Raw genomic sequence first — 57,206 nt, forward strand, 5'->3', positions numbered from 1 at the left:
GCCGCGAGCCGTGCCCGCCGACGACGCGCCGCAATCGCGCCCGCCCTGGCCGCGCAGCGTCTGGGCGCTGCCGGCGGCCTGCCTGCTCGCACTGGGGCTGACCTACTGGCCCCCTGCCGAGAACTGGCTGGTCGGCCAGCTGCAGCCCCTGGACGCTGGCGAAGTCCGCGTCGGGATGCTGCCGCACGAGCCCCCGCGTGCGCGCTACGACGACACCTCGGGCCTGCTGGCGCACCGGGACTACGAACTGCTGGGCGACCCCGACGGGCTTGCCGCCGCGCGCGACGTCGCCTTCCTCAGCTGGTTGTCCGCGCAGGACGCCCCGGACGTGCCCACCGAAGTCGCGCCCATGCCCGATGCCGCCACCGACGGGATGGACGGGTCGCCCGCAGCCATTCCCCTGGCCACCGAGTCCGCCCGTGCGCCGCGCTGACGCTGCCCACCGTTGGCCACTCGCGTGCCTTGCAGCGGTGCTGGCATGGGCCGCTGCGGGCGTGGGCGCGACCCCGGCGGTGCTGGACGACTTCGAGGGGGTGCTGCCCCTGCTGCAGCCGGAGCGGCGTGCGCAATTACTTGAGCGCGCCCGGCACTGGCAGGGGCGCACCGCCGCCGAGCGCGAGGCGCTGGCGCGCCGGGCAGCCGAATGGGACGCGCTGCCGCGGGCCGAGCGCAATGCCCGGCGGGTCGATTACCGCGCCTGGCAAATGCTGACCCCGGACGAGCGTGCGCGGTTGCGGGCCCTGGCCAGGCGCATGGAGCGGATGCCGGCGGCCGAGCGCGACGCGCTGCGCGCGCGTTTCGCGGCACTGGACGGCAGTGAACGCAAAGGCTGGCGGCTGGGCCCGGTGCTGGGCGTCGACTACGCGTCCCTGCAGCCGCTGCTGGCGCAGGTGCCGGCAGAGCAGCACGAGCCGCTGCTGCAGGTGCTGCGTGAGCTCACCGCCCAGCAGCGCAGCGACCTGGCCCTGCTGGTGCATCGAACGCCGCCGCAGGAGCGCAACGAGCTCCGGCGCGAACTGGTGTCCACTGCCGCGGGACAGCGCGCCCGCTGGCTGCAACAGCGGATGGACTAGGCGCCGGCCGTCGCGTCGGCGCGTTGCCCGTGCAACCCCCGCAACACCCGCCGGCTGGAGTTGAAGCGGCCCCCGAAGCGGGCCTGTCCATCGCCGCGCAGCCGCGGCGCGTGCTCGCGCAGGTAGGCCTCCAGCGCGGCGGCATCGACCAGCGCGTAGTGCACGCACAGCGCCATGCGCCCCGCGCACGCCGGCGGGTCGAGCACTTCGAACACCTGCGCACCGGTGAAGCCGGGTAACGCGAGGATCTCCCGCACGTGGCCGTCCAGCCACGCGCGGAATTCCACCGCGATGGACGCGTCCACGTCCAGGTTGACCTCGTAGACCACCGCGCTCATGCCGACACCAGGCCGGCCAGGGTGGCGTACAGCACCGCCATCGACACCAGCATGAAATAGGCGAGGCCGAGCGCGAAGTACTTGGCCAGCGTGATGGGCCAGCCCTGCGCGTACACCCGCTTCTGCATCAGCAGCAGGTACAGCGGCAGCCAGCACCACAGCGCGATCGAGGCCAGGCGGATGGCCACGCTGGCCCAGGGCGCGGGCCCCTCGACGAGTCCGTCCAGCGCCTCCAGCAGGAACAACCCCAGCAGCACCACCACCAGGTAGACGTGGCTGTAGAGGGCCACCACCAGGTGTTCCAGGTAGAGCCGCCCGCTGAAGAGGTAGAACAGCTTGAGCAGCAGCGCGAATACCGGCACCAGCATGAACAGGGCCGTCGGCAACGCCTGCATCATTGATGCCTTGAGCAGTTCCGGGTCGTCCTCCAGTCGCGGGAGGTTCTCCTTGGCGCGGCCCACCTTGCGGTTGAGCCAGTCGTTGGCGAAGTCGGGAAGCCAGGCCACCGCCACCGGGTTGTCGACCGGGTGCCAGGGCGCGTCGTTGAAGCGCATCACCCAGATGTCTTCGTCGTCGGCGTCCACCACCACCGTGCCTTCGCCCGTGCGTGCGGCGGTCGTACGCGGCGGCGCGGACGGGGTCGCGGCTGCCGGCACTTCGCCTGCCGCTCGTTCCAGTTCGGCGATGCGGCTGCCCGCCGCACCGCGGATGGCGACCGTCGCCGCCAGCAGTCGGCGGTCGATGCCGGGCACGGGCACGCCGTCAACGGTCTCGCGCGCGGCTTCCACCCCGGCCAGCGCCTGGTCGCGGATCCGGATGACCTCCTCGCGGGTGGTTGCCTGTTCGATTCGGCGGGCGATGTCGACGTCGACGCCGGCGACCACCGGCGTCCGGCCGTCGCTGACGATCGCGCCCTCGCCGAAGGACACCGTGTACTGGCCGACGAAGAACGTCAGCAGCGTGGCGACCACGAACATCCGCAGCGGTGCGATGTAGCGCGCGCGGTGGCCGGCGATGTAGTCGCGCGCCACGCGGCCGGGCGAGATCAGGTCGCGCAGGGTGCGGAAGACCCGCCCGTCCAGGTGCCAGAACGACTCGAACACTTCCACCAGGGCGTGTTGCGCATCGCGGACCGGGTTGACTGCCGACTGCCCGCAGCGGTGGCAGTAGCCGCCCTGCAGGGGGGTCGCGCAGTTCTCGCACTGCGTCGGCGTGTCGTGCTTGCTCATCCGTGTTCGATCCCCTGGTCGGCGCGGGCCGGCGAGCGCGGCCGGTGGTCGTCGACGGCGGCTAAGATAGCGGCCCGCCGCGACCCGGCGCCAGCACGCGACAGCCGTTCGCGTCGCGGCCGCAGTCGCCGGATGCGCAACCATGACCCCTCCCGCCCCTGTGCCGGTGGCCCGCGCGCGGCCCCTGCTTGCCGAGCTGCGCAGCACCGCAATGCTGTCCGGCCCGCTCGTTGCCGGCCACCTGTCCACCGGGCTGATCGGCTTCGTGGACAGCGTGATCGCCGGCCACCACGGCACCACCACGCTGGCCGCGGTGGCCGTGGGCACGGCGCTGTTCTGGCTGGCGATGATGGTGCCGATGGGCACGCTGATGGCGCTGCCGCCATCGGTCTCGCAACTGGACGGGGCCGGTCGCCGCGGCGAGATCGGGCCGCTGTTCCGGCAGGCGCTGTGGCTGGCCGCTGCACTGGGTGTCGCGTTGTTCGCGCTGTTGTCGCTGCTGGTGCATGCCATGGAGCCGATGGGGATCGCGGCGGAGATCCGTCCCGGCGCTGCCGCGTTCCTGCATGGCATCCGCTGGGGCGTACCGGCGCTGACGCTGTACTACTGCATGCGCTACCTCAGCGACGGCCTGCACTGGACGTTGCCGACCATGGTGCTGGGCTTCGGCGGGCTGTTGTTGCTGGTGCCGCTGGGCGTGCTGCTGGCGTTCGGCGGACCGGGCGTGCCGGGGATGGGCGCTGGGGGGTTGGGGCTGGCCTCGGCGATCATGCTCTGGACCCAGGCGATCGTGTTCGCGTGGTACCTGCGGCGCTCGCGGCGGTTTGCGGACCTGCGGCTGTTCGACGGCTTCCTCACCCGTCGCAACCGCCCCGACGGCGCCCGGATCGTCGGGTTGCTGCGCACCGGCCTGCCGATCGGGGTGACGGTGACCATGGAGGGGAGCCTGTTCATCGTCACCGCGCTGTTGATCGGGCGGCTGGGCGAGGTGCCGGTGGCCGCGCACCAGATCGCCATCAACGTCGCTGCACTGTGCTTCATGGTCCCGTTCGGCGTGGCCGAGGCCACCACCGTGCGCGTGGGCCATGCGCTGGGGCGCGGGACGGGATCGACCGGCGTGCGCCGCGCCGCGCTGGCGGGCCTGCTGCTGACCCTGGGCACGCAGACGCTGTCGGGCCTTGCACTGCTGCTGGGCCACGACCACGTGGCCGCCCTCTACACCCGCGATGCAGCGGTCGCCACGCTGTCAGCGACCCTGCTCCTGTACGCGATGGCGTTCCAGTTCCCCGACGGGGTCCAGGTGCTGTCGGCCGGCGCCCTGCGCGGGCTGCGCGACACCCGCGTGCCGATGGTGCTGGCGGCGCTGGCGTATTGGGGCGTCGGCATGCCGCTGGGTGCAGGGCTGGGGCTGGGCGTGCCGGGCCTGGTTGAGCCGATGGGCCCGCCGGGCATGTGGATCGGCCTGATCGCCGGGCTGACGGTGGCCGCGCTGCTGCTGGGGCTGCGCTTCGTGCGTGCCAGCGCACCCGACCGACTGCCCGCGCCCGTGGCGCAGGTGACCTCTGGCGCATGAAACCGGCGAGGGCAGCGGGTACGCTGGGCGTTCGCATTTCAATGCCGTACCGGAGTATTTCCCGAAATGAACGACACCCCGCGCCGCGGCCCCATCGCCCGATTCTTCGTGGGCCTGTGGGATGCGATGAACTTCACCCGCCGGCTGGTGTTCAACCTGCTGTTCTTCGCGCTGCTGTTGCTCATCCTGGCCGCCATCGGCGCCGGTGACCGCACCCAGCCCCTGCTCGACGGCACCACGCTGGTGATCGCACCGGAGGGCGCGCTGGTCGAGCAGTACACCACCGACCCGGCCAGCCGCGCCTTCGCCAAGGCGATGGGCGCCGACACCGGGGAGGTGCAATTGCGCGACCTGTTGCACGCGCTGGACGCGGCCGCCGAGGACACCCGTATCGACCGGGTGCTGTTGCGCCTGGACGGCATGGTCGGCGGCGGCATGGCCTCGCGCCGGGAGTTCGCCGCCGCGGTCGCGCGCCTGCGTGCTTCGGGCAAGCAGGTGGTGGCGGCCAGCGAGATGATGGGGCAGGGCCAGTACCTGGTCGCCGCGCAGGCCGACGAGGTCTACCTCGACCCGATGGGCGGGCTGATGCTGGAAGGCCTGGGCCGTTATCGCCAGTACTACCGCGAAGGCCTTGAGGAAAAGCTGGGCGTCGACGTGCACCTGTTCAAGGTCGGCGAGTACAAGTCCGCCGCCGAGCCGTACGTGCTCGACGCCGCCTCGCCCGAGTCCAAGGAAGCGGACCTGTACTGGATGAACGACCTGTGGTCGCGCTACCTGGGCGACGTCGCCGTCGCGCGCAAGCTGCCGCCCGCGCAGCTGGTGGCCGACATCCGCCAACTGCCCGCCCAGGTCGAGGCCGTCGGCGGCGACCTGGCCCAGCTGGCCCTGCGCCAGAAGCTGGTGGACGGGTTGAAGACCCGCCAGGAAGTCGATGCGCTGATGACCGAGCGCGGACGGGCCGACCAGGATGCAGAAGGCGGGTTCCGCCAGGTGTCGCTGGAGGGCTACCTGGCCCACGTCAACGGCGAGCCCTCGCCCGCCGACCGCCGGCCCCAGGTGGCCGTGGTGGTGGCCGAAGGCGCCATTACCGGTGGCGAGCAGCCCCCGGGCGTGATCGGTGGCGAGTCCACTGCGGCGTTGTTGCGCGACGCGCGCGACGACGACCAGGTCAAGTCCGTGGTACTGCGGGTGAACTCGCCCGGTGGCGAGGTGTTCGCCTCCGAGCAGATCCGCCGCGAGGTGGTCGCGCTCAAGGCCGCTGGCAAGCCGGTGGTGGTGTCGATGGGTGACCTGGCCGCATCCGGCGGCTACTGGATCAGCATGAACGCCGATCGCATCTACGCCGACCCCTCCACCATCACCGGGTCGATCGGCATCTTCGGCCTGATCCCGACCATCCCGCGCACGCTGGACCGGATCGGCGTGCACACCGATGGCGTCGGCACCACGCCGCTGGCGGGGGCGTTCGACATCACCCGTCCGCTGGATCCGGCGGTGGGCGGCATCATCCAGGCGGTGATCGAGAAGGGCTATCGCGATTTCACCGGTCGCGTCGCCAAGGCGCGCGATCGCAGCGTGGCGCAGGTCGACGCCGTCGCCCGTGGGCGCGTCTGGAGCGGGGCGCAGGCCCTCGAGCGCGGCCTGGTCGATGAGCTGGGCGGCTTGCAGGCGTCCATCGCCGACGCTGCCCGTCGCGCGGAACTGGGCGCGGAAGACGACTACGCGGTGCGCTATGTCGAGAAGCCCGCCACGCCGTTCGAGCGATTCTTCGCCGGCTTCGCCGGAAGCCGCATGGGCGCTTCGTGGCTGCGCGGTTCGGACCTGGCGCGTGGCCTCGTCGCGCGCTTCATGCCGCAGGTGGCCAACGACATGCGCCTGCTGGAAAGTGCGCTGCAGCCGGTGCCCGGCAAGCCGGTCAAGGCGCTCGCCTACTGCTTCTGCGAGCTGTAACGAGCCACTGGGGGTAGCGCCCGGGCAATCCGACGCAAAGAAAAAGCCCGGCCAGTGCCGGGCTTTTTCTTGGGATGCGCATTCGGGCGGCGCGAGCGGTGTCAGGGCGGATCGATCCGGGCGCGGGTGGCATCGGCGGCGCTGCCCACCTTGGTCTCGACATCACGCACGCGCTCCAACGGGGTCTGCACGTCCGCATCCCGATCCTGAGCGCCCCGCGGGATGCGCGGTGCGCTGTCGGCCACGGCAGGTGTGCCCGTCGTGGCGAGGGTGGGTGTAGGCGCGATCGCATCCGCCGAGCCGGCCTGGGGTTCCGGCGGGCGTTCCGGGTCGGGCGGCTGCGGTTTGCGGCACGCCGCGAGCGCAAGCGCGAGGGTGATCATCGCCATCGCGGCCATGCCGCTTCGCAGCAGTGCCTGCATGGACCGCACCCGGTCGGGGCACTGGGTCATCGGCGTCCTCCGGTTTCGACTGCCCGCTATGCTACGCCGGGACGCGTGCAGGCAACGCCACGTCGGCGCGCACGACTCCCGGCGCACATGACTTCGAGGAGCTTCGATGGACCCACGACGCTGGCGGCTGGACGGACACCTGGCGCTGGTCACCGGCGGCAGCGCGGGGATCGGCCGCGCCATCGCGCGCGAACTGCTCGGCTTCGGCGCCGACGTACTGCTCACCGCGCGCGGCGCCGCGGCGCTGGAGTCGGTGCGTGCGGAGCTGCTGGAGGATTTCCCCGAGCGCGAAGTGCAGGTGTTCGCCGCCGATGTCGCCGACGAGGAGCAGCGACGTGAGCTGCTGGACTGGGTCGAGGACTTCGGCGAAGGCCTGCACATCCTGGTCAACAATGCCGGCGATAACCTCAGCAGGCCGGCCACCGACTACAGCGACGCGGAGTGGCGGGGAATCTTCGAGACCAACGTGTTCTCCGCCTTCGAGCTGTCTCGCTACCTGCACCCGCTGCTGACGCGCCACGCGGCCTCCAGCATCGTCAACGTCGGCAGCGTCTCGGGCCTGACCCACGTGCGCACCGGCGCGCCCTACGGCATGAGCAAGGGCGCGATGCACCAGATGACCCGCAACCTGGCGGTGGAATGGGCCGAGGACGGAATCCGGGTCAACGCGGTCGCGCCGTGGTACATCCGCACCCGCCGCACCTCCGACAAGCTGGCCGACCCGGATTACCTCGACGAGGTCCTGCTGCGCACGCCGCTGGGGCGCATTGGCGAGGCCGAGGAGGTGGCGGCCGCGGTGGCATTCTTGTGCCTGCCGGCGGCGGGCTACATCACCGGCGAATGCATCGCCGTGGACGGCGGGTTCCTGCGTTACGGGTTCTGAGCCTCGGGTGTGAACCGGGGTCGCGGGCACGGCCGTTCAGGTCGCGCCGTAGCGCAGCCACAGGTCGGCGGTGGCCTCGTCGGCGAATACGCGGGCCTCGAACCCGGCTTCGCGGGCGTGGATCTCGCAGTGTTCGACCGCTCCCAGTCCCCGGGGCTTGGCATGGGCGATGCGAACACGCTCAAGGCCCTGCCCCTCCATGTCGGCGACCAGCTCCTGCCACTGCGATGCACTGAGCGCGGGGCCGTGCATCTCGTCGACCAGCAGCAGGCCGCGCGCCGGTTGTGCCTGCAGCCTTGCCACGATCGCCTGCCAATAGCCGCGCGTGGCCGCCAGCGTCCCCTCGCCGGTCACGCGCGCGCGCAGGCCGGCCGGATGCGGTGAAAACTCGATGTCGAAGGCCGGTGTGTCTGTCATCGCGGGAGCCGGGTGGGACCGTCGTTGCCAGTACGGTGCAGTCGGGCGGGACAACGCGGCGTGAGGCCGACCGAGTGCACGTCGGCGGACAGTGTCACTGCGTGGCGGCGCAGGTGCTCTGGGCCAGCAGGCGTTCGATCCGTTCCACGTCACGCGCGGTTTCGCCTTCGCGGGTGGGCATTCCGAAGCGTTCCGCGCCCTGGGCGATGGTCAACCGCTCGCGCCAGCGCTCGCACAGCGCCGCCTCGGCCACCGGCTCGCAGCGATCCTGGCGTTCCTCGCAGGCCGCACCCACGCCGCCGCCACCGGCCAGGCCCCTGGTGCGCAGTGGCGCGCAGCGGCGGGCCGGCGTGTCGCGCTCGGTCAGGTAGAGCTCGTCGTTCCAGGTACGGCATTGGAACAACGCAGGCGGCGGCACCAGTTCGACAGGCGGGGCGGCGACTGCGGCGGGCATCGGGTCCGCGGCCGGCGTGTCGACGACAGGCTGCAGCGGCGCCAAGGTGGGCGGCATCGGCGGTGGCGCGGGCGGCGGCACCGGGGCGGGAGGCGGGGGCGCGACGGGGGCGTCGTCGATCACGCGGCGCTCCTGGCGGCTGCCGGTGGGGCAGCGCTGGTCGTTCTGCACCGTGACCGCCCCGGCCGCGTCGGTGCAGCGGTAGATGACCAGTTCGGCGCGGGCGCCGGAAAGGACGACCAGGCCGAGCACGCCAATGCAGGTAGACCACAGGAGTCGGCGCACGGGTCAGGCCCCGCAGTCGTTGGCCAGGCGTGCGTCCAGCCTGCGCCGTTCGGTGTTGATCACGCGGCGCTCGCTCTGCAGCGCGCTGTTGTAGCGCGAGGCGATATCCGAACGTTGCTCGCGCAGGCGATCGCAGATGTCGGCCTGCGGCAGCGGATGGCACACATCACGCACCCAGGTGCCGGCGCCCGGATAGACCACCGCACCCAGGTGCGGCCCGGGGTGGGCGATACCGGGTGCGCCGTGCGGCGGGCGCGGCCGCGGCGCCCCGGCGCGGCGGTGCGGGTGCTCGCCCAGCACCACCGGATAGCCAAGTGTCCACATCGGCACCCATCGCGGGTCACCCTGGTCGGTATCGCTGGTGTAGTGCTCGCCGTCGGGGGTGATGCACTCGTACAGGGGGCGTGGCGGGGTCATCACGATGAATCTCGTCGGCGCGGGGGGTGCCTCGACGACGGTGGTTGCCATCCGCTGCGGCGCAGGGCGCGGCGGGGGATCCCGAGGGCGCTGCATCTCGCGGGTCTGCTGGTCCTGGCCACGCAGGCACGGCGTGTCACGCAGGGTCAGGCGACCGTCCTGTCCGGTGCAGCGGTAGATCTTCACCGGGTCGGCCTCGGCGCGGGCGGGACCGGGCGCGCCGATGACGAGGCCGGCGCCCGCTACCGCAAGCGATAGCAGGACGACGGTGCGCATCGGGGCGGGGACGGGGTGCATGCCGCCCATCTTGCACCTGTCGACGGCGCCGCTGCACACCTTCGAACCGGGACGTTCAGTCAACGGGGAAGCCGGCCTGTGGGTTCGGCCCAGGGCGCGTTGCCAGGCGTGCGGGTCAGGCGCGCAGTACGGCGCCCGTGCGGGCGTCCCGGATCGCCGTGGGCGCGGCCAGCCCACCGGTCTCGCCGGGTGCGACCGCATCGAGTTGCGCCACCAGCGCGGGGTCCAGCTCGGCCCGGCTGAATGCCGGCGGCTGGCCGCCGCGGTTGGCGCTGGTGGAGACCAGCGGACCGCCGAACGCAGTACACAGGTCGGACACGACCGGGTGCGCACTGACCCGCACTGCGACGCCGGCATGGCCACCGCTGATCCATGCCGGCACGCGCCCGGTACACGGCACGATCCACGTGTTGGGGCCGGGCCAACCCGCCTCCACGTCGGCGCGACAGCGGCCGGGCAGTGCGTCCCAGTCAACCAGACCGTCCAGCTGCGAGGGCGTGGCCGCCACCAGGATCAGGCCCTTGGCTACCGGGCGCTGCTTGATGTCCAGCAGTCGCAGCACCGCGACCTCGTCGAAGGGGTCGCAGCCAAGGCCCCAGACCGCCTCGGTCGGGTAGGCGACGACGCCACCGGCGCGCAGCGCGGATAGCGTGGTTTGGAGTTGCAGTGCCGGTGCAGTCATTGCGGCAGGATAGCGCGGACCCGGGACACCCCCGGGCCCCGCGGGGCCCGCAGGCTCAGGCCGGGGTGGACGGCGTCCCAGCACCCACGTCTTGCCCGCCATCCTTGGCGACCGCTTTCGCGCCCCCCTTCTTGGCTACCTTCGTGGCGGCCTTCTTCACGGTCTTGCCGGCCGTTTTCGCGGTCGTCTTCTTGGCGGCTTTCTTGGCCGACTTCTTGGCCGCCTTCTTGGCAGGTGCTTTCTTTGCCGCCGGCTTCTTCTCGGCCACCTTCTTGGTGGCCTTCTTGCCGAAGCGGCCGCGTGCCGGCTTGCCGGTCTCCTCAAGCAGCCGGGTGACGTCCTCCAGCGTCAGCGAGGCGGGCTCGCGCTCCTTGGGGATCTTGCCGTTGAGCTGGCCGTTGCTGATGTAGGGACCGAAGCGGCCGTTGAGCACCTGGATGTCGCTGCCTTCCCACTGCTTGATGATCCGGTTGCGGGCGATCTCTTCCTTCTCCTCGATCAGGAAAACCGCCCGCTCCAGTTCGATCGTGTAGGGGTCGTCCTCCTTCTTGAGCGAGGCGTACACGCTGCCGCGCTTGGCGAAGGGTCCGAAGCGTCCCACGCCGACACTGACGGTCTCGCCCTTGTCCTCGCCCAGGGTGCGCGGCAGCTTGAACAGCTCGATCGCATCCTCCAGGCCGATGGTGTGCATGCTCTGGCCGGGACGCAGCGAGGCGAAGGTCGGCTTGTCCTCGTCCTCGGCGGTGCCGATCTGCGCATAGGGCCCGTAGCGACCCAGCCGGACGCTGACCGGCTTGCCCGACTTGGGGTCGGTCCCCAGTTCGCGCGCACCGGTGGCCTCGCTGCGGTCCACCGACTCGCTCTTCTCGTCGACCAGTTGCTTGAACGGGGCCCAGAACTTCTCCATCAGCGGGATCCATTCCTCCTCGCCGCGGCTGACCGCGTCCAGCTCGTCCTCCAGGTGCGCGGTGAAGTCGTAGTCCACGTAGCGGGTGAAGTGGTTGGACAGGAAGTTGCTGACCGCACGACCCACGTCGGTGGGCCGGAAGCGGCGGCTGTCGAGTTCGACGTACTTGCGGAACAGCAGGGTGGCGATGATCGAGGCGTAGGTGGACGGGCGTCCGATGCCGTACTCCTCCAGCGCCTTGACCAGCGAAGCTTCCGAGAAGCGCGGCGGCGGCTCGGTGAAATGCTGGTCGGCGTGGATGCGGTCCACCGGGATGCGGTCGCCGGTCTTCATCGCCGGCAACTTGCGGCCCTCGTCCTCGGCATCGGCGGACTTGGCGTCCTTGCCTTCCTCGTAGACAGCCAGGAAGCCCGGGTCGATCACCGTCGTGCCCGACACGCGGAAGCTGTGCTCGCTGCCGGCGGCGAGGTCGATCGACACGGTGTTGAGGGTGGCCGGCACCATCTGGCTGGCGACCGCGCGCTTCCAGATCAGCTCGTACAGCCGGCGCGCGTCGTCCTCCAGGAATCGCGACACCTGCGCGGGCGTGCGCAGCGCGGAGGTGGGGCGAATCGCCTCGTGGGCCTCCTGCGCGTTCTTGGACTTGGTCTGGTAGGTGTTGGGCTTGTCGGGCACCGCGCCGGTACCGAAGTCGCGCGCGATGACGTCACGGATATCACTGATCGCATCGGCCGAGAGGTTCACCGAGTCGGTACGCATGTAGCTGATCAGGCCGACCGCACCTTCCTCGCCGATCGCGACGCCCTCGTACAGCTTCTGCGCGACCTGCATGGTGCGCTTGGTGGTGAAGCCGAGCTTGCGCGAGGCCTCCTGCTGCAGCGTGGAGGTGGTGAACGGCGCGGCCGGGCGGCGCTTGCGCTCCTTGCTGGTGACGTCGGTGACGTGCAGCGCGCCATTGGCAGCCGTCGCAATGCGCTGCCGCGCCGCTTCCGCGGTATCGCCATCGGTGATGGTGAACTGCTCGAATTTCTTGCCGTCCAGCCGGGTCAGGCGGGCACTGAAGGCCTGCGTGGGGTGCTGGCAATCGGCCTCGATCGACCAGTACTCGCGCGCGATGAAGGCTTCGATCTCCTCCTCGCGTTCCACGATCATCCGCAACGCCGGCGACTGCACCCGCCCGGCCGACAGTCCGCGCTGCACCTTGCGCCACAGCACCGGGGACAGGTTGAAGCCGACCAGGTAGTCCAGCGCACGGCGGGCCTGCTGCGCGTCGACCAGTGGCGCGGCGATCGCACGCGGGTTCGCCATCGCTTCCTTGATCGCACGCGGGGTGATTTCGGTGAACACCACGCGCTGCAGCAGCCGGTCGCCGACCAGGTTGCGCTCACGCAGGATCTCCGCCACGTGCCAGCTGATGGCCTCGCCCTCGCGGTCCGGGTCGGTTGCCAGGTAGATGGCTTCGGCGGATTTGGCGGCCTTGGCGATCGCGTCGACGTGCTTTTCGTTCTTCTCGATCAGGTCGTAGCGCATCGCGAAGCCGCGCTCCGGGTCGACTGCGCCCTCCTTGGGCACCAGGTCGCGCACGTGGCCGTAGGAGGCCAGGACGGTGAAGTCCTTGCCGAGGTACTTGTTGATCGTCTTGGCCTTGGCGGGCGATTCGACGATCAGGAGGTTCTTGGCCATGTCCGGGGAGCTCCGCAGTCGCTCGCGCGCTGCCAGTGGTCGTGCAAAGAATGGGGCGTGCAAAGAAGGCGACGCCCGCGGGGGTGGCCGCGGGCGTGGGGAGTTGCCTTATTTAGTGGAATCACGCCGCAGCCGGCACTGTCAAGCAGCAATCGGCGCGAATGTGACCGCCGGGGGGTTCCGCGGCGCCCCGGCCGCTGGATCAGACCGGCCGGGCCGTGAGCCCGGCGTGAGCCGTGACAGGCCCGCCGCGCTTGGCCCTCAGTGGACCGGTTCGGGCTCGTCGGCGAACATCTGGGTTTCCATCCAGGCGTACGCCGCTTCCGAACCGGGCTGGTTGAACAACACCATCAGGACCACCCACTTGAGGTCGTCCAGGTCCATTTCGTCCTGTTCCAGCGCCATCGCCCGGTCGACGACCAGCTCTCGCTGGCCTGCGTCCAGCACTCCGTGCTGCTCGAGGAACATCAGGAATCCGCGGCATTCAAGGTCCAGCCGCTCCAGCTCGACATCGGCGAAAACGCGGGTCGGCCCACCGACGCGGGCCGGCGAGGCGGCCGGACGCTGGCGCGCGAGCGCGTCGAGCCACTCGAAGGCCTTGTTGATCTCGGCGGGGCTGAAGCCGGCCTGGCCCAGTTCTTCGAACAGGGGGCCGCTCTTGAGGGCGTCACGGTCACGGACCAGGTCCGCGTCATCGGCGAGGTAGTGCTCGAACAGGTACAGCAGGACATCAAGGATGCTTTCTTTCATTTCCCCTCGGCCTGCGCCGCAAGCGGCGCGTGGGACTGGAGTGGTGGATCGGTCGGTCCGGGTCGCCCCGGCACCTGCCCTGAGATACGCCGGCGAAGGCCGGTCTGGATGCGCATCAACCCCTGCGGAAGTAGCGGCCATGCTGCGCCGCCACGCGACCCTCAAGCTCCATGTGAAGCAGGATGGAGGACACGCTGGCGGCCGTCAATCCGCTGCGCGCGACCAGCTGATCCATAGAACTGGGGTCCGGCCAATGCACGACCACAACCGCTGGTGGTCGGGCGTGTCGCAAGCTGAACTGAGACCAGATGCACCCGCGGCGTCCGGGCCGCCACCGGGAGAGGCCGTTGCCCGGTGCTCCAGGCCCCGATTGCCAGTTGTGGGGACGCCCAACCGCCCGCGCAAGGCCGACGCCAGGCTGTGGGCGACCGGGGCCAGCCCGGATAGCATCTGCTCGACGTCCTCGACCAGGGTGGCGCCCTCGCGGATCAACCGGTGGCAGCCCCGCGCCAGCGGGTTGTGGATGGAACCGGGGACCGCGAACACCTCGCGACCGGCTTCGGCCGCCAGCCGCGCGGTGATCAGCGCCCCCGAGCGTCCGGCCGCTTCGATCACCAGCGTGCCCAGGCTGAGCCCGGCCAGGATGCGGTTGCGGGAGGGGAAGTGCTCGCGCCGTGGCCGGGTGCCGGGCGGGTGCTCGCTGACCAGCGCCCCCTGCACGCCCAGCGCGTCCTGCAACGCCCGGTTGGCCACGGGGTAGGCCACGTCCGGCCCGGTCCCCAGCACGGCGTAGGTGCCGCCGCCGGCGGAGAGGGCGGTCGCGTGCGCCACCGTGTCGATGCCGGCGGCCAGGCCGCTTGCCACCGTCATGCCTGCCTGGACCAGCGCGTGGGTGAAGCCCACCGTGTTGTCGCGTCCGGCGGGGGTCGGCGAGCGGCTGCCGACCACGGACACGGCCGGCTGCCACAGCAGGTCGATGGACCCGCGCACGAACAACGCCAACGGGGGCGAGGCGGTCCGGCGCAGCAGTGCGGGATAGTCGGGGTCGTGCCAGCCGATGACCGCCTGGTCCGGCTGCATGCACCAGCGGAGTGCGGCCTCCAGCACGTCGCACGCGGGTCGCCGCAACGCCTCCCGCTGGCGCTCGTCCAGGCCCGCCGCACGCCAGCCCGCGTCACCCGCGGCCAGCGCCCCGGCGGGGGCGCCGGCGCGTTCCAGCAGGGTACGGCGGGCCCCGGTGCGACCGCCGGCCAGGACCAGCCGCAGCAGCGCCTCGGGATCGGCGCCGCGGGGGGCGGGGGCGGGTGTTGCACGTGGCGATGGGGAGGCGACGTCCGGCATCGCGCCAGCGTCGTGCACAAACAGCGACGGCGCCCTCGGGCGCCGTCGTGGCATTGCGTAGGAAAATGCCGCCTCAGTACGGGGCGTCGGGGTGCTTGAGCTCGTAGCCGACCTTGGTCGGGCGCACGCCGTCCATGACCAGCGCATAGCTGACCTTGTCGAAGGTGCGGAACACCAGGGCATGGCCGGAGAACTCGTCCGGCAGGCGCACGCGCGACGCGCGGCCGACCAGGTCCGGGTCACGCTCGGGACCGACCTTGACCCGGTCGACCTCCAGCGTGCCGCGGCGCCAGATCGAGAACACCGTGCCGTTGTCGATGCCGTCGCGGGCGCCGACCGACAGTGCGATCACGTCGCGCGGCCCGCCGTAGCTCAGGGTGTCGGTCACCGCCAGCACCTGCGCGCGGCCGTAGTCGAACTGCTGCCTCGGCGGGTGCGGGAAGAACTGCAGGTCGTACGGGTTGAGCTCGATCGGCACCAGGCGGTCACCGACGCGGACCTCGCGACCCTCGTCGTCCAGCACCAGGGTGCTGGCCTCGATGCCGCCGACTTCCCCGCGGCTGATCGTGCCGGTGGCCATCTGCATCAGCTCGTAACCCAGCAGTTCGCGGCCGTTGTCGGGCACCACCACGTCGGTCCACATGGAGTCGAAGTCGAGCGTGCGGCGGCCGCGGAAGTCCAGGTCGGACTGGCGCATGATGTCGCAGCACTGGGTGCGGTCCAGCCGCGTGTAGCGCACGGTCGGGCGCACCACGGCGTAGCGCTGGCCGGGCTGGGCGGCGGGCATGCCCTCGATGTAGGCGATCTGGCCGCGGGCGCTGCGCAGGCGGTCCTCTTCCAGGCCGACCACGTAGGGCAGGTGCTCGAAGCTGTCGACCACGCGCGCGTTCTTCAGGAACGGTTCGATCTGTTCCAGCGGAATGGCGTTGATCGGCGCGCCCTCTCGCGGGCCCGGTTCGACCGAGACGCGGTTGAGGTAGGCCAGCGAAATCACGTCACCCGGATAGATCAGGTGCGGGTTGGCGATCTGCGGGTTGGCTTGCCAGATCTCCGGCCACAGCCATGGGCGCTCCAGGAAGCGTCCGGCGATATCCCAAAGCGTGTCACCGCGCTTCACCACGTAGGTGTCCGGATGCTCCCCTCGCATCTGGGCTGCCACGGTGAAGGTGGCGATCGTGAACAGCGCAGCGGTCAGAACCGTGCGGATCGGTTTAAGCATGGCGGCCATCTACCTGATTCCCCTTGCAGGTTTGCCCGCCGCCGGCTCCCGGCGAGGGCATCGGCACTATAGCCCAGAAGGCGCGTGGGGTTGCAAGGATCGGGGCCGGGAAACGGCGTAGAATCCACGCCCGGCGCTTGTGGTTGTGACCCATGCCCCCATTTGGGCCCTGTCGCCACCGCCACCGGGGCGCGAATCCCGCCGCCGCCGCGACCCTGCCGACCCGGGCCCCCGCGTGCCACACCTGCATGTCCGGGCTACGCGTCCCGCCCGCGGCACGACCCGCCCACTCCACGTGACTCCATCGCCATGGCACTGCTTCCGATCCTCGAGTTCCCCGATCCGCGTCTGCGCACGAAGGCCGTGCCGGTCGACCCTGCGCAGGTCACGTCGCCTGCATTCCAGCAATTGCTGGCGGACATGTTCGAGACCATGTACGAAGCGCCCGGCATCGGCCTGGCGGCCAGCCAGGTGGACGTGCACCAGAGCTTCATGGTGATCGACGTCTCCGAGGAGAAGGACCAGCCGCTGGTGTTCATCAACCCGGTGGTCACCGCCTCGGCCGGCGAGCAGGTCTACCAGGAAGGCTGCCTGTCGGTGCCCGGGATCTTCGCCGACGTGACCCGTGCCGACGAGATCACCGTGGATGCGGTCGGCCGCGACGGCCAGCCCTTCACGATGCGCGCCGACGGCCTGCTCGCGGTGTGCATCCAGCACGAGATGGACCACCTGGTCGGCAAGCTGTTCGTCGACTACCTCTCGCCGCTCAAGCGCGAGATGGTCCGCAAGAAGCTGGCCAAGGCACGTCGCAACGCGGCCTAGCAGGCGTGTAGGCGCGGCTCCAGCCGCGATGCAACAGGCAGGCGTTCCCGGGGCAGACCGGTCGCGGTTGCCGGCACTCCTACAATGCGCTTTTCCCCGGACGCGGCAGCACCCCCATGAGAATCGTCTTTGCCGGTACGCCGGATTTTGCCGTGCCCTGCCTGCGCGCCGCCGCTGCGCGCAACGAGGTGGTGGCCGTGTACACGCAACCCGACCGACCCGCCGGGCGCGGGCGGGGGCTGACGCCCTCGCCGGTCAAACGCGAGGCGATCGCGCGCGGCATCCCGGTGTTGCAGCCGGAGAACTTCAAGGCGCAGGTTTCGCGTGACGCGTTGAAGGCGCTGGAGCCGGACGTGCTGGTGGTGGTGGCCTACGGGTTGATCCTGCCGCAGTCGGTGCTCGACATCCCCGCCCATGGCTGCTGGAACGTGCATGCCTCGCTGCTGCCGCGCTGGCGCGGCGCGGCGCCGATCCAGCGCGCGATCGAGGCCGGCGACGACGCGAGCGGCGTGTGCCTGATGCAGATGGAGCGCGGCCTGGATACCGGGCCGGTGCTGCTGTCGCAAACCCTGCCGATCGGCGACGCCGATACGGGCGGGCAGCTGCACGATCGCTTGGCGGAGCTGGGCGCGCAGGTGCTGTCGGACGGACTGGGCCTGCTGCGCGCCGGCATCGTCCCGGTCGCGCGGACGCAGCCCACCGAAGGCGTCACCTACGCGCACAAGCTCGACAAGGCCGAGGCCCGGCTCGACTGGGGCGGCCCGGCCGAGGCGCTGGCGCGCAAGGTGCGCGCATTCAACCCGTGGCCGATGGCCGAGGCCCAGCTGGCGGGCGAGCGCGTCCGGATCCATGGCGCGGTGCCGCTGGCGCTGGCACACGACGCGGCCCCGGGCACGGTGCTGGCAGCCGGGCGGGACGGCATCGACGTGGCCTGCGGCGAGGGTGCGCTGCGCATCCGCGTGCTGCAGCGCGAGGGCGGGCGTGCCATCACCGCGGCCGATTACCTCAACGCACGGCGTGGACTGGCGCCGGCCCCGTGAGCACCCTGCTGGCGTTCGACCGCCCTCGCCACCCACCTCCGGCCCCGGCGTGGCTCGGGTGATGGCGCCCGTCCCCGCCCACCTGGCCGCTGGCGTCGCAAGCCGCCTCGTCGCCGCGCGCGTGCTCGATGCGGTGCTGCACCAGGGCCGTTCGCTGAAGGGCGAGCTGGCGGCCGCGCTGCCCGGCCTGGCCGACCCGCGCGACCGCGCGCTGGTCGAGGCGATCTGTTTCGCGGTGGTGCGCCAGCCGGCGCGCTACCGGGCCGCGGTCGACGGCTGGACCGCGCGGCCGCTGGGCCGCCGCGACGCGCCGCTGCGCGCGCTGCTGTACGTGGGGCTGGCGCAGCTGGATCCGCTGGGGCTGGCCGCGCATGCGGCGGTGGATGCGACGGTCGAGGCCACGCGCGCGCTCAAGCGCTCGCACCAGGCCGGACTGGTCAACGCCCTGCTGCGGCGTGCGCTGCGCGAGGGGCTGCCGGCGGCCGACCCCTCCGCGCACTGGCCGGGATGGCTGCGGGACCGTCTCAGGCGCGACTGGCCCGCCGAGCTCGACTCGATCCTGGCCGCGAGTGCGGCGACCCCGCCCATGTGGCTGCGGGTCAACCGCCTGCAGGGCACGCGCGAGGCGTATGCCGACCGCCTGGGGGCGGCGGGCATCAGCGCCTACACCGATTCCGACGCGCTCGACGCCTTGCGCCTGGATGCCGCGGTGCCGGTGGCGACGCTGCCCGGCTTCTGCGACGGCGCGGTGTCGGTGCAGGACATTGCCGCGCAGCGCGTGGCCGACGCGTTGTCGCCGCCCGTCGGGGGGCGCGTGCTCGATGCATGCGCGGCGCCGGGTGGCAAGACCGCGCACCTGCTGGAGCGCGACCCGACGCTGGCGGTCACCGCACTGGACATCGACGCGCGGCGGCTGGACCGCGTTGCCGCCAACCTCGACCGGCTCGGCCTGCGCCCGGGAGCGGTGCTGGTCGCCGCCGATGCGGCCGACACCGCGTGGTGGGACGGCGTCGCGTTCGATGCGGTGCTGCTGGACGCGCCGTGTTCGGCGACCGGCATCGTCCGCCGCCAGCCCGACGTGCTCTTGCACCGGCGTGCCTCCGACCTTGAGCCGCTGGTGGCGTTGCAGGCGCGCCTGCTGGACGCGACCTGGGCGACGCTCGCCCCCGGCGGGGTCCTGCTCTACGCGACCTGTTCGATCCTGCGCGACGAGAACGAGCGGCAGGTCGATGCGTTCCTGGCCCGCACGCCCGGCGCGGTGGCAGAAGCGCTGCCGGAAGACCTTGGACGGCCGGCCGGCGCCGGTCGCCAGCGGCTGCCCGGCGAGGGCGGTGGCGACGGGTTCTTCTACGCGCGACTACGCAAGCGGATCGATTGAGGCCGGGGCGGCAGCCCCGGTTTGCGTCCCGCCTGCCGGGTCCCGGACCGGCTGGCCGTGCTGCAGCAGCCACAGCCGGATCGCCTTCTGGCGCGCGGTGTAGGCGGTGACGTAGGCGTAGATCAGCCCCGGTGCGCCATCCAGGAACCCGCCGCGCAACACGTAGCCGCGCAGGAAGCGCCACGCCGGCCCGAGCACCATCTTCACCAGCGACGCGCGCTTGCCGCGGGCGTGGGCGTGCTCGGCCATCATCTGCGCGTACTGGCGCGACTTGGCCAACTGGTGCTCGAACGAGCGGAACGGCAGGTGCAGCAGCTCGCCCGCCAGGGTGGCGACCGCGCCATCGACGGTGGCGGTTTCGTGGATCTCGCGCTCGCCGCGCCAGCCGCCGCGGCGGCGGTCGAACAGGCGCAGCTTGCGGTCGGGGTAGGCGTTGCCGTGGCGGAGGAAACGGCCGAAGTATTCCGACGCGCGGGCCACTCGGTAGCCGGCCGCGCGGGCGAACCCCGCCTCGCGCTCGACGAGGATCGCACCACGCAGTCGCGCGTCGACGCGCTCGTCCGCGTCCAGGCTGAGGATCCAGTCATGCGTGGCCTGTTCGACCGCGTACTGCTTCTGGCTGCGGAATCCATCGAACGGACGCACCAGCACCCGCGCGCCGTGCGCGCGGGCGATGTCGCAGGTGGCGTCGGTCGAGCCCGAATCCACCACCACCACCTCGTCGCAGAAGTCCAGCGACGCCAGGCAGTCACCCAGCCGGTCGGCCTCGTTGAAGGTGATGACGGTGGCGGACAGCAGCGGTCGATCGGGGCGCATGCGCGGGGCTCTGCAGGGTGCCGGGACGGGCACGTGGCGGGGCCGACAGGGTACCCTTCGCGGCATGTCGCAGCCCGCACCCGCCCCCATCGCCAGCGTCGTGTTCACCACCTACAACCAGCCCGACTGGCTGGAGAAGGTGCTGGTGGGGTTCGGCGCACAGGACCGCGGCGACTTCGAGGTGCTGGTGGCCGACGACGGCAGCCGCGACGACACCCGCGAGCGGATCCAGGCATTGCAAGGCCAGCTGCCGATGCCGGTGCGGCATCTGTGGCAGGCCGACGAGGGCTTCCGCAAGTGCGAAGCACTGAACATGGCCATCCGCGAGAGCCGCGCCGACTACCTGCTGTTCACCGACGGCGACTGCATCCCCCGGGCCGACTTCGTGTCGACCCACCTGCGCCTGCGCGAGCCGGGCCGGTTCCTGTCGGGCGGGTACCACAAGCTGCCGATGGACACGTCCACGGCCATCTCGCTCGATGACATCCGCAGCGGCCGCTGCTTCGATGCCGCGTGGCTGCGCGGACGCGGCATGCCGGCCTCGCGCCGCGACGTGAAGTTGACCGCGGGCCCGCGGCTGGGTGCCCTGCTGGACATGATCAGCCCGGCGCGCGCCAGCTGGAACGGCCACAGCGCGTCGGCGTGGAAGCGCGACATCCTGGCCATCAACGGGTTCGACGAGCGGATGAAGTACGGCGGCCAGGACCGCGAATTCGGCGAGCGGCTGGAGAACGCCGGCATCCGCGGCAAGCGCATCCGCCACCGCGCGATCGTGCTGCACCTGGACCACCCGCGCGGCTACGCCACCCAGGACAGCATCGACTTCAACCGCGGCCTGCGCGCCGATACCCGGCGCCTGCGCCGGACGTGGACGGAGTTCGGCATCGACAAGCGCGCCGCGCCCTAGCGGGTCACCAGCGCAACCGGCGCCGCGCCAGCTCGGACGACAGCCGGGCGTATAACGCTTCGGCCTCGGCGTCGGGCAGGAAGCGGACGCGCAGCGGCGGGGCCAGGGCACCGGCACCGGCCGTATCCAGCCACAACGTGGCGGTGCCGCAGCGACGGTCGACCGGTGAGCGCGTGAGGTCGAGCGATTGCAGCTTGTCGAGTTCGGCAAAGCGCCAATGGCGGCTCCACCAGCCTTCGCGCACCGCGATCAGCTCATCGCCCAGGGCATAGGCGATGCGGCGCGCATGCTGGCGGGACTTGAACGCCGACCACGGCAGCCACAGCAGCACCAGCAGGCCCCACCCGCCGAACCGCCAGGCCAGTGCGGCCGCCACCACTGGCGGCACCCACGCCACCGGCAGGAACAGCCGCCACCACGCCGCGGCCGGGAGGGTGCGCCACTCCAGCGACCCCCAGCCCGCGCGCGGCAGCAGGTATCCGATCAGGCGGTCGCAGTCGGACGGGGTGGCGATCGGCGCGACCTCGCGCAGGCTGCGCTGCTGGTCGGGTTGCTCGGCCACGGCCGTGTCGACTTCCAGCCCGCGCCGTCGCAGCAACCGGTGGAGCATGCCTTCGCGCAGCGTCCAGGCCTGGATCCGGCGGCGCGATGCGCTGGTGCGCCACCGCGCCAGCAGGCCGCGTTCGACGGTCAGGCGGCGGCCGTGTTCGCTCAGCCGGAAGCCGTAGTACTGCGCCAGCGCCAGCAACACCGACAGCCCGCGCAGCAGCAGCACGAGCGCCACGACCAGGCTGGTGCCGGCCAGCGCGTAGTCCGCATACGAGAACGCCCGCGCATCGGCGAAACCGAACAGCGCCTCACCCCAGCGCTCGAACAGGTTGGGCAACAACCGCGGGCTGAACTGCGCCAGGGCGGCGAAGCCCGCGCCCACCACGATCAGGCCGCGGTTGGAGACCAGGCCCAGCCGGACCACTTCGGCCGGAGGCAGCTCCAGCAGCACGGTGGAGGCTTCCGCGGGCGCGGCGCCTACCGTGCCGGATGCCGTGCCAGGCGCCGCGCCACGGCGGCGTACCAGCGTTTCCAGCGCCAGTGCGTCGTCCAGGCGCAGCACCCGCATCTCGGCTTCGGACTTCTGCCCGCCGGCCGACTCCAGCCGCACCTCGGCCACGCCGAACACCCGGTGCAGGAGCGATTGCTGCACGGCGACGTTGTGGATCCGCGCAAACGGAATGATGCGCAGGCTGCGCTGCAGCACGCCGCTGCGCACCACCAGCCGGTCGCCCAGTACGCCGTAGCGGTAGGTGAAGTACTGCCACACCGATACCAGCGCCAGCACCGCCACGCCGGCCAGCGGCCACAGCTCGTGCATGGTGTCGTCGGCGCGGCGGCCGAACACCAGCAGCGCCAGCAGCGGCACGATGAACTGCTTGAGCTGCGCGAGCAGCACGAACAGCCACGACATCGGGTGCAGGCGGCGCTCGGCGTCGGCGACCCCCGGCTCGGGACCGTTGGGCGGTGCCGGGTCCTGCGCGGGGACGGCCGGCTCAGTCGTCATCGGTCCCGATCTGCCGGGCCAGCGCGTCGCGCAGCCGTTCGGCGTCGGCCGCGTCCAGGTGCGGCACGGTCACGGCGCTGTTGCGGGTCCCGGCGGTATGCACCACCAGCGTGGCCAACCCGCGCCGCCGTTGCCACGGACCGTGCTTGACGTCCAGGTGCTGCACGCGGCTGGCGGGCACCCGGGTCTCGCTGCGCCACAGCTTGCCGCGCCGCACCGCCAGGCCCTCGCCGTCATGGCGCCAGGCCGTGTAGGAATGGCGTTTCGCGCCCAGCCACAGGCCGATGCCAAGCAGCAGCGCCAGCGCGGCCGCGGCCACCGCCCATGCCGGCACGGCCGCCAGCCGCGCCTCGAGCAGGCTACCGCCAACCACCGCGACGATAGCCGCCGGCACCAGCAGCGGCAGCGTGGTCCCCACCAGGAACAGCGCACGTGCCCGCGCCGGCAAGGGCTGCCATTGCGCAGCATCGGCGGAGCCGGGCCAGCCTTCGGGCGTGGGTTCGGATGGTGGGTGCTGCATCGCGCCTCCTGCGTTGCGATCGGCATTCATTGCGGCGGCACGGTGCGGTACGGGTTCGGCTCGCCGCTGCCGGGCGGCCGCAGCGTATAGCGTTTGTAGGTCCACTGGTATTGCGCCGGATCGCGCCGCGCAATGCGCTCCACCGCCGCGTTGAGCGCGTGCACCGCCACCGTCGGGTCCGGGTCGGACATGCCCGGTGGCGCCAGCTCCAGGTGCAGGTCGAAGGCCGGCGGCCGGTCCGGATGCGTTTCCACGCGTTCGCACCATGCAACCAGCAGGGTGGCGCCGGTACGCGCGGCCAACCGCCCCAGCAACGTCATGGTCAACGCAGGCGTGCCAAAAAAGGGCGCAAACTCGCCATCGCCCGCCTTGGGCTGCTGGTCGGGCAGGATGCCGACCACGCCACCGGCGCCCAGCCACTTGAACAGGTGGCGCACCGCCGGGCCTTCGGCGCGGATCTGGGTCACCCGGTCGCGGTCGGCGCGCACCGCCTGCAGGAACGCCTCGCCCACCTTCGATTCCGGCGCGCGGTACAGGATCGCCAGCGGGGTGCGCACGGCCAGCCACTGGTTGAGCAGTTCCCAGTTGCCGTAGTGCGGCGCGGCGATGATCACCCCGCGCCCGGACGCGATCGCCGCATCCAGCAGCAGCGCCCCGTGTGCGTCGCGCACCAGCGCCAGGTTCTCCGCGTGCGGTCGCGTCCACAACCGCACCGTTTCCAGCGCCTGGCGCGCGGTGGTGCGCAGGATCGCGGCGTGCAGGGAGTCGCGCGCGGCCGGCGGCATGGCGGGGAACGCCAGCGCCAGGTTGCGTCGTGCCACGCGGCTCTCGCGCACGTCGCGCCAGCGCCAGAGCGCGGCCAGTGCATCGCCGATCCGCATCAGCCACCGCCACGGCAGCCGGCCCACGAGGGTGGCGAGCAGGTGCAGCAGTCGTGCGGCCAGGTCGGTCATGCGCCGGAGTGTAGCCGGGGGTCAGGCATGCACCGTGCGGCCCACGCGCGCGGGGCGTGCAGGACGGGCTTGCAACACGGGCCTGCGGATGACTTGCACCGGCATTGCACCGATGATCCACGCCAACGCCGCTTTGATGCACCGCCATGCTCGCCCTGATCCAGCGCGTCACCCATGCCCGCGTCTCCGTCGAAGGCGACGCCGTGGGCAAAATCGGGCCCGGCCTGCTGGCGCTGGTCGGCGTCGAGCCCGGCGACGGCGAAGCGCAGGTCGCGCGCATGTGCGAGCGGCTGCTCGGCTACCGCGTGTTCGCCGATGCCCAGGGGCGGATGAACCTCGGGCTGTGCGACACCGGCGGCGGCCTGTTGCTGGTCAGCCAGTTCACCCTGGCCGCCGACACCGGCAGCGGCATGCGCCCGGGCTTCAGCACCGCAGCCGCGCCGGTCGCGGCTGAACCGGTATTCAACGCGCTCGTCCAGGCCTGCCGCGCGCGCCATCGCCCGGGGGTGGAAACCGGCCGCTTCGGGGCCCATATGGAGGTCAGCCTGGTCAACGACGGCCCGGTGACCTTCCTCCTGCGCGCCTAGCGCGAGGCAGGCAGGGCAAGGGCCCTGGCCCCCAGGCCGGTCGCTGCGGCCGCCGCCGCCCGCGGTCCGTCGGCAAGCCCGTTTTCCAACGCAGTTGCAGGCGGATCCCCGCACGCCCGGATTACCGGCCCGACGGGCCAACGCCCGTGCCGGCTGGTATAATGCACGGTTCTCTAGCCCCAACCCCGGTGCCCAAGTTTATGGCCAACGAACGTCAGGCCCCCCAGTCCGATATCAAGCAACTGATCAGCAAGGGCCTGGAGCAGGGCTACCTGACCTACGCCGAAGTCAACGACCACCTGCCCGACGACATCGTCGACCCGGAGCAGATCGAAGACATCATCGGCATGATCAATGGCATGGGCATCGAGGTGCACGAAGTTGCCCCCGACGCCGAGACCCTGCTGATCACCGGTGACAGCACCGGCAACCGCGACGTCGACGACACCGCCGCCGAGGAAGCCGCCGCCGCGCTGACCGGACTGGACGCCGAAGGCGGCCGCACCACCGACCCGGTGCGCATGTACATGCGCGAGATGGGCACGGTCGAGCTGCTGACCCGCGAAGGCGAAATCGCCATCGCCAAGCGCATCGAGGAAGGCCTGAACCAGGTCCAGGCTTCGCTGGCGCTGTTCCCCGACACCATCCGCTCGGTGGTGGAAGACTACGAACTGGTCGCCGCCGGCAAGAAGCGCCTGGCCGAACTGGTGGTGGGCTTCCTCGACCTGCTCGACGACCCGACCGTGCCCGCCGCGTCCGGCGTCGACAGCCCGGCCGCCGCCGCCAAGGAAGCCGCCGCCAAGGAAAGCCCCAAGGAAGAAGAGGCCGAGGAAGACGACGCCGACGACGCCGACGATTCCGATGACGACAGCGCCGCCGACGAGGGCCCCACCGGCCCGGACCCGGCCGAGGTCGCCGCCCGCTTCGAGGCGCTGACCGCGCTGTACGCCAAGTTCGAGAAGGCCCACGCCAAGCACGGCCCCAGCCACAAGACGGTGGTCAAGCTGCGCGAGGAGATGGCCGAGATCTTCATCACCTTCAAGCTGCCGTTGCCGCTGACGGACGTGCTGGTGCGCCGCATGCGCGAGACCGTGGCCTCGCTCAAGCAGCACGAGCGCCGGATCCTGGAGCTGGCCACCCGCGTCGCGAAGATGCCGCGCAAGGACTTCATCCGCTCCTGGGACGGCAACCAGACCAACCTGGAGTGGGTCGACGAGCTGCTCAAGCGCAAGCAGAAGTGGTCCTCCGGCCTGCGCGACGTGCGCGAGCAGATCATCTCCGAGCAGGAAGCCACCATCGCCGAGGAAACGGCGATGCGCATGACCCTGGCCGACCTCAAGGAAGTCAGCCGCACCATGGCCTACGGCGAGGCCAAGGCCCGCAAGGCCAAGAAGGAAATGGTCGAGGCCAACCTGCGCCTGGTGATCTCCATCGCCAAGAAGTACACCAACCGCGGCCTGCAGTTCCTGGACCTGATCCAGGAGGGCAACATCGGCCTGATGAAGGCGGTCGACAAGTTCGAGTACCGCCGCGGCTACAAGTTCTCGACCTATGCCACGTGGTGGATCCGCCAGGCCATCACCCGCTCGATCGCCGACCAGGCACGCACCATCCGCATCCCGGTGCACATGATCGAGACGATCAACAAGCTCAACCGCATTTCCCGCCAGATGCTCCAGCAGTACGGCCGCGAGGCCACGCCCGAGGAGCTGGCCAAGGAAATGGACATGCCCGAGGACAAGATCCGCAAGGTCATGAAGATCGCCAAGGAGCCGATCTCCATGGAGACGCCGATCGGCGACGACGAGGACTCGCACCTGGGCGACTTCATCGAGGACACCAACGTGGAGTCCCCGGTGGATGCCACCACCAACATCAACCTCACCGAGACGGTGCGCGACGTGCTGGCCGGCCTGACCCCGCGCGAGGCCAAGGTGCTGCGCATGCGCTTCGGCATCGACATGAACACCGACCACACCCTCGAGGAAGTGGGCAAGCAGTTCGACGTCACCCGCGAGCGCATCCGCCAGATAGAGGCCAAGGCGCTGCGCAAGCTGCGCCACCCCAGCCGCTCCGAGCAGCTGCGCAGCTTCCTCGATATCGAGTAGGTCGTCTCGCGACCCGAGCGCACCATGTGAAAGCCCCGCTCCGGCGGGGCTTTTTCTTTGCCCCGGTACCTGGAGATCGGCAATCACTGGCAAGGTCGTGCACGCCGCTACAATCAGCGACCCGCGGGCCTATAGCTCAATGGTTAGAGCAGAGGACTCATAATCCTTTGGTTCCAGGTTCGAGTCCTGGTGGGCCCACCACTTAGTTACCCATCGGCATCCAAAGCGATCCCAAGAAAGCGCTGATATCTAGTAAGGATGCGGATCATGTGTCCCATCACATCCAGGCAAATCTCGTTGCATCTCGCACAAAAGTGAGTAAGCATGTGAGTAACGGGCGACTCGCCCGGGTTGTTACTCACACTCTCGTTACTCGCAGGTGGTGCCTATGCTGACGGATACGAAACTGCGCGGCATGAAGCCCAAGGCGACGGTTTACCGCCAAGCCGACGCGAACGGGTTATGCATTGAGGTGCGTCCGACGGGGGCGAAGTTGTGGCGCTACCGATACCGCTACAACGGCAAGGCCAGCATGGCGCCACTGGGCCAGTACCCGGCAGTCTCCTTGTCGGAAGCCCGCACCGAGCGTGATCGACTGCGCGGACTGCTAAACGGAGGGGCCAACCCGACCACCGTTGCAAGGATCGAGAGAGCAGCCAAGGTGGAGCAGGCGGACAACACTTTCGGGGCCATTGCCAGCGAATTGCTCGAGAAGCGCACCCGCGAGGGATTGGGCATGGGCAGTGTGAAAAGAGAGAAGCGGTTGATCGAGAAAGACTTGGCTGGGATTGCCACGCTGCCAATCAACGTGATCACTGCGTCCATGCTGCTGCGCGAACTGCGCAAGCTGGAGAAGCGAGGTGTGGTGGAAACGGCGCACCGGGCGAAGGCGCACGCTGGTCTGGTGTTCCGATATGCCATTGCCACGGGCCGAGCGGTCACCGATCCGTCAGCAGCATTGTCTGGCGCGCTGGAACAACGGCAGAAACGCCACTTCGCCAGCGTGACTGAGCCGGCCCGGATCGGTGCCCTACTTCGTGCACTGCACGGCTATGAAGGCTCGTCGGTAGTGCAGGCCGCGCTGAAGCTCGCTCCATTGGTATTCGTTCGCCCGGGCGAACTACGGCAGGCCCGTTGGGCCGATGTCGACCTCGACGGCGCCGAATGGCGCTACACGGCAACAAAGACGGGCACGCCGCACATCGTTCCCCTATCGTCTCAAGCGGTATCGCTGATGCAGGACCTGCATCTGCTTACCGGCCGGGGCGAGTTCCTTTTTCCAGGGATTCGCAGTGCGCGCCGTCCCATGAGTGAGAACACGATCAATGCCGCGCTGCGCTACTTGGGCTTCGATGGCGACACGATGACCGGCCATGGATTCCGGGCCATGGCACGTACCGTCCTGGATGAGGTGCTGGGCTACCGTCCCGATTACATCGAACACCAGCTGGCCCATGCGGTGCGTGATCCGAATGGGCGCGCGTACAACCGCACGGCGCACCTACCCGAGCGCCGCAAGATGATGCAGGGCTGGGCGGACTACTTGGACACCCTCAGAGTGGGCGCGAAAGTAGTCTCAATCAGCCAAAAGCAAATCGGCTAGGAACGCGCCGAGCGATGAAGAGCCCTGGTGAAGCCAAGCAAAAGAAGCCGAGCGCTACTCAAATTAAGCGGAAAATGCAGGCCTTTGCCAAAAAAATGCGCAGACCTAACGAGCCTGCTCAACCAGAGGCGGCAGTCGTTGAGTGGGCAGAGTCGAATTTTCGTGCGCGGAGATCGGCGGCCGATCTCTGGAAGGCATATTTAGCTGAAGACCCGATAAGTTTTGATGCGACGGTCAAACGAGTGAAGCCTGGCTCCACGGAAATCAAGATGCTGATCGACTTTGCCTATCATGCCCGCAGTCCGCGCATTGCTTCGGAACTTGGTGCCGCCAGTGCCAAAAAAAGATATGAACCAATAAGAGAAGCTATCTGTGCCGACTGGATTGCTGCGCGAGAGAAAGGCGGCGACAAGAGCAAGCCTCAGTTCGCAAGGGATTGGATGCATCAAAAAGGCTGGACTGACCTCGACAAGCCACCAGTTTCCGAAAGGAGGCTGTACGAATGGCTGTTGAAAATTAAACCCTGAAAATAAAGTACACCGTCCACGCCTAGACGGTATTTAACGGGCAACTCAACTCCGCCTAAAGTGCCGCCTCACCCACAGAGGCGCACAGCATGCAACATCAAGGCAAAAGCAAAAGAGAGCGGCGGGGACATGTCCTGCCGCAAGCCCCCCTGATTTCCCTTGATCAGCCTGGGCGGCTGCTTACCCGTCATGTTCTGGCGTTGAGTGGCTGGAGCCATTCGAAGCTGTACAAGAAACTTAAAGAGGCTTCGTTCCCTGCTCCGGAGAAAGACGGGCGCGTCAATTACTGGACAACCGATACGGTAAGAGCAGCGTTAGGCCTGTCGGGAGTCACGCCATGAGTACTTACGCTGAGCGAGTCAGTCCGAAGAAGGCAGCGCTGTTTCTGGGCGTCTCCATAAGAACGCTGGAGGAATGGCGGAAGAGGAAGATCGGGCCCGCCTTTGTGAAGCTGGGCCCAAAGCTGGTCCGCTATGAAATTGCCGAGCTGGAACGGTTCCTTGCGAGCTCGAGGTGACTACCGAGCCAAGCATGACTCCTCCTGTAACTATAAAGGGAGGAGTCAGTGAATCAGATGTGTGTGAGAAGTCGATACGTGTCGGGATAGACAAGATAAAGATCAGATTGGACTTCACGAGTAGCAGGGCACCGGAATATCTCCAGATCCAAGAGTGGGCCAGGAGCGTTCGCGCCCACGAGTTTGGGAATAAGCACAGCGTCTGGAGTAAGCCGGGGAGATCGCAGACCAGCGTGTCCCAGGGGCTAGATGGTGGAGGAACCCTCTTCATTCTCTTTGGGAGGCATCGGGGAGAATTCAGGGCGTGGTTCGAGTTCAATCCGAACAAGGTAGTGATTGCTGAGTTGGAAGGCCGTCTTTGCACGATGCTCGAAAACGGCATGTACTCGCTGGTGGAACGCGGAATTGTCACTTACAGCGAGTTCGCCATCGACGTACCGAATGCACAGATCGAAGACTACGTATTCCTGTCCCGTAGCCATCGCCAGCAGGATCTGGGCTGGATCAACAATGGGGGCATTTATATCGGATCACGCAGACATGGCGAATTGCACTTTCACATTTATGACAAACAGAGGCAGTTGAGGGAGGCTGAGAACACCGTGGTTGAGAATTCATGGTTGAGAGTCGAGGCCAGGATCAGTGGCAAACGCAGATTTCCGCTGCGCAGCGTCCTTCAATTGCCAAGTCCGTTTTTAAACCTTCTCGTGCTGCGAAGAAGCTGTGTTGAACAGGTCATAGCCGATGGCCTACTCGGTAATATCATTTCAGCACAAGGAATGCCGCACGAGATTCAATGCCAGATGTCATGCCTCAATGGCCAGCAGAAAAAGTCAGTCCTTCATCGATTGAGCGAGTTCGAGGTCGATTGGTGGGGTCCAGATTTGCTGTGGGGGAGACTGGAGGCATCATTGGGCTGGCTGCACGAAGGGATGTCCTACAGTGGAAGGGCCTAAATGTGGCCATCTGGAAATTGTGTGCAATGGTCTGCGCTGTTCTCTCTAGGCCTGATCACGGCTACATCCGGAACATTCCGAGGGAGCCTGCGATTGCCGGCCAGAAATTGTGTCAACAACAAGAACCCATGCAACGTAGGTCATTCTTTACAGTCATTCGCGAACGGCGGGGCCATGTAGCGAATATCAGACACGTAGACGCCGAGATTGGATGGCCCCAGGGACGCATCACTGCGGTCAATCGTATGCAGTGGCTGACAAGTCTGGCTTGGAATAATTGGGGGCCTAGCCGAAGCGACAGGCAGAGTAGGCAAGCCGGCAGAGCCAGCGTCCGTTGACTCTTTACCTGCTGAGCATCAGCGCACGCTAGGAAATATAGCTGCCTGCTCCATCGCAGGAATTGGCTCGAGGGTGTCCCTCATTGCCTTCGCGCGCGACGCGGCGTAGATACCAGCGGATCATCCGGCAGCCTTGCAATCAAGGACGCATAGTATGCGTTGACCGCAGCGGCATCCTCGACGAGGGTACCTTCCTCCTCGCGCATCGGCTGGTTAGGGTCGCCGCGAAACGACAGCCAATTGAAGCTGGTCGTTACGAAGTACGCGTCATCGACCAGCAGCACCTTGGCGTGGGTATTGCCCTTGCGCACCAAACGGAAATTGTCGAAGGCTGTCGCTAGGGCTTCTAGCGACTCACGCGCCTGCCGATCCGGGTCGCGCTCACCCGGGTCGTCGCGGCCGATCCCATAGGCCACAGTCACTTGAACGCCGCGGTCTAGGCACGTCGTTAGGCGCTTGATGAAGGCCTTGTCGATTACGGCGGCGCGAATCCATGGTGAGACGATTAACAGCCGGTCTTGGGCGCGTTCCAACGCGTCGCGAAGCAATGGCGGGTGATCATATACACCCAACACCCGCACCTTGGCCGACATTACGCTGACGGCTTTCGTGCCAGCCAGCGTGAGGGGAGGGCGCCGGTCGAGTGGTGCTTGGGCCGCGTCGTCGACTACTTGAATGTCTCGGCGCAATTCACGCGCCACGGCCTGGACTTCGCGACGACGTTTGTCCGCATCGAACAACGTGGCAAACAACGGGGACTTGTGTGCAACGCCGCTTCGCTCATAGGCGATCTCGTGCTCGACTGAGGGGCGGCCGTCAATCGCGAAGGCTATGGAGATCCTACGACCGTCGTGTGACTTGAACCCCGCGGCCATGGCGCGGCGAAACAGTAGGGTCGGTTTGCCAACCACAGCATCTAGGCGCACGGCCCGCTGCGTCGGGCTGCCGACTTTGGCCATCAGGGCGGTCACACGATTGACTTGGGCCAGGTCGATATCGCCCGCACGGGGCGCTCGCCGAAGTACCGGGGGCAATACGCCAGTGGGTTCGAGTTGCTTGCTGGTCCACAGCTCGCGATGGTCCAGCGCAACCAAGTGGCGGGTGATGCCGTCTACGTAAAGGGGAATGCGCTGGCGCACCAACGCGAATGAGGCCTGCGTAGCAAGCCGACGTGACCCTTCGGCGGTCAGAGCGTAGCGAACCGGTTCGCCTCCGCGCGCCGCTACAGCGTTTTCGAACGCGAGTTGTCCGAGCTGAGTCACCACGACTTTGGGGGGGAGACCGAGAAAGCGCTCCAGGTCATCGATCGAGTCGACGCCGCGCGCAATCGCCTTGAGCATGAATTCCTCGATCGCCCCCAGCTCGCTCGCCTGCTGTAGCGTTACGGCGCAATTGACCCGAAACACGGGCAGGCCGACCTCGCGGTAGGAGATAAGGCGGTAGCCGTCGCGCCGATCCAGACGCTGGGCGATACCCTCCAGATCACTCATGGTCCCACTCCTTGACCACACACTCGACCGACTCCTCCTCAACGAACCTGATGATGCGGGCAAACGGATTCTTCCCCCGCACGGTGCGGCAGAACTCGAGATCGCCAACGATTACCAGGAAATCCCGGGCGCGCGATAAGGCCACATTGAGGTGACGCCAGTCGGAGAGCATGCCGATCTGACCGCGGTTGTTCTTGCGTGTGACCGAATAAATGCAGATGTCCACTTCGCGTCCCTGAAACGCATGTACCGAGGCACAGTCGATTGCCAAGCGGTCAAGGTCCCGTTCCTTGCGAATCTCGTTACGGATCATTGTCACCTGCGGGCCATAGCCCGAAATGACGCCAATGGCCGGCCAGTTGTTAGGCGGACCCCCGGTGCGTTCCAGAGCAAACAGCAGGCGCTTCAATAGCGCGACGATAGCCTGTGCCTCGCGGGCATTCTCGTAACTGGTGCCGCGTGAGCGTTCCTCGTAGGCCTTCTTGGCGCCTGAGTACGGATCGAGCCAACTCACCTCGTGGTCGAGTCCGGCCACTGACAGGTCCGCAATGTCGCGGTCGGCCGTGGAGGCTCCTTCGCTCAGGTTGCCGTCGTAGAAGCACTTACTTACCAGGCGGCCAATTTCGCCGCGCATGCGGTGCTGCTCGGTCAAGGCTGCCTTGCAACCGTCGCCTAGATCCTTGGTTAAACGTTCGAACAGTTGCTCGTCTAGCTGCTGCTGGCTCAGCCCAAACCGCTCCTGTAGTTCCTCGGACCGCAGGGCGTGGTCGAGCACCGCCGGCAGCTGGTGGTGGTCGCCTAGCAGGACGGCGCGGCGCGACTGCGCTAGCGGCACCAACAGTTCGGTGGTCGTGGCCTTGCCCGCCTCGTCGACGATGCATAGGTCGAACACCGTGCGCAACGCGGCTTCCTCGCGGCAGAACCCAACGCAGGTGCCGGCGACGACAGATGAGGAGGCGATGATAGCGGCCTTGAAATCCTCGGATTGGCCAAAGCGCATCCGCCAGTCTTCGGAAAGCGTCATCAGCTGCCCCAACGCTTCGCGCTGGGGGTCGCCGAGCAGCAACTGCGACCACTCTCGCAGCTCCGCATCGGAATGGGTGGCGAGCTGTGCGCCATCCTTGCCCAGTGACAGCAACTTTTGCCGCGCGGCCTCGACGGTACTGCGTGCTACGACGTTATCGCCGCCGATCCGCTCCAGTTCGTCTTCAAGCACGCCAGTTCGCAGCAGCTTGTCGCTGCGCTCGCGGGTCGCCAAGGTCGACTCGGCCGCGATCTCGGCTTCCAATGCTTGCGCTTCCACCTCCAGTTCGGCCAGCGATGCCAGGACCCGCGCGAGTTGCTCGCGCGCGCCAATCAGGTCGAGCACGGCGAGCCCAAGCTCGACCTCATGGCGGTCGATGCCCAGCTCTGCCGCGCGTTCCCGCAAAAATCGCTGCGAGGATTTCGTGACTTGGTCGCGCAGGACGAGGCTCCGCTGATTGAGGGAGCACGCTTCCACTCGCGGATCCGCTTCCTTGGAGCCACTGCCGATGCGAACACACGAGATCTCGCGATCGGCGCCAAGCAATCGTTCCAACGCGTTGTCCAGGGCGACATGGGTTTGCGACGCAAGCAGGATCCTCGAATTGGGGTTGCGCGCCAGCTCCTGTCGAATCAACTCGACGATCAATTTGGTCTTGCCTGTGCCGGGTGGCCCGTGGGTCACGATCAAGTCCGTACCGGCCGCGAAGCGCGACACCACCGCCTTCTTGGCATCATCGAGGCTGCGATCGAAGAATTGCGCAACGGGTTCGTACGAGGGCTCGCTGGGCCCGCTTTCGGCGCCGACGAGCAGGGCGCGCAGGCGCGAACCCGGCGTCTCGTTGGCCTTAAACCTGTCCAGTGCGCGCGCTTGCCTGTCTAGCGCCACCCGGGTCTGGGCCCAGTCGATGTCGAGCGTCCCCTTGCCGGGGATGCGTTCCAGGTCGATATGGGGGCGGGTCGCCAGTAACACGCACTGGCCGCCACGCACCGACTCCACTTCGCCACGAAACACCCAAGTGCCGTTGATCGAAATGACCCGCAACTGCTCTTCAACCGCGTCCTCGGGGTTCTCGATGGTCGCCAATAGCCGGGCCCCGTCGCGATCGACGGTCGTGTAGCGCAGCGGTGGAACGCCATTGCGGGCGATGTGACGCAGCGCCTCGAGCAAGTTGGACCATTCGGCGAAGGCGTGGTCGGGGTCATGGCGCTGGGCCTGACTCACCTCATGCAAGTGCGCGTCGAGGCCAGCGTACAGCGCCTGCAGGTCGCGCCGGGCGGCCTGCTGTTCTGTCGCACGACGCGGCAGTTGATCGGTGAAATCCGCCTGCAGTAGCCAGCGGTCCGATTGAAACAACGCGTCCAAGCGGAATCGCTTGCGCACCATACTGGTAACCACCAAGTGCTCCCGACTACGGTCGAGCGACGCGGCTAGGCGGAACGACTGCGTTTCCATGGCAATCGTGCTGTCCCCCGCGCCGCCTACGGCCGACACGGCGGCAACCTCGCTGAGCTCCGCAAGCAACTGTTCTTGGGGACTCCCTTCAGCGTCGGCGGGGGCGCGCAGCTGCTCGGTTACGCTCGGGACAAAGCGCAGCGCTATGCGCAACCTCTCGGGCTCGGCATCGGTGCCGCCGCCGCCGCGCAAGGCATCAGCAAACTCGACGATCGTGCCAAAGCGTTCGCCGGGCGTGCGACTCAATGCCCGTACGATGGCCGCCCGTTCAGCGGGCGGCAGCGCCAGCCCGGGCAACGCGGCATAAAGCTCCTCATGGTCGGCCAAGGCGTGACCAGCCATCGCGCGCACAGCAATCGCACAAAACGCATACGGGTCGCGCGTGAGGGTGTAGGTGCCGGTGTCTTCTTCAGGCAGGCAGTACGGTACCGTCCGCCACCCCATTAGCGTGCGGCCGATGCCGACGCTCGCGAGCTTGGCCTGACCGAAGTCGATGATCTTGACAGCGCCAGTCGGCGTGACAAGGACATTGCCTGTCGATAGGTCGCGATGAGCGACGTTGCGTTCGGCGGCGTAATTGAGGGCGGCAACGATCGCTTCGCCGTAGCGTTCGTAGAACGTTTGCCATTCCAGCGGCCCTGCGGCGGCGAGATGCTGTTCGAGGGTCTGTCCGTCGATCCACTCGAGCGCAATGTAGCGCTGATTGGTGATTGAACAACGCCCGGCGTCGAGCATCCGGACAATGCAGTCGTGGCTAAGTTGGCCGAGCGCGCTATGTTCGCGATGCCAGATCTCATTGACGATCGCCGGGTCGCGGCCGTGCTCGGTGAAGACCTTCAGGGCCACTACCGCATGCGACTGTTGGTCAAAGGCCTTGTGAAGTATTGCGGTGCCGCCTTCAGTCTGCTCGGCCAGCAGGACGTAGCGATCGGCGAAGATCTTTGGTTGCGACATCCGCGTTGGCACCCCTGCCCCCTGTCCTGTAGTGGAATCTACACGAAGGAACGGGAGTGGCGAATATCCGCACCTAGCCGATAGGAGACATCATCGGAGCCAATCTCCATAAAATTTCTGAAAATCAAATTGCATTCTCGCCGTCAAAAGTTACGATCTCTCAATGGGTATCGAATTTTTAAGCGGTGATTTTCGGTAAGTGTCTTCTTGAACGACAGTTGCTTCAGGCAATAGCCGATGAAGCATCGGAAGCACGAACAAGCTCCAGCATTGTCCCTGCTCATGCTGATGCCTCACTGGTGGCCAGTCTCTGGCAAAAGGCCATCCGGAGGGGGCATGGCGATTGGGCGATAGCCGCAGCGCGTGAACTTCAGAGGCGTGATCCTGCCTATGTTTGGCGACGCATCCGCGTTATCGCGCTCGAAGAGGTCTCGGTTGCCAACCTTCAACTAGTCGCACAAGTCCTCGCCATTGCTGGCAAACGCGTTCTGCGGGCCAAACTTGACGAACGCATTCTACTTTCCCATCTGACCTGCGAACTCACGCGATCGCCTAAATGCCGGACGCCCTGTGACATGGCGTCATGGCTGGATCCGCTGGTCGAGGGCGATGAATACACGCGGCTGCCTGGGCGGGTTCGCGATTTCGCAGCTGGGAATCTGGACCTAATCCGTCGATCGGCAAGTGCATGGCGGAACGCAGTGCCTCTCTCCATGCGCGTCGATGGTCGATGGAAGGCCTCCGGCAAAGGGAGCCGCGATCGCCGCGAGGCCTATCTGCAATGGGTGGGTGCATCACCCTTGCTGCGGTTCGTCGTCGAGCGCGGCGGGAGTACCTATGCGCTGAACGCCCTTTGCGTGCCTGCGGCACAGCTGAAAGCAGTGCACTCCGTCCCTCGACCAGAAGTCACGCCGCCCCCTTGCTCGGATGAGCTAATCCGATCGATCCCGGCTTATGCGTACTGCATGTATTCCGCCCTAGGGCGCGAAGCGCTGAGGCTATTCCTGAATCATTCCAATTGGGCTGCTGACGAACGCATCCCCTTGAAGCGGGAGGCGCTCACCGTTCTGGGCAACCTCGTCTTCTATGTCGAAGGAGGCTTTTGCGCCGACATGCTCGAAATTGCGCATAGCGTCGAGATCGAGCGGGAATCCGAGCGGACGCTGCTCGGACGACATGGCATTCGACCGAACGACGTGACCGCACTCCTCGATTCGGCGCGTGAGTCCCTGCCCCTCCTGAATTCGATGCGACGTCTCGTCGCGGAAGACCAATGAAGACGGAAGGAATACAACCATGCTTGCACTGACAAATAGAGCGTATCCGGATAGGAACGTTAGCGAGAAGGAACAAAGACTGATCGCGCGCGCAGTAGCCGTGTTGCAGCGACGGATGGTCGGCGGCGAGCCCCTATCGAGCCCGGATGCGGCAGGCGAGTTTCTGCGCCTGCGGCTTGCGCCGCTGGACCGCGAGGTCTTCTTCCTGCTGCTCTTGGATACCCGTCATCGCGTAGTCGCGGCGGAGATGGTCTTCATGGGCACCATCGACGGCGCGGAGGTTCACCCGCGGATAGTGGCGAGGCTGGCTCTGAAGCACAACGCAGCAGCCGTCATCTGTGCTCACAACCATCCGTCCCAGAATCCGGAGCCATCGGCTGCCGACCGTGCGGTAACGGCGCGCCTCAAACAGGCGCTGGCGCTGCTGGACATCCGGCTCTTGGACCACTTCGTCGTAACGGCGGCAGGCTGCACGAGCTTGGCAGCGCGGGGCTGGGTGTGACTAGTCAGGGGCTCCCAGCCAGACCCACTAGCGATAACACCCACTTATCGCTACTCACCGACATCGGATGTGGGGAACCGCGGTCATCCGGCAACCAACTGCATCGCGGCCTACCGGGCGACGAGCTCGTCAACGGCTACATCGATGCATGTTGGGCCAAGGCGACGAAGCGGGCTTATGCCAGCGATGTGCGGGACTTTATGGCTTGGGGAGGAGCTCTACCGGCATCGCCAGAATGCTTGGCTCGTTACCTTGCGGAGCGTGCATCGCGACTGTCCCCGGCAACACTGGCGAGGAGGCTGGTCGGATCGGCTCCGCCCATGTGCTGGCCGGATTCCGCGACCCAACCAAAGATCCTTTGCCGGGAATGGTGCTCAAGGGAATCCGCCGGACACATGGTGTCGTACAGCGACGTGCGTTGCCGCTCGACCCTCGAAGGCTGCGGCAGGCATGGAACATATTCAGCTCGCTGCGCAGCACGCGCGACAAGGCGCTGGTCTTGCTCGGCTTCTCGACCGCCTTCCGCCGGTCCGAGCTGGTGGGGCTGGACATCGACGATCTATGTTGGTCGGAGCGTGGCCTCACCATTCGTTTGCGCAATTCCAAGACGGATCAGGAAAGGGCGTCCAGGTTGGTGGCCGTTCCATGGGCCGGAGCGGGCCCCTGCGCTGCGCTGGCGGTGATGCACTGGATAGAAGCTAGCAAGATCAAGCAAGGAGGCCTGTTCCGATCCATTAACGCCCAAGGCACGCTCGGGGAGCGTTTGAGTGCGCAGTCCGTCAACGGGATCGTCAAGACCTTGGTCAGCCTTGAAGGCATGCCGGTCGATCGTATATCCGCCCACAGCTTGAGGGCAGGATTCGTCACGGCAGCCGTCGATGCGGGGGTCGACCTAGCCTCTATCCAGAAGCAAACGGGGCATGCGTCGCTGGACGCTCTTGCGCGATACATCCGGGGTGTGGATCCGTTCGTACAGAACGCGAACGCCAAAATTGGCTCCAGCGGGCACTTCAACTAGGCGTAGTGGGACCGAGGCGGACCCGTCACCCTAGAATCATGTCGTCGCTAGCTCCACGGTCACATCCGTGGGCCGATCCTTGACCCGGACGCCATATCGAATGCGGCGCTTGATCTTGTTCTTCGGAAAGAACAAGGAAAAGCCCATCGTTGGGATTTGACCTTTTTCGGAGCGAGCGAGAACTGGATACACAAGCATTACTGCATTACCGGCGCTTAGTAGCGCCCGCGTCGCCGAGTTCTCTGGCGTAACCTTGTCATTGATCCCGGACAGCATCTCTGCAACGGCCACATGACGCGATTCGGTAAAGACATTGTATCGTCGCTGCCCATCTCCGACCCTTTCGCGCCGGCGAATCGAAAAGCTCCCTATGTCCGGAACAATCCACGTTTTCCCCTCGATTTCATTCGCGAACTGCGGAGCAAGGATTACCCACCTTTCAATCTGGGGATCACCGTGCATCCCCTCGACGTACTCGCGAATCAAGGGCAGCTGCCCTTGATCCTGGAGAGTTGGGCCGAATTTGTAGCTATGCAGGAAACGCTTCATATCGTCGGGCGTTGCAATCCCCGAAAACGCCTTGAACTCTACCGGTTTGCCGTCCTGCTTCGTGACCAAGACTGTTTCGGAAGCTGATGCACTTTTAAGCAGGGTCTTCATTGCCCGCTCATTCGTCCCCTTGATGCCGCCGTCAGTGGAAGCGATCGTGCTTTGCTTTTGCTCCTCGCCGAAGTTCACGAACAGCACCTTTGCGTTGTACATCTTGTTCTTCGACGTCGGCATGAGCATGTGACTGGGAACGAGCGGCGGAATCTGCTTGGGCGTTAGCCGTTCATCGCCTTGGAGTCGCGAGTACATCCGGAGCTGAGATCTGAACTCCTCTTCGTCGTCGCAGACGCCACGGAATGCCTCGTAGAGATCTATTCGTTCTTTCTTCCCCTTCGGCTCATCGGTTCCGATGTAGAGACGTACTAAATCGCGATAGCCCTCGCGATAACCGAACCAGCGTCCCATTTGCATCAAGGTGTCCGCAGCGCCGGCGACACGCCGGTAGTAGCTAATGGTTAGTCCTTCGACCGTATAGCCGCGGGAGAGCTTGGCACCGCCGACAATAATTTTCCAAACACTGGACTTGTCGAAATCCGGCGGATTTTCGCGATCGTCCCCGTTGAGAACCAAGGTGCAAGCCCCACCCGCAACGATTCTGGCTACGCAAGCGCCTATGAACGGTTTGAGATCGGAGAACGCGGCTGGAACGGAGCCGTCATCATGGCGGCCTCCAGCGCAGACAAGTCGGTAGTCGGACCCCCACAAGGTTCTCAAGCGCCCGAAGCCTTCGCCTCCAGTCGCGTAAGCCGCGTGGGCGAACAGCGAGTCGATCATGGTCTTGAGCAGGCGATGCTCCCTGACGCTAGTTGTCAGGTGGACAAGCATGGTGTGGTGCTTGTATTTCCTCCCATCCATGGCTTCACGGAACAGCTTAAGCGCGCCGGAGAGAACGAATGCATCGATGGCGCCAGGAAGATTCTCGGATTCTCCGTCTTCACCCTTCACAGGCCTAACGTAGCAGCCGTAGTTGGTTTGCGGATCGGGGCCCTTCTTTGGGGTCTCAGGCGGGTCGTAGAAGTCCTGCACCCCCATATATCCTTCGGGCCGGGGAAGTGAAGACAGAAAATTGGACGGGAATAGATCTTCGGCGTCGTCCGGGCTAACGAACACGTTGGCAAATGGCGTTGCGGTATACCCAATGTACTGGCCACGCTGCAATACGGACAAAATATCGACAACCAGTCCGTTAATTGTGGTGCGTTTCTTCTGCTCTTTTTTGTTTGGGTTAATCGAGTTGAGGGATGCCTGGTCTGACTCGTCATCAATGATGATCGAAGGAACTTCGGCCCACGGTGTCCCTGCCGCCTGTGCTTGCTTTAGTGCCTCGAGAAGGTTGGTCAGCGGAGTCTTATTCTTCTTGATAACGATGAGTTTGACCGGGTGCCTTCCAAGATTGCGCGGATGATTGAACGGCAGGGACGGATCTACCTTATGAAAACGTAGCCTGGCTAGGTCCCCTATCGGATTACGGAAGTCCTGTGCGCTGGTGGTCAGTCGGTCAATATTGAACTCGCCGGCCCGCTCCGGGATGTCACCGTGGCTATTGAACTCCGCCCAGTCGTCATCCGCACTATATTCGTCGCCACTGACTTGGAGGATTTCACTTCCGACCAGCTCTTTGTCGATACGTCGCTGGGTCTGGTTGCGGAGACTATTCTGCAACCCAGCCAGAACAATCACCAAGCGATACCCTGCGTCGATGGCCTTGGCGATAACCCCGGTAAAATTTGCCGTCTTTCCCGACTGGACATATCCGACTACCAGTCCCCGCGTGCTGCGGGCGTCACCGTCCAGCGGGTCTCGCAAGTCCGATACAACGTCACTACTGGTAGAATCAAGGACGGCGACGTTCTTCGAATCCCACTGCTTTGGATGCAGAAGATATCGCTCGTAACTCCTCCAATAGAACACATTCTTTTCGCGTCTCTGCTCGTCATACCAGCTCGGACCGCCGGGCTCGTCCGCTGTGATGCGTATTGGCTGCTCTATTCTTGGATAAACTGGAAATATGCGGCTAATCTGTTCTTCTTCGGTCGCGGTTAGCTGGAGTAGTTTAGACAGCAGGTGACGTCTTGCGTCCGAGCTGGGCTCGGTTTCGTTGCTCCACTCCCATTCAGGCCGGTAGTCCCACAGGGAAATCATCCCGTGGAAGTACTGGCGGACATGGGTTTCGTTGGAGGTAGGTTGGAGCCACTCGATGAATTCCGGAATCGACAAGGCTTGATCGAGATCGAATTTTTTCGACCACTCGGTCAGCTTGGTCGAAAGGCCAACCGGCCGTCCGATCAGCTCCTTGATTTCTCGGAGTGCTTTTAGGGCGACGGTCGAGCGGTCAGGCATATAGATCTCCGGAATCGGGCGAACGGAGAGCGTCGTGCGCGCAGTGCGAATCAAGCGGTGTACCCATTCCATCGAGGTTGACTGTGTAGATCACCTTGCGGATGCGCTTGAGCGACGAACTCGAAAGTACGCAGGAAAGAGAGTCCAAGGTGAGACGGGGAAATCCATCATCGACTGGGATCAAGGTCGGGTTCGACCGCAGGCAGTACCGGTCCAAATAAGAGGACGCATGGCTGTAGCCAACACCGGCGAGCATTTCGTTAAACTTTTTCAGCGAAGCCGGATTCCCGGAAAGGAGCAGGGAAATCCTCTCGACGGCATCCCGTAAACTTGCACCGGGGCCCCCTCCTGCAGGCTTCAACTGTATGGAGATGACGGAGAGAGTGCGGCGTCCGTAAGTGACGAGCTGCTGAAGACCACTGATTGCATGGTCGCGGGAATGCGATAACGTCGCCTTTACTTCCAAATCATCAATCGGTAACCGGAAGTCATGCTGTTCCGAAGAGGGGCCGGTCCAGCAACTGATGGCGCCGGGTCCGAGGTTCTGCAAAATGCGCCAGACGACCCATAGCTCTCCCAGAAGCCCTATTTCCCGATTTCTGTCCATGAAGGTGGGCATGCGTAGAAGGGCGTCCCACGCCGCGAGCTCGCCCTCGATAACATCGGGAAAAGCTTCTCCGCTTTGCTCGGCGCGGTACACGACCCCGCACAGAAAGTAGTACACCTCGCGAAGAAGCGGTGCGGATGTCGCACCTACTTGATAGTACAACTGATTTCCGATATTCCGAAAGGAGACACTGATTACGTTGGTCGGGGAAGGGGAGGGAAGTGTCTGTTGCACGATAGCGGGACAAAGCAGCCAGATAGCGCCCTCGTTTGGCTCCGCGATCAGGGTGAATTTTCGTGACGTGGTCAGCCCCCATCGATGCGGAGCATCGGATGCCAGCGCAACTTCGATCTCCTCGAATCGTGGCAGTCCAAAGGTATCTACGCCTGACACTTGAGCGCCTCCAGCAACACGCCATTCAGGGTCTCGATACGCTCCCTGAGTTTCTTTGAAACGCGGCCCGCACTCAGTAGGTCTTGGACTGCGAAAAAGAGCATTGTCTTGAATACAGGGGCATCGGTGACCGAATTTCTCCCCCCAGTGATCGAGCTTCGATAGGTCGAATTGACGCTCAGTAGGCGTTCGTCGGCGTCGTAGCTGAAGACACATTCGGAATCAAGTCGCTCCCACTTGATATCGATCGGATGCGTAGAGAAATTCTCAGAAGCTCCTGCAAGCAGCCGTTTCATCTTTTTCGACAGCGCTACGGGAATTCCTGATTTCGGAAAGAACACCACATCTTCCGCCTGAGGCGCATTTCGATAAACGTCCTGTGCAGCCTTAACATATTCAGGGAAAGTCGTGTTGCCAGCTTTGGATGCCTTTACCGCGTCTATGAACTCGGTCGGAACATTGAAGTCATTCTTCTGTACCGACAGGCGAAAAGACGAATCAAGATCGGGCGGCATCTCGATCAGCACGCGTGCCAGAGAAGAGTGTGGCTCCGAGTCCGACTGGAGGTTGTGCCATCCCCCAGCCTTGATGAGCCGGTCATTTCTGTAGAAGTAGAAGCCCTGACGCTCGGCGACCTTGCCCGATCCCAGCCTGTAATTCGGATCCTTCGACTTCGCAGGCCAGATGTGAGCTATTGCCTTCACCTTTGTGTTCCCGACTTCGAGTTCAAAGGTTGCCGGGTACCCCTTCCTGCCTGATTTCGGATACCGGAAAGGATCCAGTGGATCCACCTGAATCTGCGTGTCTGGTGGGTTGCCGAGTCCCTTAGTCACGTCAATTACGATCAGCAGATCTTCGGATTGGAGGAATCGATGGAATCGCAGGCCAAGATCGACCTTCAGCTCCATGATCGTCTTCTGTAGGTTTCTGCTGAAGTCGCTCATGGCCGACTGCAATGAATCGAGCTTGTCGAGGATTACGGTCGTTCCCGACGTTCGCAGGTCAGCCGGAGACCAATCGATATTCAGGATTTCTCCTGCTTGAACAGCATCTAGCTCTTCCAGTCGCCAATCGTCCTTGATCGACTCAATGGTCCATCGACGCCCTGAGCTTTTCCCGGCCTTGCGGCTGAGCACGGACAGAGCTTTGCACTGACTGAACGCCGCAGCCTTAAGCCCGATTCCGTATTTTCCGAGATCGTTCTTTCTGTGGGGCTGCCTGACGCCGTATTGCATGGCTCTATGCAGTTCGTCAGAGAGCATGCCGTGGCCATCGTCAGCGATGATGATCTGGTTGATTCGGTCCTTGCCGCAGATGAATCGGACAAGGACAGTCTTCGCTTCGGCATCAATGGAATTGTCGATGATGTCCGAGAGCGCTTCTTCGAGCGAGTACCCGATTCGGCTCATGAAGGCGGCGGTCCCTTCCGGATCCGGCGGGAGCCGCTTGTTGGAAATCGAGTCGGGTAGAGTGAGTGACACGCGGCTTCTCCATGCTGACGTACAGCTAGGCGCAGGCGGGTCCCTGCGTTGCTGTCCGGTCTGAAAATTGGTCCCCGCGAATGCAATAGCATAAGTAGTTGATACCCGGCAATCGAGAGCGAGGTGCCGGTCTTGGGCCTTGCAATTCTCCCCGGTCATGAGATCCTGGCGCTGTCTCAAGTGCTGCTACCGCCTAGGCCAAACTTCTCTCCATGCAAATTCCGGTAGTTGACATCTTCGCGGGTCCGGGGGGACTGGGCGAAGGCTTCTCTGGCTACGTCGCACCGGGCCGGACCAGGCCGTTCCGAATCGCCGTCTCCGCTGAGATGGAAGAAAATGCGTGGCTAACCCTTCGCCTGAGAGCTTTTTTCCGTCAGTTCGCCCCCGGCGACGTCCCTGAGAGCTACTACGAGTACCTGGCAGGTAGACGAACCGAGCCTTCCACGCCTCGCACTCATCAGAAGTGGATTGCTGCTGGTAAGGAAGCTCTCCAACTCGAGCTCGGTAAGCCCGCCCACGACAGCATTCTGCGCGCGCGCGTTGCTGAAGTAGCAAGCAAGGATGAGCCGTGGGTGCTGATCGGAGGTCCGCCGTGCCAAGCATATTCGCTGGTCGGTCGCGCACGGAATCGGGGCATCGCCGGTTACCGACCAGAAGACGACAAGCGCTACAAGCTCTATCAGCACTACCGCAAGCTGCTTGCTGAGTTCCGCCCGACTGTGTTTGTGATGGAAAACGTCAAGGGTCTTCTCTCCGCCAAGGCCGAAGGCAAGTCAGTTTTCGAGGAGATCGCCGAGAGCCTCCAGCGTCCGGGCGGAAAAAATGGGCCCAGCTATCGCCTAGTTCCCCTGGTCATGCCGAAGGGGGGGCTGCAAAAGGGAAGCGAGGATCCGCGCAGCTTCATCCTGCGAGCTGAAACCCTAGGCGTTCCACAGGCGCGCCATCGAGTGATCCTGATGGGTATCCGCGACGACCTTTCGATTGGCGCTGGAAAATTCCTCATACCCAGTGACGAGCGTTGCACGGTCTCCGATGTCATCGGTGGGTTTCCGACCCTGCGAAGCGGCCTGAGAATCGACGGGAAGGAAGTGATCGTCGAAAACTGGGCAAAGAAAGCGGCTGAGTTGTTACGCGACACCGCGAAGGTCACCGAAGATCGGAGCGTCAAAGCCCATTTGCGCAAGCTCGCAACTGAAGCCGCAAAGCAAGGGGACCCCGGCAGAGGGGCGCTTCGGCTGCCCCGTTCGGCTGGTTGTGACATGGTGCCGCAGCACTTGGCCTCATGGCTCCTCGACCGGAGGCTCGATACCCTACTCAACCACGAGACACGCAGCCACCAGTCGGAGGATCTTCAGCGCTACGCGTTCGTGTCGGCCTTCGGCGATGTGCGCGGGCGTTCACCCCGCGGCGCAGCAGAGTTCCCTGAGGAACTGCACCCAAAACACAAGAACTGGAAGAGCGGCAAGTTCGTCGACCGCTTCAAAGTGCAACTGGAAGACAACCCAAGCCTGACGATCACCAGTCACCTGAAGAAGGACGGACACTACTTCATCCATCCCGATCCGGGTCAGATGCGCAGTATCACTGTTCGAGAAGCCGCGCGCTTGCAGACGTTTCCCGACAACTACTTCTTCGAGGGAACGCAGGGCTGGCAATACGGGCAAGTCGGCAATGCCGTACCCCCGTGGATGGCGCGACAGATTGCATCTGTTGTGTACGCTTACTTGAGAGGCTGAGCCGGCCCGCGAAATTCGGCCTGTTGCACACCTGACCGTATCGCTTTTTCAAGGCTGTGCAGCGTGGGATCGGGTGCATCTCGCAGGGCACACTCCCAGACAACGAACACGCGCCAGCCAAGAGTCAGGAGAGCATCGACGGAGCGGGTATCCCTGGCTGCATTGCCGGCGATTTTTGATGTCCAGAATTCCGTTCTCGTCTTGGGCACGGTTGCATATCGACATCCGGCATGCCCGTGCCAGAAACAGCCATGGACAAATGTGACAGCCCGCCACCGCGGTAATACGAGATCAGGCTTGCCGGGCAGATCCTTGCACACTAGCCGGAAGCGCAAACCGCAAGCGTGCAGGTAGCGGCGCACCTGTAGCTCCGGCTTTGTATCCCGGCCACGAATCGAGGCCATCATCCTGGATCGTACGACTGGTGAAACTACGTCGGTCATGTCTGCTTTCGGCGGTGCTACCTGTCTTCGCTCATCCTAGTAGCGATTGCCGCTCATTGGCACAGCCAAAGCCGACGTAAGGTACGACTTGGAGATGGCTACTGAAGCCAGCGAGATTCGGGCGCTGCCCAGGTGGGTGCGCCGGGGAAAGTGAGTAACATTGTGAGTAACAATACGCTCAGTTATCCACAAACGCCTTTTGATACAACTTGTTAGATTGGCTTTTCGGGTGATGGTGGGCCCAGTTCCAAGCCGCTCAACGCCGCGCGGCGCACTTAAAGATCCGCGGCGCCAAGCCGATAGGGGGTGCATACGAGCGTCCCCAGGAGTTGCCCGGTGAATTCCAAGTCCGTCGCCAGCGACGACGAACCGCGCCAGCCCCGTCGAACCGCCGACGCGCTGGCGATGGAGCTGTTGTCGGCGCGCGATGTCGACGCGATGGCGCAGGCGTTGGTCCGGGGGCTGGACGGGAGCGGGAAGTACCGGCTGGTGTGTTCGTCGGATTGGCCGCGCGACATCACCTGGCATCCGGCACTGGACGGGCGTGACGACCCCGACGCCATGCTGGACGCCGCCGAGTCGGTGCTGGCGGCGGTGCGCGCGGGTGTGTCCCCCGCGAGCGACGGGTACGTGTTGTGCGACGACGCCGGCGCGGTCGCGTTGCTGCTGCCGTGCGCGCCCTCGCAAGGCTCGCGGCGTGCGCTTGCGTCGGCGCGCTGCGAGCCGATGCTCGATGCGGCCGGCAAGCGCCTGGCCGAGTTGCTGACCGCGCGCCGCCTGCGCAGTTCGGTGCGCCAGCTGGCGCAGTCCGAGCGCCTGCAGCACGCGCTGTTCGCCATTGCCGACATGGCCGGCTCCGACCACGACATGCCGACCATGCTGCGCGGGCTGCACGAGATCGTCGGCGGCCTGATGTACGCCGAGAACTTCTACATCGCGCTGTTCGACAGCGAGAGCGACAGCCTGCGCTTCCTGTACTTCGTCGACACCGTGGACGACGAGGACCCGGTGCTGGACGCGCCGATGCCGATGTCCGAGCTGATGTACGGCTGCACCTGGTACCTGGTGCGCGACGCCAAGGCGCTGATGGGCCCGGTGGACGGGCTGCGCCGCCAGGTGTCGGGGCCGCTGCACCAGCACGGGGCGTCGTCGAAGGACTGGCTGGGCGTGCCGATGATGCGCCACGGCCAGGTGCGCGGTGTGGTGGTGGTGCAGAGCTATGGCCAGGAGGACTGCTACAGCGATGCCGACCGCGCCCTGCTGGGGTTCGTGGCCGAGCACATCCTCACCGCGCTGGAGCGCAAGCAGGACCAGGCGCAACTGGAGCGGCGGGTGGCCGAACGCACCCGCCAGCTGGCCGAGACCAACCAGATCCTGCAGGAGCAGGTGCGCGAGCGCGAGCGCTCCGAGCAGGTGCAGACCAGCCTCTACAAGATCGCCGCGCTGGCCAACGTCGAAGACGAGGCCGCGCGCTTCTACCGCCATATCCACCTGGCGGTGGGCGAACTGATCAACGCGCGCAACTTCTACATCGCCCTGCTCAGCGCAGACGGCCAGCAGATCGAGTTTCCGTACTTCGTCGACGACAAGGACAGCGCGCGCCCGCCGCGCCCGCTGGGCCGCGGCGTCAGCGAATACGTGATCCGCACCGGCCGGCCGGTGCTGGTTGACCCGGCCAGGGCACGCGAGTTGATGGAGGCCGGCGAGATCGAGGCCTCCCCCGTCGTCGGCACCATCTCGCTGTACTGGCTGGGCGTACCGCTGCTGGATGCCGACAAGGTGATCGGCGTGATCGCGGTGCAGAGCTACAGCGAGGACCTGGCCTACGACGAGCGCGACGCCGAGTTGCTGACGTTCGTGTCCTACCAGATCGCCAACTCGCTGCAGCGCCGCAACAGCGCCGAGGCGCTGCGCCGGCTCAATGCCGAGCTGGAGCAGCGGGTGCAGGTGCGCACGCGCGAGCTGCGCGAGCAGATCGCGGTGCGCGAGCAGGTCGAGGCGCAGCTCAAGCACCAGGTGATGCACGACCCGCTGACCGGCCTGCCCAATCGGCTGTACCTGCGCGACCGCATCGAGCGTGCGATCGCCGGCCTGCGCCGCAACCCGGAGCGGTGCTATGCGCTGCTGTACCTGGACGTGGACCGGTTCAAGCTGTTCAACGACAGCCTGGGCCACCTGGCCGGGGATGAAGTGCTGCGCGAAGTGTCCCGGCGGCTGGGCGACTGCATCCGCGAACCGGACGTGGTGGCACGGCTGTCGGGCGACGAGTTCGCGGTGTTGCTGGAAGACGTACCGCTGCCCAAGGTCGCCTGCAAGGTGGCCCAGCGCATCCAGGACGCGCTGTCGCAGCCGATGCACGTGGCCGGGCGCGACCTGCAGACGTCCGCCAGCATCGGCATCGCCATCGGCGACGCCCGCTACACCAGCACCGACCAGCTGCTGCACGACGCGGACGTGGCCCTGTACCGGGCCAAGAGCGCCGGGCGCCAGCGCTTCGTGCTGTTCGACGACAGCCTCCAGCGGCAGGCGCTGGACGTGCTCGGGGTGGAACATGAGCTGCGCAACGCGCTGGTACGACGCGAGTTCGAACCCTACTTCCAGCCGCTGGTGGACCTGGCCGACGGCGCGGTGATCGGTTACGAGGCGCTGGTGCGCTGGCGCCACCCGGTGCGCGGCGTGCTGCCCCCGGGGGAATTCCTGCCGGTGGCCGAGGACAGCGGCCTGCTGGAGGCGATCGACTGGTCCATGTACCGCATGGCGTGCGAGGCCGGCGTCGCGCTGGTGGGCGAGGGCCAGTTCATGACGATCAACATCTCGCCGCGGCATTTCCAGAACCCGCAGTTCGACGTCCACCTGCTGAAACTGGCGCGCGAAGCGGGCTTCGACCCCGCGCGGCTGCGCATCGAGGTCACCGAGAGCACGTTGCTGGGCGATCCCGATGCAGTGGCCGCCATCCTGGAGCGCCTTCGCGAGGCCTGCGTGGACGCTGCGCTGGACGACTTCGGCACCGGGTACTCCTCGCTGACCTACGTGCAGCGTTTCCCGCTGAAGATGATCAAGATCGACCGCTCGTTCGTGGAGCCGCTGGGCCGCGGGCTGTCGCAGCGAAGTTCGGCGATCGTCGCGGCGATCCTTGCGCTGGCCAAGTCGCTGGGGCTGGACGTGGTCGCCGAGGGCATCGAGACCGAAGCGCAGCGCCAGGCCCTGCAGAAGATGGGCTGCGTGCACGGGCAGGGGTTCCTGTTCGGGCGGCCCGAGCCGGCGTCGCACTGGCCCCGCTGAGCGCTGGCCGTCGCCGGCGGGCGCGGCGACAATGGCGGCATGACCGAATCCAACGACCTGCTCGAGACCGTCGAGCACGAGACCGGCGACGCGCCGACCTGCAGCGTGATCTGGCTGCACGGGCTGGGCGCCGACGGCAACGACTTCGCTCCGATCGTGCCGCAGCTGGTGCGTCCGCACTGGCCGGCGCTACGGTTCGTGTTCCCGCACGCACCGGTGCGCGCGGTGACGATCAACAACGGCGTGCGCATGCGCGCCTGGTACGACATCCTCGACATGAACCTGGCCCAGCGCGCCGACGAGGCCGGGGTCGACGCGTCGGTGACCCAGGTCGAGGCCCTGATCGAGCGCGAGGCCGCGCGCGGCGTGCCTGCCTCGCGCATCGTGCTGGCCGGTTTCTCGCAGGGTGGCGCGATCGCCCTGGCCACCGCCGTGCGCCGGCCCGAGCCCCTGGCCGGCGTGGTCGCGTTGTCCACCTACCTGCCGATGCCCGGCCGGCTGGCGAACGAACGCAGCGATCGCGCCGCGGCGCAGCCGGTGTTCATGGCCCACGGCCAGTTCGACCCGGTGGTGCCGCATGCCGGTGGCAAGGCCAGCGCGGCACTGCTGCGCGAGTGGGGCTTCAGCGTCGACTGGCATGACTACCCGATGGCCCACCAGGTCTGCGGCGAGGAGATCGATGCCCTGGCCGCGTGGCTGGAGCCGCGGCTCGGGTGAGCGGCCGGGCCGCTGGAGTGAAGCGGTTGGGTAGACGTGACCGGGTTGAAGCGAGCGGGTTGAAGCGCATGGCTTGAAGCGATCGAAGCCGGGCGGGCGGGGCGTGCGCCGGGGACTGAGCCGTGACCGGCAGGCAAGCGGTCCAGGTTGCCGTCCTGCGAGCGCGGGCGGTCGCCGCGGGCGTGGCTCACGGATCCGGCGACCCGCTTACGCACCGCGCCCCCTTCGCCGTCGCGTGGCGCTACTATCGGTGCAGGCAGGCCATCCGGGGAGGGACGGCGCCATGTCACAGCACCGCAGGAAGGTCCGCGTGGTCGGGCACGGGGGCGCAGCATGGGCGCCGCTATGAGGGTGGTGATCGCCGACGACGAGCCGCTGGCGCGAGAGCGGCTGCGCGCGTTGCTGGCCGACCAGCCGGGCATCGAGATCGTCGCCGAGGCGGTGGATGGCCACGAGGCGCTGCACGCCTGCGCCGAACACGACCCCGACCTGGTGCTGCTGGACATCGCGATGCCCGGCATCGACGGCCTGGAGGCGGCGCGCCACCTGGCCGCGTTCGAGCCCCGCCCCGCGGTGGTGTTCTGCACCGCCTACGACGCCCACGCGCTGTCGGCGTTCGAGGCCGAAGCCATCGACTACCTCGTCAAGCCCGTGCGCCCCGAGCGCCTGGCCGCGGCGCTGGAGCGCGTGCGCACCTTCGCCGCCGGACGCGAGCGCGCCGGCGGCGACCACGGCGACGAGCTGCGCACGCACCTGTGTGCGCGTCTGCGCGGCAGCCTGCGGCTGATCCCGATCGACGAGGTCCACTACCTGCACGCGGAGGAGAAGTACGTGGTGGTGCACCACGCCCGCGGCGAGGACCTGATCGAGGAGTCGCTGAAGTCGCTGGAGGAGGAGTTCGGCGAACGCTTCGTGCGCATTCACCGCAACTGCCTGGTCGCCCGCCACGAGATCGTGGAGCTGCGCCGCGCCCCCGATGGGCACGTGCAGGCGGTGCTGCGGCACGGCAAGCAGCCGCTGGAAGTCAGCCGCCGCTGCGTCTCGGCCCTGCGCGAAACCGTCAAGCATCTGTAGCGCTTCTGCGGGAGCGGCTTCAGCCGCGATGGAGACGGCCCATCCCCGGGTCCCTTGTGTAGGAGCGACGTGAGTCGCGACTCGTCGTCCGTCGTGTTGCGAGGGTCGCGACTCACGTCGCTCCTACAACGGGATCGCCGATCCGCCGCCGCGACCGGCGCAGGGGCCGGCCCTGCGACACCGGCGAGCGCCGCCATCCCCACCCGCGCGATAATGCGCGCATGCAGACCCTCCGCATCGCCACCCGCAAGAGCCCGCTCGCCCTGTGGCAGAGCGAACACGTCGCCGAACGGCTGCGCGCCGCGCATCCCGGGCTGGCGGTCGCGCTGGTGCCGCTGAGCACGCGCGGCGACGAGGTGCTGGACCGCTCGCTGGCGGCGATCGGCGGCAAGGGGCTGTTCCTCAAGGAGCTGGAGATCGCCATGCTGCGCGGTGAAGCCGACTGCGCGGTGCACTCGCTCAAGGACGTGCCGATGGAGCTGGAACCGGGCTTCGTGCTGCCGGCCATCCTCGAACGTGCCGACCACGCCGATGCCTTCGTCAGCAACGTCTTCGACGGCATCGACGCCCTGCCCGAGCGCGCCTGCGTGGGTACGTCCTCGTTGCGCCGCCAGGCGCAATTGCGCGCGCTGCGGCCCGACCTGGTGCTGCGCGACCTGCGCGGCAACGTCAACACCCGGCTGGCGCGGCTGGACGCGGGCGACTACGACGCCATCGTGCTGGCCTGCGCGGGCCTGGAGCGGCTGGGGCTGGCGCCGCGGATACGTTCGCGACTGGACGCGCCGCATTGGCTGCCCGCCCCGGCGCAGGGGGCCATCACCATCGAGTGCCGCGATGACGCGCCCGAGGTGCAAGCGCTGTGCGCGGCGTTGGACCACCCGCGCACCCGCACCTGCGTGGAGGCCGAGCGGGCCATGAACCGGGCCCTGCACGGCAGCTGCCATGTACCGGTGGCGGCCTTCGCGCAGTGGCAGGACGCGGGCCTGCACCTGGTTGGACAGGTCGGCTCGGCCGAGGACGGGCGGCGCGTGCGCGCCGAGCACGCCGGGCCGGCGGACGCGCCCGACGCATTGGGAAAGACGGTGGCCGCGCGCCTGCTGGAGCAGGGCGCGGGCGCGTTCATTTCGCCGCACGCCTGAGGCGAGCCGTAGCCGACCCGACCTTCCGCGGTCGGCCGGCGATTTGGGCCGGATGGCGCGGTCAGTAGTACAGCGTGACCAGGTGCCGGGCCTGGGCGAAGAACAGCCAGCGCTCCACCGCCACCCCGGGCAGGGCGCAAGTGGCGGCGAAGACCAGCGCGAACGGCGCCGCCGCGGGCACCACCAGCGCCGCCAGCGCCAGGGCCAGCGGCAGCACGCCGAACAGCCATAGCGCGACCTGCCGCAGCCGGGCGCCGTGCCGACGCGCCAGCACGTATCCCATCTCGCGGGTCAGGTAGTTGGCCTCGGTGTGCGGGCGCTCGAACACCGACGCCGTGCGCGTGGACAGCCCCAGCGCGTCCCCGCGCGACTGCGCCAGCGGGGTGGCGTCGATGGCGCGCCAGTAGCGCAGCTTGAGGACGATCGCGGCAGCCGCGGCCAGCGCCACCAGCGCCGCCAGGATGCGCAGTCCGACGGCGGGAAACGCACCGGCCCACGCCGCGCCCGCCGCTGCCAGCGCCGCGCCGGTCAGCAGTGCGAACAGCAGGTAGCCCGGCACCACCAGCCGATGGCGCCACGCCGGGATCGGCGGCAGCGAGGCGTAGATCATCGCCGTGCAGGTGACGGTGAGCATCGCGCCGGTGATGGCCAGCAGCGCTGCGACCACGCCGGCCAGTCCGAGCGCGGCAGGCGCGGTGCCGGTGCCGTCGAGCGCGGCCGGCAGCAGCGCGGCGCCCAGGCCCAGCGCGGGCAGGTAGGTCAACAGCGCCACCACCCCTTCGCGCGACAGCCAGGACGTGCGCCATTGCGACACCGCCCGCCACGCGCGTTGTGGCTTGCCCAGGTGCGCCAGCGAGCTGAGCAGCCCGATGCTGACCAGTGCCAGCGCCAGCGGCAGCAGCACCAGCAGCAACCGGCCGGGGCTCGCGCCGTGCAGGGCCAGCGCGGCGACGATCGCGAGCAGGCCGTAGCCGGCGCCCGACAGGGTGGAAAAGAAGATGACCGAGAAGGCGGGATGCATGGCGTCAGTGGGTGGCGGGGCGAACGCGCGGGGTCATCGCGACAGCACCCGGTCCAGCCAGCGCAGCACCGGCGGCAGCGCGGCGGTATCGAGCGTTTCCGGCGCGGGATCGCTGGACGCCGTGGCCGCCCCGTCGCGGCGCGGTCGCGGCGGCAGGTAGCGGTTGACCGGCGCGTAGCCCAGTTCGGGCATCAGCGCCACGCCGCCGCGGTCGGCCACCAGCCTGGACACCTTCGATTCCGGGTCGCCCAGGTCGCCGAAGTGGCGTGCACGGGTCGGGCAGGCCTGCACGCACGCGGGCTGGCGCTCGCTCTCGGGCAGGTTCTGGTTGTAGATCCGGTCCACGCACAGGGTGCATTTCTTCATCACCCCTTCGACCGGGCTGTACTCGCGCGCGCCGTACGGGCATGCCCAGCTGCACAGCTTGCAGCCGATGCACTTGTCCTCGTCGACAAGCACGATGCCGTCCTCGGCGCGCTTGTAGCTGGCGCCGGTCGGGCACACGGTCACGCAGGCCGGCGTCTCGCAGTGCAGGCACGAGCGCGGGAAGTGCAGGGTCATGGCCGGCTGCGGCGCGTCGCGCCCGCCGCACCCCGGCGCCGCCGCGCCGGCACCGGCGGAAAGGCCGGGCAGCGGATGCAGGGCGGTGTCCGGGCCGGGCGGCGCCTGGGCCTCCAGCTCGTAACTGTGCACGCGGTTGAACCACACCCCCGACGGCTCGGCGCCGTAAGGCTGCTCGTCGGTCAGCGGGCCGGTGATGCCGCCGGCATTCCACTCCTTGCAGCTGACCGCGCAGGCATGGCAGCCCACGCAGGTGTCCAGGTCGATCACCAGGCCGAGCTTGATCTTCGACGGCGGGGGCAGGTCGGTCATGGGCTCAGAACGGGAAGAACCGCGGGATCAGCACGGTCGCCATCATCCAGAAGATGATGTTCAGCGGCAGGCCGATCTTGGGGAAGTCGGAGAAGCGGTAACCGCCCGCGGCATAGACCATTGCGTTGGTCTGGTAGCCCACCGGCGTGGCGAAGCTGGTGGAGGCCGCGAACGCCACCGCGACCAGGTACGGCTTGGCATCCACGCCCAGCGACTCGGCCGCCGCGATCGCCACCGGTACCACCAGCACCGCGGCGGCGTTGTTGCTCATCACCTCGGTCATCACCGCGGTGAGCAGGTAGATCGCCGACAGCGTCACCCCGGGTCCGAACGCGCTCAGCATGCCGATCGCGTTCTGCGCGACCCAGTCCGCGCCGCCGCTGCGCTCCAGCGCGATACCCAGCGGCAGCACCCCGGCGAGCAGCATCACCACCCGCCAGTCGACCGCTTCGTACGCCTCGTCCGGCTCCAGACAGCGCAGCACCACCAGCGCGACGCAGCCCAGGATCGCCGCGGCCACGATCGGCAGCCAGCCGCTGCCCGCGGCCACGATCACCGCCGCCAGCACGCCGGCGGAGATCAGCGCGCGCCGCACGTCCACCCGGCGCTGCGCCCGCTCGCCCAACACCACCACGCCGGGGTTGTCGCGCAGCGCGGCCAGGGTCGACTCGGTCGCGTCCACCAGCAGGATGTCGCCCAGCGCCAGCGGCACCTGGTCGACCGGCCGGCGCAGCACCACGCGCTGGCGCTGCAGCCCGTGCACCCGCACCCGGTAGGTGTGGCCGAAGCGCATCCCGGCCAGGGTGTGGCCGATCAGCGGCGAACCGGGCGCCACCATCACTTCGGCGTGCAGGCGTTCTTCCTCCCCGCCGGCGGGGTCCAGTTCGGGCGCGACGCGGTCGTAGTCCAGCTTGTGGCGGCGCCGCAGCGACTCCACCTGGTCCCACTCCCCGTGCAGCAGCAGCCGGTCGCCGACCCGCAGCCGGGTCTGCGAGGCGGGTGTGGTCTTGCCGCCGCGGCGGATGATGTCGATAAGCTCCAGCGGCCGGGTGGGCGGCTTGGGCACGGCGGCCGGGGTATCGGCGGTGGTGTCGTCGTCGCGGTCGGCGTCGGGCGCGGCAGCGCTCTCCGCTTCAGCTTCGCCTGCAGCGTCGGCATTCCCGGTCTTGGCCGCCACAGGATCGGGTTCGGGCTCGCGTTCGGGCTTGAGCAGGGCGCCGGCAGTTCGCTCCACCGCAGGCGACTTGTCGGGCACCAGCAGTTCGGCCAGGAAGCGGCCGCCGTGGCCCTCGGTGTCGACTTCGCCCACGCCCAGGTCGGGCAGCAGGAAGCGCCGGGCGACCATCAGGTACACCAGCCCCACGCCCACGAAGATGATGCCCAGCGGGGCGAATTCGAACAGCCCGAACCCCTCGCGGCCGGTCTGCTGCGCCAGCGAGTTGACCAGCAGGTTGGTCGAGGTGCCGATCAGCGTGCACACGCCGCCGAACTGCGCGGCGAACGAGAGCGGGATCAGGAACTTCGACGCCGGTTGCCGATTGGCGGCCGTAGCGGCCATCACCAGCGGGATGAACACGGCCACCGCGGCGGTGTTGTTGATGAAGCCGGAAAGCACCGCGATGGTGACCATCATCACCAGCGCGAACATCCATGGCGACCGTATCCGCGCAAGCGTTTCGGCCACGCCCTGCAGGGCGCCGCTGCGCTGCAGCCCGGCGCTGAGCACGAACATCGCCGCCACCGTGATCGTGGCCTGGCTGGAGAAGCCCGACAGCGCCTCGCCGGGCGTGACCAGGCCCAGCACCAGCAGGCTGGCCAACACCAGCAGCGCGACCACGTCGACCGGCAGTTTCTCGGTGACGAACAGGATCACCGCCCCCACCAGCACCGCCAGCGTCAGCCACAGGTCCAGGCCCATCTCAGCAATGTCCCCCGTTGGTGTTGCGCATCAGCCGTGTTCCTCTTCGCGCATCGCCGCGCCGTAGCGCAGCGGCCCGGTGTCGGCGCGGCCCAGTTCCAGCGGGGCGAAGCGCGGCTCGGCCTCGTCCACCTCCGCGACCGGTTCGATGCGCACGCGCAGGTCGAACCACGCCGCCTGCCCGGTTACCGGGTCCGCATTGGCGTAGTCGCCGCGCGGGGTGATGTCGGAGATCAGGTGGTTGAGCAGGAAGCCCGTGCGTCCTTCCGGCGCATCCTTGCCCAGCCGCCAGGCGCCCTTGCGCTTGCCGATGGCGTTCCACGTCCACACCGTATCGGGCTGCACGTTGGCCGCGAGCCGGGCCTGCACGGTGATGCTGCCGACGTGGGAGCTCACGCTGATCCAGTCTTCATCCCCGATGCCGTGGCGCGCCGCGGTGTCCGGATGCAGGTACAGCCAGTTGCGCGTGGCGATCTGCCGCAGCCACGCGTTCTGGCTGCCCCAGGCGTGGTACATGAACATCGGTCGCTGGGTGACCGCGCTGAGCGGGAAGCGGCTGTCGAGGTCGTCGATCTGCGCGCCCTCGAACGGCTCGTACCACAGCGGCAGCGGATCGAAGTAGGTCGCCACGCGTTCGCGGTGCGCGGGCGGCGGCACGTGCGCGCCATGGCCCTGCGCCGCCAGGCGGAACTTCTGCAGGGTTTCCGAATACACCTGCAGCACGATCGGGTCGGCATGGCCGAGGAAGCCCATGGACTGCGCCCAGTCGAGGTAGCCGCGGTTGGCCATCTTGAAGTAGCGCGCGTGCTCGGGGATCTCGCTGCGCCAGAAGCCGCCGTTGTCGATGTAGCGCTGCAACTGGTCGGGATTGGGCGCGCCCCTTGCCTCGGCGCTGCCATCGGCGCCGCGCCAGCCGGCCAGCAGGCCGACGCCGGGCACGCGCTCGTGGCGGACGATGTAGTCGGCGTAGTCGCGGTAGCGCGCCGAGCCGTCCTCGCCGACCATGCCCGGCAACCCCAGCCGCGCGCCCAGCTCCAGCAGCACCGACTGGAAGCCGCGCACGTCGCGTGGCTTGCCGTCCTTGCCCTGCGTGGCCGGGTCCAGCACCGGGTGGCGGATCGCATCGCTGGCGCCGTCGGCGTCGGAGATCGGCCGGTCCAGCATGCTGATCGCGTCGAACCGCTCCAGGTAGGTCGTGTCCGGCAACACCAGGTCGGCGTAGGCGACCGTCTCCGACGCATAGGCATCGGAGTAGATGATCCGCGGGATGCGGTAC

47 protein-coding genes, 1 tRNA gene and 1 pseudogene (1 of these 49 running past the window's edge) are annotated in these 57,206 nt (G+C 67.1%); 24 read left to right on the forward strand and 25 right to left on the reverse strand.

Features of this window, described 5'->3' with window-relative positions; translation table 11 throughout:
- Together ACJQWL_RS05780 and ACJQWL_RS05785 are read left to right on the forward strand one after the other, a co-directional pair.
- On the forward strand, positions 1–433 hold a 433-nt coding region (locus ACJQWL_RS05780; RefSeq protein ID WP_411300773.1), incomplete at its 5' end, for a hypothetical protein.
- Positions 420–1,073, forward strand: a complete 654-nt coding sequence (locus ACJQWL_RS05785) for a DUF3106 domain-containing protein (RefSeq protein WP_330969739.1) — start codon at positions 420–422, stop codon at positions 1,071–1,073. The genes ACJQWL_RS05780 and ACJQWL_RS05785, both read left to right, overlap by 14 nt.
- Here the strand turns inward: ACJQWL_RS05785 and ACJQWL_RS05790 are convergent.
- Positions 1,070–1,411 carry a DUF4286 family protein gene (locus ACJQWL_RS05790; RefSeq protein ID WP_330969740.1) on the reverse strand — a complete coding sequence of 114 codons (342 nt, stop codon included), beginning with the start codon at positions 1,409–1,411 and terminating at the stop codon, positions 1,070–1,072. The genes ACJQWL_RS05785 and ACJQWL_RS05790 overlap by 4 nt on opposite strands.
- The gene (locus ACJQWL_RS05795; protein ID WP_330969741.1) at positions 1,408–2,640 is read right to left on the reverse strand and encodes a DUF3667 domain-containing protein; all 1,233 of its coding nucleotides are present in this window, start codon (positions 2,638–2,640) and stop codon (positions 1,408–1,410) included. The genes ACJQWL_RS05790 and ACJQWL_RS05795 overlap by 4 nt, the downstream gene beginning before the upstream one ends.
- Before the next feature lie 160 nt (positions 2,641–2,800).
- Here ACJQWL_RS05795 and ACJQWL_RS05800 point away from each other — a divergent pair, with 160 nt between their 5' ends.
- Positions 2,801–4,213, forward strand: coding sequence for an MATE family efflux transporter (locus ACJQWL_RS05800; RefSeq protein WP_411300809.1), 1,413 nt, complete (start codon positions 2,801–2,803; stop codon positions 4,211–4,213).
- A gap of 66 nt (positions 4,214–4,279) precedes the next feature.
- Positions 4,280–6,163, forward strand: a complete 1,884-nt coding sequence (sppA, locus tag ACJQWL_RS05805) for a signal peptide peptidase SppA (RefSeq protein WP_330969743.1) — start codon at positions 4,280–4,282, stop codon at positions 6,161–6,163.
- Between the two features lie 101 nt (positions 6,164–6,264).
- On the opposite strand, the gene ACJQWL_RS05810 is transcribed toward sppA, so the two are convergent.
- Positions 6,265–6,615, reverse strand: coding sequence for a hypothetical protein (locus ACJQWL_RS05810; protein WP_330969744.1), 351 nt, complete (start codon positions 6,613–6,615; stop codon positions 6,265–6,267).
- 106 nt (positions 6,616–6,721) lie between these two features.
- On the opposite strand from ACJQWL_RS05810, the gene ACJQWL_RS05815 reads away from it, so the two are divergent.
- Positions 6,722–7,498, forward strand: a complete 777-nt coding sequence (locus tag ACJQWL_RS05815) for an SDR family oxidoreductase (protein WP_330969745.1) — start codon at positions 6,722–6,724, stop codon at positions 7,496–7,498.
- A gap of 36 nt (positions 7,499–7,534) precedes the next feature.
- Here the strand turns inward: ACJQWL_RS05815 and ACJQWL_RS05820 are convergent, their stop codons facing one another.
- From ACJQWL_RS05820 to ACJQWL_RS05855, 8 genes and pseudogenes are all read right to left on the reverse strand, one after another.
- Positions 7,535–7,915, reverse strand: a complete 381-nt coding sequence (locus tag ACJQWL_RS05820) for a hypothetical protein (RefSeq protein ID WP_330969746.1) — start codon at positions 7,913–7,915, stop codon at positions 7,535–7,537.
- A gap of 94 nt (positions 7,916–8,009) precedes the next feature.
- The gene (locus tag ACJQWL_RS05825) at positions 8,010–8,654 is read right to left on the reverse strand and encodes a DUF4124 domain-containing protein (RefSeq protein ID WP_330969747.1); all 645 of its coding nucleotides are present in this window, start codon (positions 8,652–8,654) and stop codon (positions 8,010–8,012) included.
- A 3-nt stretch (positions 8,655–8,657) separates the two neighbouring features.
- Complete coding sequence (locus tag ACJQWL_RS05830; RefSeq protein WP_411300774.1) at positions 8,658–9,368, reverse strand: DUF4124 domain-containing protein; 711 nt, start codon at positions 9,366–9,368, stop codon at positions 8,658–8,660.
- Between the two features lie 115 nt (positions 9,369–9,483).
- Positions 9,484–10,050: an L-threonylcarbamoyladenylate synthase type 1 TsaC gene (gene tsaC, locus ACJQWL_RS05835; protein ID WP_330969749.1), complete on the reverse strand. Its 567-nt coding sequence runs from the start codon at positions 10,048–10,050 to the stop codon at positions 9,484–9,486.
- Positions 10,051–10,105: 55 nt separating this feature from the next.
- A complete protein-coding gene (locus ACJQWL_RS05840; RefSeq protein WP_330969750.1) occupies positions 10,106–12,640 on the reverse strand; it encodes a DNA topoisomerase I in 2,535 nt (844 codons plus the stop codon).
- A gap of 261 nt (positions 12,641–12,901) precedes the next feature.
- Positions 12,902–13,390: a DUF494 family protein gene (locus tag ACJQWL_RS05845; RefSeq protein WP_330969751.1), complete on the reverse strand. Its 489-nt coding sequence runs from the start codon at positions 13,388–13,390 to the stop codon at positions 12,902–12,904.
- A 115-nt stretch (positions 13,391–13,505) separates the two neighbouring features.
- Positions 13,506–14,731: pseudogene (dprA, locus tag ACJQWL_RS05850) on the reverse strand (DNA-processing protein DprA).
- Between the two features lie 73 nt (positions 14,732–14,804).
- Positions 14,805–15,950, reverse strand: coding sequence for a LysM peptidoglycan-binding domain-containing protein (locus ACJQWL_RS05855; protein WP_330969983.1), 1,146 nt, complete (start codon positions 15,948–15,950; stop codon positions 14,805–14,807).
- 309 nt (positions 15,951–16,259) lie between these two features.
- On the opposite strand from ACJQWL_RS05855, the gene def reads away from it, so the two are divergent.
- The 3 genes from def to rsmB all read left to right on the forward strand — a co-directional run bounded on the left by def (position 16,260) and on the right by rsmB (position 19,190).
- Positions 16,260–16,772, forward strand: a complete 513-nt coding sequence (def, locus tag ACJQWL_RS05860; RefSeq protein WP_330969982.1) for a peptide deformylase — start codon at positions 16,260–16,262, stop codon at positions 16,770–16,772.
- Positions 16,773–16,888: 116 nt separating this feature from the next.
- Positions 16,889–17,812: a methionyl-tRNA formyltransferase gene (gene fmt / locus ACJQWL_RS05865; RefSeq protein ID WP_411300775.1), complete on the forward strand. Its 924-nt coding sequence runs from the start codon at positions 16,889–16,891 to the stop codon at positions 17,810–17,812.
- A gap of 61 nt (positions 17,813–17,873) precedes the next feature.
- Positions 17,874–19,190, forward strand: a complete 1,317-nt coding sequence (rsmB, locus tag ACJQWL_RS05870) for a 16S rRNA (cytosine(967)-C(5))-methyltransferase RsmB (protein WP_411300776.1) — start codon at positions 17,874–17,876, stop codon at positions 19,188–19,190.
- On the opposite strand, the gene ACJQWL_RS05875 is transcribed toward rsmB, so the two are convergent.
- Entirely contained in the window at positions 19,170–20,006 is an 837-nt protein-coding gene (locus tag ACJQWL_RS05875; RefSeq protein WP_330969276.1) for a glycosyltransferase family 2 protein, read from the reverse strand. The two genes, rsmB and ACJQWL_RS05875, sit on opposite strands and share 21 nt — an antisense overlap.
- Positions 20,007–20,070: 64 nt before the next feature.
- Here ACJQWL_RS05875 and ACJQWL_RS05880 point away from each other — a divergent pair, with 64 nt between their 5' ends.
- On the forward strand, positions 20,071–20,913 hold the full coding sequence (locus ACJQWL_RS05880; protein ID WP_330969275.1) for a glycosyltransferase family 2 protein: 843 nt from the start codon (positions 20,071–20,073) through the stop codon (positions 20,911–20,913).
- A 4-nt stretch (positions 20,914–20,917) separates the two neighbouring features.
- Here the strand turns inward: ACJQWL_RS05880 and ACJQWL_RS05885 are convergent, their stop codons facing one another.
- The 3 genes from ACJQWL_RS05885 to ACJQWL_RS05895 form a co-directional block, all read right to left on the reverse strand.
- Positions 20,918–22,375 carry a PH domain-containing protein gene (locus ACJQWL_RS05885; RefSeq protein WP_330969279.1) on the reverse strand — a complete coding sequence of 486 codons (1,458 nt, stop codon included), beginning with the start codon at positions 22,373–22,375 and terminating at the stop codon, positions 20,918–20,920.
- 82 nt (positions 22,376–22,457) lie between these two features.
- Positions 22,458–22,988 (reverse strand): PH domain-containing protein, encoded by a 531-nt coding sequence (locus tag ACJQWL_RS05890; protein ID WP_330969274.1) that lies wholly within the window; start codon positions 22,986–22,988, stop codon positions 22,458–22,460.
- A gap of 26 nt (positions 22,989–23,014) precedes the next feature.
- A complete protein-coding gene (locus ACJQWL_RS05895; protein ID WP_330969273.1) occupies positions 23,015–23,941 on the reverse strand; it encodes a lauroyl acyltransferase in 927 nt (308 codons plus the stop codon).
- Positions 23,942–24,087: 146 nt separating this feature from the next.
- On the opposite strand from ACJQWL_RS05895, the gene dtd reads away from it, so the two are divergent.
- The 7 genes from dtd (at position 24,088) to ACJQWL_RS05930 (ending at position 30,239) form a co-directional block, all read left to right on the forward strand.
- The gene (gene dtd / locus ACJQWL_RS05900; protein WP_330969272.1) at positions 24,088–24,528 is read left to right on the forward strand and encodes a D-aminoacyl-tRNA deacylase; all 441 of its coding nucleotides are present in this window, start codon (positions 24,088–24,090) and stop codon (positions 24,526–24,528) included.
- A gap of 200 nt (positions 24,529–24,728) precedes the next feature.
- On the forward strand, positions 24,729–26,636 hold the full coding sequence (gene rpoD / locus ACJQWL_RS05905; RefSeq protein ID WP_330969271.1) for an RNA polymerase sigma factor RpoD: 1,908 nt from the start codon (positions 24,729–24,731) through the stop codon (positions 26,634–26,636).
- A gap of 125 nt (positions 26,637–26,761) precedes the next feature.
- A tRNA-Ile gene (locus ACJQWL_RS05910) sits at positions 26,762–26,837 on the forward strand.
- Positions 26,838–27,024: 187 nt separating this feature from the next.
- The gene (locus ACJQWL_RS05915; protein ID WP_330969270.1) at positions 27,025–28,239 is read left to right on the forward strand and encodes a tyrosine-type recombinase/integrase; all 1,215 of its coding nucleotides are present in this window, start codon (positions 27,025–27,027) and stop codon (positions 28,237–28,239) included.
- A gap of 14 nt (positions 28,240–28,253) precedes the next feature.
- A complete protein-coding gene (locus ACJQWL_RS05920) occupies positions 28,254–28,766 on the forward strand; it encodes a hypothetical protein (RefSeq protein ID WP_330969269.1) in 513 nt (170 codons plus the stop codon).
- 337 nt (positions 28,767–29,103) lie between these two features.
- The gene (locus tag ACJQWL_RS05925) at positions 29,104–29,283 is read left to right on the forward strand and encodes a helix-turn-helix transcriptional regulator (protein WP_411300777.1); all 180 of its coding nucleotides are present in this window, start codon (positions 29,104–29,106) and stop codon (positions 29,281–29,283) included.
- A 233-nt stretch (positions 29,284–29,516) separates the two neighbouring features.
- Entirely contained in the window at positions 29,517–30,239 is a 723-nt protein-coding gene (locus tag ACJQWL_RS05930; RefSeq protein ID WP_330969267.1) for a replication initiation factor domain-containing protein, read from the forward strand.
- A 418-nt stretch (positions 30,240–30,657) separates the two neighbouring features.
- Here ACJQWL_RS05930 and ACJQWL_RS05935 read toward each other — a convergent pair whose 3' ends face one another.
- Entirely contained in the window at positions 30,658–32,067 is a 1,410-nt protein-coding gene (locus ACJQWL_RS05935; protein ID WP_330969266.1) for a phospholipase D-like domain-containing protein, read from the reverse strand.
- A complete protein-coding gene (locus tag ACJQWL_RS05940) occupies positions 32,060–35,500 on the reverse strand; it encodes an AAA domain-containing protein (RefSeq protein ID WP_330969265.1) in 3,441 nt (1,146 codons plus the stop codon). The genes ACJQWL_RS05935 and ACJQWL_RS05940 overlap by 8 nt, the downstream gene beginning before the upstream one ends.
- Positions 35,501–36,075: 575 nt before the next feature.
- On the opposite strand from ACJQWL_RS05940, the gene ACJQWL_RS05945 reads away from it, so the two are divergent.
- The 3 genes from ACJQWL_RS05945 to ACJQWL_RS05955 all read left to right on the forward strand — a co-directional run bounded on the left by ACJQWL_RS05945 (position 36,076) and on the right by ACJQWL_RS05955 (position 38,297).
- Positions 36,076–36,777, forward strand: coding sequence for a hypothetical protein (locus ACJQWL_RS05945; protein WP_411300778.1), 702 nt, complete (start codon positions 36,076–36,078; stop codon positions 36,775–36,777).
- A 19-nt stretch (positions 36,778–36,796) separates the two neighbouring features.
- The gene (locus tag ACJQWL_RS05950) at positions 36,797–37,279 is read left to right on the forward strand and encodes a JAB domain-containing protein (RefSeq protein ID WP_330969263.1); all 483 of its coding nucleotides are present in this window, start codon (positions 36,797–36,799) and stop codon (positions 37,277–37,279) included.
- Between the two features lie 235 nt (positions 37,280–37,514).
- Positions 37,515–38,297, forward strand: coding sequence for a site-specific integrase (locus ACJQWL_RS05955; RefSeq protein ID WP_411300779.1), 783 nt, complete (start codon positions 37,515–37,517; stop codon positions 38,295–38,297).
- A gap of 36 nt (positions 38,298–38,333) precedes the next feature.
- Here the strand turns inward: ACJQWL_RS05955 and ACJQWL_RS05960 are convergent, their stop codons facing one another.
- The 3 genes from ACJQWL_RS05960 to ACJQWL_RS05970 are packed head-to-tail and all read right to left on the reverse strand — an operon-like array spanning position 38,334 to position 43,727.
- Complete coding sequence (locus ACJQWL_RS05960; RefSeq protein ID WP_330969261.1) at positions 38,334–41,246, reverse strand: Z1 domain-containing protein; 2,913 nt, start codon at positions 41,244–41,246, stop codon at positions 38,334–38,336.
- The gene (locus tag ACJQWL_RS05965; protein WP_330969260.1) at positions 41,239–42,246 is read right to left on the reverse strand and encodes a PD-(D/E)XK motif protein; all 1,008 of its coding nucleotides are present in this window, start codon (positions 42,244–42,246) and stop codon (positions 41,239–41,241) included. The genes ACJQWL_RS05960 and ACJQWL_RS05965 overlap by 8 nt, the downstream gene beginning before the upstream one ends.
- Positions 42,234–43,727, reverse strand: coding sequence for an ATP-binding protein (locus ACJQWL_RS05970; RefSeq protein ID WP_330969259.1), 1,494 nt, complete (start codon positions 43,725–43,727; stop codon positions 42,234–42,236). Before ACJQWL_RS05970 ends, ACJQWL_RS05965 begins: the two co-directional genes overlap by 13 nt.
- 212 nt (positions 43,728–43,939) lie before the next feature.
- On the opposite strand from ACJQWL_RS05970, the gene ACJQWL_RS05975 reads away from it, so the two are divergent.
- Complete coding sequence (locus ACJQWL_RS05975; RefSeq protein WP_411300780.1) at positions 43,940–45,463, forward strand: DNA cytosine methyltransferase; 1,524 nt, start codon at positions 43,940–43,942, stop codon at positions 45,461–45,463.
- Here the strand turns inward: ACJQWL_RS05975 and ACJQWL_RS05980 are convergent.
- Positions 45,448–45,906, reverse strand: a complete 459-nt coding sequence (locus ACJQWL_RS05980; protein ID WP_330969257.1) for a very short patch repair endonuclease — start codon at positions 45,904–45,906, stop codon at positions 45,448–45,450. The two genes, ACJQWL_RS05975 and ACJQWL_RS05980, sit on opposite strands and share 16 nt — an antisense overlap.
- Positions 45,907–46,242: 336 nt before the next feature.
- Here ACJQWL_RS05980 and ACJQWL_RS05985 point away from each other — a divergent pair, with 336 nt between their 5' ends.
- The 4 genes from ACJQWL_RS05985 (at position 46,243) to hemC (ending at position 52,118) form a co-directional block, all read left to right on the forward strand.
- Positions 46,243–49,188: a putative bifunctional diguanylate cyclase/phosphodiesterase gene (locus ACJQWL_RS05985; RefSeq protein WP_411300781.1), complete on the forward strand. Its 2,946-nt coding sequence runs from the start codon at positions 46,243–46,245 to the stop codon at positions 49,186–49,188.
- 39 nt (positions 49,189–49,227) lie between these two features.
- Entirely contained in the window at positions 49,228–49,905 is a 678-nt protein-coding gene (locus tag ACJQWL_RS05990; protein WP_330969255.1) for an alpha/beta hydrolase, read from the forward strand.
- A gap of 345 nt (positions 49,906–50,250) precedes the next feature.
- Entirely contained in the window at positions 50,251–50,979 is a 729-nt protein-coding gene (locus ACJQWL_RS05995) for a LytR/AlgR family response regulator transcription factor (RefSeq protein WP_330969278.1), read from the forward strand.
- 221 nt (positions 50,980–51,200) lie between these two features.
- Positions 51,201–52,118: a hydroxymethylbilane synthase gene (hemC, locus tag ACJQWL_RS06000; protein WP_330969254.1), complete on the forward strand. Its 918-nt coding sequence runs from the start codon at positions 51,201–51,203 to the stop codon at positions 52,116–52,118.
- Between the two features lie 61 nt (positions 52,119–52,179).
- Here hemC and ACJQWL_RS06005 read toward each other — a convergent pair whose 3' ends face one another.
- The 4 genes in view from ACJQWL_RS06005 to ACJQWL_RS06020 are tightly spaced (at most 33 nt apart) and all read right to left on the reverse strand, a layout consistent with a single transcriptional unit that may run on beyond the window.
- Positions 52,180–53,139: a dimethyl sulfoxide reductase anchor subunit family protein gene (locus tag ACJQWL_RS06005; protein ID WP_330969253.1), complete on the reverse strand. Its 960-nt coding sequence runs from the start codon at positions 53,137–53,139 to the stop codon at positions 52,180–52,182.
- A 33-nt stretch (positions 53,140–53,172) separates the two neighbouring features.
- A complete protein-coding gene (locus tag ACJQWL_RS06010) occupies positions 53,173–54,012 on the reverse strand; it encodes a 4Fe-4S dicluster domain-containing protein (protein ID WP_411300782.1) in 840 nt (279 codons plus the stop codon).
- A gap of 4 nt (positions 54,013–54,016) precedes the next feature.
- The gene (locus tag ACJQWL_RS06015) at positions 54,017–55,930 is read right to left on the reverse strand and encodes a sodium:proton antiporter (RefSeq protein ID WP_330968958.1); all 1,914 of its coding nucleotides are present in this window, start codon (positions 55,928–55,930) and stop codon (positions 54,017–54,019) included.
- Between the two features lie 30 nt (positions 55,931–55,960).
- Positions 55,961–57,206: the 3' end of a molybdopterin oxidoreductase family protein gene (locus tag ACJQWL_RS06020; RefSeq protein WP_330968959.1), read on the reverse strand. The gene runs 1,640 nt beyond the window's last position; only the last 1,246 of its 2,886 coding nucleotides appear in the window; its start codon lies off the right edge, out of view — the gene reads right to left on this strand; it ends in the stop codon at positions 55,961–55,963.

The sequence above is a fragment of the Novilysobacter viscosus genome, from assembly GCF_046600715.1.
Classification (GTDB): domain Bacteria; phylum Pseudomonadota; class Gammaproteobacteria; order Xanthomonadales; family Xanthomonadaceae; genus Lysobacter_C; species Lysobacter_C viscosus.

Excerpts from the sequence above, each read along its gene's own strand:
- ACJQWL_RS05790 (WP_330969740.1), bottom strand. The coding sequence starts at position 1,411 with ATGAGCGCGGTGGTCTACGAGGTCAACCTGGACGTGGACGCGTCCATC.
- ACJQWL_RS05795 (WP_330969741.1), bottom strand. The coding sequence starts at position 2,640 with ATGAGCAAGCACGACACGCCGACGCAGTGCGAGAACTGCGCGACCCCC.
- sppA (WP_330969743.1), top strand. The coding sequence starts at position 4,280 with ATGAACGACACCCCGCGCCGCGGCCCCATCGCCCGATTCTTCGTGGGC.
- ACJQWL_RS05810 (WP_330969744.1), bottom strand. The coding sequence starts at position 6,615 with ATGACCCAGTGCCCCGACCGGGTGCGGTCCATGCAGGCACTGCTGCGA.
- ACJQWL_RS05815 (WP_330969745.1), top strand. The coding sequence starts at position 6,722 with ATGGACCCACGACGCTGGCGGCTGGACGGACACCTGGCGCTGGTCACC.
- ACJQWL_RS05820 (WP_330969746.1), bottom strand. The coding sequence starts at position 7,915 with ATGACAGACACACCGGCCTTCGACATCGAGTTTTCACCGCATCCGGCC.
- ACJQWL_RS05830 (WP_411300774.1), bottom strand. The coding sequence starts at position 9,368 with ATGCACCCCGTCCCCGCCCCGATGCGCACCGTCGTCCTGCTATCGCTT.
- tsaC (WP_330969749.1), bottom strand. The coding sequence starts at position 10,050 with ATGACTGCACCGGCACTGCAACTCCAAACCACGCTATCCGCGCTGCGC.
- ACJQWL_RS05840 (WP_330969750.1), bottom strand. The coding sequence starts at position 12,640 with ATGGCCAAGAACCTCCTGATCGTCGAATCGCCCGCCAAGGCCAAGACG.
- ACJQWL_RS05845 (WP_330969751.1), bottom strand. The coding sequence starts at position 13,390 with ATGAAAGAAAGCATCCTTGATGTCCTGCTGTACCTGTTCGAGCACTAC.
- ACJQWL_RS05855 (WP_330969983.1), bottom strand. The coding sequence starts at position 15,950 with ATGCTTAAACCGATCCGCACGGTTCTGACCGCTGCGCTGTTCACGATC.
- def (WP_330969982.1), top strand. The coding sequence starts at position 16,260 with ATGGCACTGCTTCCGATCCTCGAGTTCCCCGATCCGCGTCTGCGCACG.
- fmt (WP_411300775.1), top strand. The coding sequence starts at position 16,889 with ATGAGAATCGTCTTTGCCGGTACGCCGGATTTTGCCGTGCCCTGCCTG.
- rsmB (WP_411300776.1), top strand. The coding sequence starts at position 17,874 with ATGGCGCCCGTCCCCGCCCACCTGGCCGCTGGCGTCGCAAGCCGCCTC.
- ACJQWL_RS05875 (WP_330969276.1), bottom strand. The coding sequence starts at position 20,006 with ATGCGCCCCGATCGACCGCTGCTGTCCGCCACCGTCATCACCTTCAAC.
- ACJQWL_RS05880 (WP_330969275.1), top strand. The coding sequence starts at position 20,071 with ATGTCGCAGCCCGCACCCGCCCCCATCGCCAGCGTCGTGTTCACCACC.
- ACJQWL_RS05885 (WP_330969279.1), bottom strand. The coding sequence starts at position 22,375 with ATGTCGTGGCTGTTCGTGCTGCTCGCGCAGCTCAAGCAGTTCATCGTG.
- ACJQWL_RS05890 (WP_330969274.1), bottom strand. The coding sequence starts at position 22,988 with ATGCAGCACCCACCATCCGAACCCACGCCCGAAGGCTGGCCCGGCTCC.
- ACJQWL_RS05895 (WP_330969273.1), bottom strand. The coding sequence starts at position 23,941 with ATGACCGACCTGGCCGCACGACTGCTGCACCTGCTCGCCACCCTCGTG.
- dtd (WP_330969272.1), top strand. The coding sequence starts at position 24,088 with ATGCTCGCCCTGATCCAGCGCGTCACCCATGCCCGCGTCTCCGTCGAA.
- rpoD (WP_330969271.1), top strand. The coding sequence starts at position 24,729 with ATGGCCAACGAACGTCAGGCCCCCCAGTCCGATATCAAGCAACTGATC.
- ACJQWL_RS05915 (WP_330969270.1), top strand. The coding sequence starts at position 27,025 with ATGCTGACGGATACGAAACTGCGCGGCATGAAGCCCAAGGCGACGGTT.
- ACJQWL_RS05920 (WP_330969269.1), top strand. The coding sequence starts at position 28,254 with ATGAAGAGCCCTGGTGAAGCCAAGCAAAAGAAGCCGAGCGCTACTCAA.
- ACJQWL_RS05925 (WP_411300777.1), top strand. The coding sequence starts at position 29,104 with ATGAGTACTTACGCTGAGCGAGTCAGTCCGAAGAAGGCAGCGCTGTTT.
- ACJQWL_RS05935 (WP_330969266.1), bottom strand. The coding sequence starts at position 32,067 with ATGAGTGATCTGGAGGGTATCGCCCAGCGTCTGGATCGGCGCGACGGC.
- ACJQWL_RS05940 (WP_330969265.1), bottom strand. The coding sequence starts at position 35,500 with ATGTCGCAACCAAAGATCTTCGCCGATCGCTACGTCCTGCTGGCCGAG.
- ACJQWL_RS05945 (WP_411300778.1), top strand. The coding sequence starts at position 36,076 with ATGGCGTCATGGCTGGATCCGCTGGTCGAGGGCGATGAATACACGCGG.
- ACJQWL_RS05950 (WP_330969263.1), top strand. The coding sequence starts at position 36,797 with ATGCTTGCACTGACAAATAGAGCGTATCCGGATAGGAACGTTAGCGAG.
- ACJQWL_RS05955 (WP_411300779.1), top strand. The coding sequence starts at position 37,515 with ATGCTTGGCTCGTTACCTTGCGGAGCGTGCATCGCGACTGTCCCCGGC.
- ACJQWL_RS05960 (WP_330969261.1), bottom strand. The coding sequence starts at position 41,246 with ATGCCTGACCGCTCGACCGTCGCCCTAAAAGCACTCCGAGAAATCAAG.
- ACJQWL_RS05975 (WP_411300780.1), top strand. The coding sequence starts at position 43,940 with ATGCAAATTCCGGTAGTTGACATCTTCGCGGGTCCGGGGGGACTGGGC.
- ACJQWL_RS05980 (WP_330969257.1), bottom strand. The coding sequence starts at position 45,906 with ATGACCGACGTAGTTTCACCAGTCGTACGATCCAGGATGATGGCCTCG.
- ACJQWL_RS05990 (WP_330969255.1), top strand. The coding sequence starts at position 49,228 with ATGACCGAATCCAACGACCTGCTCGAGACCGTCGAGCACGAGACCGGC.
- ACJQWL_RS05995 (WP_330969278.1), top strand. The coding sequence starts at position 50,251 with ATGAGGGTGGTGATCGCCGACGACGAGCCGCTGGCGCGAGAGCGGCTG.
- hemC (WP_330969254.1), top strand. The coding sequence starts at position 51,201 with ATGCAGACCCTCCGCATCGCCACCCGCAAGAGCCCGCTCGCCCTGTGG.
- ACJQWL_RS06005 (WP_330969253.1), bottom strand. The coding sequence starts at position 53,139 with ATGCATCCCGCCTTCTCGGTCATCTTCTTTTCCACCCTGTCGGGCGCC.
- ACJQWL_RS06010 (WP_411300782.1), bottom strand. The coding sequence starts at position 54,012 with ATGACCGACCTGCCCCCGCCGTCGAAGATCAAGCTCGGCCTGGTGATC.
- ACJQWL_RS06015 (WP_330968958.1), bottom strand. The coding sequence starts at position 55,930 with ATGGGCCTGGACCTGTGGCTGACGCTGGCGGTGCTGGTGGGGGCGGTG.